We start from the raw sequence: 56,211 nt of genomic DNA on the forward strand, positions 1-56,211 counted from the left end.
CATCGCCGAGCGCTTCGGCCCCAAGCTGGGCCCCAAGAACTACAAGGCCCTGGGCCGCGCCCACGCCGAAACCGTGGTGGCCTGAGCCAGCCGATTCCCGTCATTGCCTGAATCCCAAGGGGGGCGCGGCGACGCCCCCCATTCCCAGCACGCCCTGGCCCCCGACCTGCAACAGCCCGACGGCGAGGTGCGCCTCAAGGGCGAGGTGCGGACCATTTCCTACCAGAACGAGGAGTCCGGCTTCACCGTGGCCCGGCTGTCCTCCCCGGACGAGCCCGGCGACATCACCATCGTCGGCCGCATGGGCGGCCTGACACCCGGCGAGATGCTGGAGCTGTGGGGCCACTGGAAGGAGCATCCCCGCTTCGGCAGCCAGTTCGAGGTCAGCTCCTTCGTGCAGACCTATCCGGCCACTGAGAACGGCATCATCCGCTTCCTGTCATCCGGCCTCATTAAAGGGGTGGGCCGGGCCACGGCCGAGCGCATGGTGGCCCGCTTCGGCACCGGGGTGCTGGACATCCTGGACGACGAGCCTGAGCGGCTGCTGGAAGTGGACAAGATCGGTGAGAAGAAGCTGGAGGGCATCAAGGAGTCCTGGCGCGAGCAGCGCGAGGTGCGGGGGCTGATGCTCTTTTTGCAGAGCCACGAGGTGTCCACCACCTACGCCTCGCGCATTTTCGAGATTTACGGCACCGGCGCGGTGGGCGCGTTGCAGGAGAACCCCTACGAGCTGGCTTACCGCATCAAGGGCGTTGGCTTCCGCACGGCCGACCGCATGGCCCAGCGGCTGGGCTTCGCCCCGGACAGCCCCCAGCGGGTGGAGGCGGCCACCGTCTACCGCCTGCACCAACTCTCAGACCAGGGGCATTTGTTCACGGAAGCCGCAGACCTCTACCCCATGGTCTCGGAAATGCTGGGCGGCATCGACGAGGACCGCTTCGAGGACGCCCTGGAGCGGCTGGCAGAGCGCAAGCGCGTCGTGGTCATGCCCCTGCCCGCCCAGAACGTGGAGCGGGCCGTCTACCTGCACCTCTTCTACCGCCAGGAGAACGAGGCGGCCACCCGGGTGCAGGCGCTTCTGGACCACCCCTGCGGCCGCGACCTGGCCCCGGAAGTGGAGTCCATGCTGCCCGAGCTGGAGAGCGAGGCGAGGTTGACGCTTTCCTCGGAGCAGCGGGAGGCGGTGCTGGGCGCGCTGTCGCACAAGGCGTACATCGTCACCGGCGGTCCGGGTACGGGTAAGACCACCATCACCCGCATGATCGTGCGGGCCATGGAGCGGGCCGGGCTGAAGCTGCGGCTGGCCGCGCCCACGGGCCGGGCGGCCAAGCGGCTGAGCGAGGCGGCTGGGCACGAGGCCTCCACCCTGCACCGGCTGCTGCAATTCCAGCCGGGAGGCGGCTTCGGCAAGAACGAGGAGAGCAAGCTGCGCGCCCAGGCGGTCATCGTTGACGAGGCCTCCATGCTGGACATCGGCCTCTTTGTGGCGCTTCTGCGCGCCCTGCCGCTGACCTGCCGCCTTATCCTGGTGGGCGACGTGAACCAGCTGCCTTCGGTGGGGCCGGGCAACGTGCTGGCCGACCTGCTGGACTCCGAGTGCGTGCCCCACCTGCGCCTGACCCGCATCTACCGCCAGGCCTTGCAATCCGGCATCGTGCGCAACGCCCACCGGGTCAACCAGGGCGAGTTTCCCCAGGAGGACGGCGGGACCGACCCGCCGGAGAAGGACTTCTGGTGGATTCGCCAGGACGACCCCGCCCGGGTGCGCGCCCTGGTTGAGTCCTGCGTGCTGGACCGCATCCCCGCCGCCTACGGCCTGGATCCCATCAAGGACATCCAGGTGCTGACCCCCATGCACAAGGGCGAGGTGGGCACCCAGACCCTCAACGAGCGCCTGCAGGAGGGGCTCAATCCCCTGCGCCCCGGCATGGCGGAGATACGGCGCGGCTCCCTGCGCCTGCGCCAGGGGGACAGGGTGCTGCAGACCCGCAACAACTACGACAAGGAAGTATTCAACGGCGACCTGGGCCTGGTGGAGGAAGTGGACCCGCAAGAGGGCGCCATGGTGGACATCGACGGCCGCAGCATCGTCTACGACCTGGCCGACCTGGACGAGTTGAAGCTAGCGTACGCCGTGAGCGTGCACAAGTCGCAGGGCAGCGAGTATCCGGCCGTGGTGGTGCCGCTGCTCACCCAGCATTTCGTGCTGCTGCAACGCAACCTGCTGTACACGGCGCTCACCCGGGCACGGTCGCTGGTGGTGCTGGTGGGCGGGCACAAGGCCGTGGCCCTGGCCCTGAAGAACACCCGCTCCTTCGAGCGCAACACGAACCTGCGCTACCGCCTCCAGGAGCTGTGCAACCAGCCCCACCTGCTCTGATAATCCGCCTCAAGGATAGTTTACAGACCCCGTTGCATGGGCTACTCCAGGCCTGCCATGAAACTCTCCGTCATCATTCCCTGCTACAACGAGGTCGGCACCATCGACGGCATCGTCGAGGCGGTGCGCAACTCCCCCCACCAGGATATCGAGATCATCGCCGTGGACGACGGCTCCACCGACGGCACGCGCGAGCGGCTGCGGGAGCTTGAGGGGCGGCGTATCGACAAGGTGCTGCTGCACCAGCGCAACCAGGGCAAGGGCGCGGCCCTGCACACAGGCTTCAAGCACGCCACCGGGGACGTGGTGGTGGTGCAGGACGCGGACCTGGAATACGACCCGCAGGAATACCCCATCCTGCTGGATCCCATCATCCAGGGCAGGGCGGACGTGGTCTACGGCTCCCGCTTCGCCTCGGGCGGGGCGCACCGGGTGCTGTACTTTTGGCACCGGGTGGGCAACCTGTTCCTGACCCTGCTCTCCAACATGGCCACCAACCTCAACCTCACGGACATGGAGACCTGCTACAAGGCCTTCCGACGCGAGGTCATCCAATCCATCGAGCTGAAGGAAAAGCGGTTCGGTTTCGAACCGGAGGTCACGGCCAAGCTGGCCAAGAAGGGCTGCCGCATCTACGAGGTGGGCATCTCCTACTACGGCCGCACCTACGCCGAGGGCAAGAAGATCAACTGGAAAGACGGCGTGGCGGCGCTGAAGTGCATCATCAAGTACAATTTCCTGGGCTGAGCGGCCGCACCATTCTGGCTGTCTGCGTGCTGGCCGCGCTGGCGGTGCGTTTGGTCTATGCCCTGGCAGTGCATCCGCTGGAGCTGTTTCCCGACGAAAACCGTTTTCTCTGCGCGGCAGAGAACATCCTGGCCGGGGCGCACATCGGCTGCGGCAAGTACGCCCACGACATGCCCCTGGTGCCGGTGCTTCTGGCCGCCTGCAAGGCCGTGGGGGTTGGCGAGGACGGGTACCGCGCCCTGCAGGCCGTAATCGGCGCGCTGCTGGTGCTGCCCGTGGCCGGGCTGGCCCACCGGCTGCACGCCTCCAGGCTGAGCCTGGCCCTGGCTGGTGCGGCCGTGGCGGTTTACCCCTTCTTCATTTTTTACACCGCGCTGCTGCTGTCCGAAACGCTGTTCGTCTTTCTCACCGCGCTGTTGTTCTGGCATTTCTCCGCTCCCCGACCGGGGCAGGGCTGGCGGACCGGGCTGACCGCCGGGCTGGCCCACCTCACCCGGCCCACGCTCTTTTACTTTCTGCCGGTGGCCGCTGCCTGGCAGTGGCTTGCCGCACGCTGGAGCCCGCGCAGGCTGGCCGTGGCCGGGGTGGTATTCGCCCTGCTGCTGGCTCCGTGGGTGGTGCGCAACTACCAGGTTTTCGGACAGTTCATGGCCACCAACACCGGCGGCGGACAGGTGCTGTGGGACGCCAACAACCCCTGGAACCCCACCGGCGGCGTGCCCCCGGACGACTCCCCGCACAACGACATGGTGCCGGACGAGCTGGACGAGCTTGAACGGGACAAGTGGATGAAGCGGGAGGCGGTGGAGTACATGGTCGAGGACCCCGGCCGTACCCTGGGCATTGCGGTGAACAAGTTCCGCCGCTTCTGGAACCTCTGGCCCAACGCGCCTCAGTTCAGTCAGGGGCCCTACAAGTGGGCGGCGCTGGCCAGCTTCGGCCCGGTGCTGCTGCTGGCCCTGGCCTCGCTGTGGGTGCTGCGCGACCGCTGGCGGACCACCGGGCTGCTGTGGCTCTTTTTCGCCTATTATACCGCGCTGCATCTGGTGGCCATGGGCTCCATACGCTATCGTCTGCCCCTGGAACCGCTGCTCATCGCCCTGGCCGCGGCCTGTCTGGGCAGGCTGCTGCGTCGGGGCAAGCCTTCCCGGGAGGCGTCGTGAAAGAGCCTTGCCAGATTCTGACCATCGCCGGGTCCGACTCCGGCGGCGGAGCCGGCATCCAGGCCGACCTGAAGACCTTCGCCATGCTGGGCACTTACGGGGCCAGCGTCATCACCGCCCTGACCGCCCAGAATTCCATGGGCGTGCGCGGGGTTTCCTCGCCGGATCCGGAATTCGTGGGCCAGCAGCTGGACGCCGTGCTCGGGGACCTGGACATCCGCGCGGCCAAGACCGGCATGCTCTTTTCCTCTGAGATCATCCGCGTGGTGGCGGAGAAGCTGCGCGACCGCTCTTTCCCTCTGGTGGTTGACCCGGTCAGCGTGGCCGCCTCCGGCGACCGGCTCCTCAAGGCGGACGCCCTGGGCGCGCTCAAGGAGGAGATTCTGCCCCAAGCCGACCTGCTGACCCCCAACCGCCAGGAAGCGGAGCTGTTGGCCGGGCTGTCCATCACTTCCCGCGAGGAGTGTTTCACCGCCCTGCGCCGCATCCGCAAGCTGGGGCCCAAGGCGGTGCTCATCAAGGGCGGGCATTTCGACGAGTTCGCCGCGGTCACGGACTGGCTGCTGGAGGGCGACGGCGACCCCGTGCCCCTGATGCAGCCCAAGGTGGCCACGGCCAACCTGCACGGCACCGGCTGCACCCTGGCCGCGGCCATCGCCGCGGAGCTGGGCAAGGACGCGGACCTGGTCTCGGCCATCAGCCGGGCGCAGTCGTACCTCAACCGCGCCCTGCGGGCATCGTTCCAGGTGGGGGCGGGCCCCGGCCCGGCCCATCACGGTTTCGCCCTGGAACAGGCCGGGCAGATGGCCCGTCTGCCCCAGCGCTGCGCCGGGCTGGCCAGGCGGCTGGCCGCGCTGCCAGGCATGGGGCGGCTTCTTGACGGCGGCTGGGCCAATCTGGCCCTGGCTCCCAACCTGCCCGCCGGACCGGAGCAGGTGGTCTCCCTGGAGGGCGGCCTGCGTTTGGCCCCGGACGGCTCCATCTTCACCGCGGGCTGCCCCGCCTTTGGCGCGGCTGAGGAATTGGGGCGGCGGCTGGTGGCCTGCGAGCGCTCCCTGGGCGGAGTGAACGCCGCTCTGGAGCTGGAGGCGGGGGAGACCGTCCTGCCCGCGGCCTCGCGCACCGGCCCGGACTGGCTGCTGGTGCCCCGCCCTCCGGCCGAACGGGAGGACACCGCCGGGCCGGTGGCTTGGGAGTACGACGAGCATCTGCTGTCTTTTCTGGATGAACACGCCGGGGACGGGAAAACCCGTGTGCTTGCCTTCGAGGGCGGGGGAGGGCGCGTCATGATTCTGGCGGCCGATCCTGAGGAGCTTTTGCAGCGGGTGGCCGAGCTGGTCCGGGCCTGCGGCGGGGATGCCGGTTGACACCCCACGGGGAGTGTGTGAAATGGCCCTGCCCCGGAAGAGGCGCTTTCCGGGCTTCTTCCCTTCGCTTTGGCTGACCGCGCGGCCGGGTGGTGGAACTGGTAAACACGCTGGTCTTAGGAACCAGTGCCCCAGGGCTTGCGGGTTCGAGTCCCGCCCCGGCCACCACAGGACAGTCTCCTTTACTCCATCCGAATCGCTGGCTGTTTGACAGCCGGGCCTTGCGGAGCGTATAGGGCCTTGCTTCACTGCAAAGGACCAATTCCGCCCCAAAAGGAGCCTATATTCATGGATTACAAAGTCGAAGATCTCACTCCCACCGAGAAAAAGGTCAATGTGACCGTGCCCGCCGAGGAGGTCAACGCCGCCCTGTCCGCGACCACCGCCATTTATGGCCGCAGCGCGGACATCAAGGGCTTCCGCAAGGGCAAGGTGCCTTCCTCCGTGGTGGAGACCAAGTTCAAGAAGCAGATTCTGGCCGAGGCCACCCAGGACCTGGTCAACTACCATATCAACGAGATCATGTCCGAGCTGAAGCTCTCCCCCATGTCCGGCATCCAGGTGGATTCCGACACCGTGGAGAAGGGGGAGGAGTTCACCTACTCCTTCACCTTCGAAGTGCCGCCCGCCCTGGAGCTTCCCGAGTACAAGGGGCTCGAGGTGGAGCAGGAGGCCGTGGAGGCCGACGAGAACGAGGTGGATCAGGTGGTTGAGCGCATCCGCGCCAACATGGCCGAGCTTAAGGACGTGGAAGAGACCCGCGAGGCCCGGGACGGCGACACCGTCATGGTGGACTTCGCCGCCCTGTCCGACGACAAGGCCTTCGAGGGGTTGAAGTCCAACAATTTCCAGCTTGAACTGGGCCAGGGCCAGGCCCTGGAAGCCTTCGAGGACCTGGTCAAGGGCCTCAAGCCGGGCGAACAGAACTCCGGCGAGATCACCTTCCCCGAGGACTTCCTCAACGAGGACCTGGCCGGCAAGACCGCCGAGATGCGCGTCTACCTGCGCGGCATCAAGGAGAAGGTTCTGCCCGAGGTCAACGACGAGCTGGCCGTCAAGGCCGGCGGGTTCGAGAGCGTGGCCGCCATGCGCGAGGCCATCACCGAATCCTATTTGCAGTCCCGCCGCCAGCTGGTGCAGTCCGTTGCCCAAAAGGACCTGCTGGACAAGCTGATGCGGGACATGGAGATCCCCCTGCCCAAGACCCTGGTGGACCGCTATCTGGACCAGCTGGTGCAGGATCACGTGCAGAAGCTGGAGCGCAAAGGCAAGAGCCTGGCCTCCACCGGCAAGAGCACCGAGGACCTGCAGGAGGAGTATCGTCCCCAGGCCGAAGAGGCCGCCCGCACCCAGGTCTTCCTGATGGCCGTGGCCAACAAGGAAGAGATGACCGTCAGCCCCGAGGAGATCGACGGCGAGATGCGGCGCATGGCCATGCAGTCCGGCCAGGACTACGGGCAGCTCAAGGAGTACGCCGAGCAGACCGGCCTGCACGTGCTCATCAAGGACCGCCTGCTGGCGGACAAGGCCATGCAGATGATTTACGAGAACGCCGAAGTCACCGAGGTCCCGGCCGGCTCCAAGTCCTCCGAAAGCGAAGAGCAGAGCGGGGAGGAGGGCTAGTCTCCCCCCGCCGCTTCCCATATTCCGGCCGCGTTCGCGGCCCGGTTCTTGCTACCCCGTTCCGCGTGCGGAACGGGGTGGCTGATTTTTTCCCCCTTGAACCCGCGGGCGGAAATGATTACCAATTGTCTGTGGTGTTCTTGAACCGCTGTCCAGCCCTTTTCCCCGTAGACTCACACTCCATCAAGGAGAGTTGATCCATGTCGTTTGCCCAGATTCCCATGGTCATCGAGACCACCGGGCGCGGCGAGCGCGCCTACGACATCTATTCCCGCCTGCTCAAGGACCGCATAATCCTCCTTGGCACGGCCGTGGACGACCACATCGCCAGCTTGGTCTGCGCCCAACTCCTTTTCCTGGAGTCCGAAAACCCGGAGAAGGAGATCAACCTCTACATTAACTCCCCCGGCGGCTCCGTGACCGCCGGCATGGCCATCTACGACACCATGCAGTACATCTCCTCGCCGGTGGCCACCCTGTGCCTGGGCCAGGCCGCCTCCATGGGGGCGCTCCTGCTGTGCGCCGGCGCCGAGGGCATGCGCTACGCCCTGCCGCACTCGCGCATCATGATCCATCAGCCCATGGGCGGATTCCAGGGCCAAGCCACGGACGTGGAAATCCAGGCCCGCGAGATTCTGCGCATGAAGCAGGAAATCAACGAGATCATCTCCCGCCACACCGGGCAGGAAATCTCCAAGGTGGAGACCGACACCGAGCGGGACTTCTTCATGAAGGCCTCAGAGGCCAAGGACTACGGCATCATCGACAACGTGCTGAGCCATCGCGGCGAGGCAGGGGACGAAAGCAAGGGGTAACCCGGGGACCGAGAGGAAAGCATGTCCACCACCAAGTCCAACCGTCCGGCGGAACTGCGCTGCTCCTTCTGCGGAAAGAACCAGGAGGAAGTGCAACGTCTCATCGCCGGTCCCGAAGTCTACATCTGCGACGAGTGCGTCTCCCTGTGCAATGAGATCATCGCCCAGGAGAACGTCACCGAGGAGCGGGAGGAAGGCACCCTGCTGCCTCCCTCGGAAATCAAGGACAGGCTCGACGAGTACGTCATCGGCCAGGACCAGGCCAAGCGCATCCTCTCGGTGGCGGTTCACAACCACTACAAGCGCGTCTTCTACCACGACCGCGTCAGCGACGACATCGAGCTGGACAAGTCCAACATCCTGCTGGCCGGGCCCACCGGCTGCGGCAAGACGCTGCTGGCCCAGACCCTGGCCCGCGTGCTGCGCGTGCCCTTCGCCATCGCCGACGCCACCACCCTCACCGAGGCCGGCTACGTGGGCGAGGACGTGGAGAACATCCTGGTGCAGCTGCTGCAGAACGCGGACTACGACATCGAGTCCGCCTCCCGCGGCATCATCTACATCGACGAGATCGACAAGATCGCCCGCAAGTCCGACTCCCCCTCCATCACCCGCGACGTGTCGGGCGAGGGCGTGCAGCAGGCGCTTCTGAAGATTATCGAGGGCACCGAGGCGAACATTCCTCCCAAGGGCGGCCGCAAGCACCCCCAGCAGGAATTCATCCGCCTGGACACCTCCAACATCCTCTTCATCATGGGCGGGGCCTTCATCGGCCTGGAGAAGATCGTGGCCCAGCGCATCTCCGGCGGAGCCATGGGCTTCGGCGCCAAGGTGGAGAAGAAGCGGGAGGACGCCGCCAGTGAACTGCTGGCCCAGGCCCATCCCAACGACCTGATCAAGTTCGGCCTCATCCCCGAGTTCGTGGGCCGCGTGCCGGTGGTGACGTCCCTGACCGACCTCACCCAGGACGATCTGGTGCGCATCCTGACCGAGCCCAAGAACGCCCTGGTCAAGCAGTACACCAAGCTCTTCGAGCTGGATAAGGTCTCCCTGACCTTCACCCAGAACGCCCTCAAGGCCATCGCGGCCAAGGCCATCGAGCGCAAGACCGGGGCGCGGGGGCTGCGCAACGTCATGGAGTCCGTGATGATGGACATCATGTACAATCTGCCTTCCCTGGAAAACGTCAAGGAATGCGTCATCAACAGCGCCGTGGTGGATAACGGGCAGGAGCCCCTGCTGTTCTTCCACCAGGAGGCCAAGTCGGCCTAAGGCCGTTTGTCCGGCCGCGGGGCCGGGCGTTGACAGCGCGACCCTGGGCATTAGTTTGATGAATGTGGCGGAGGCGGCCAGCCTCCGCCCATTGCAGCATTCCGAGGAGCATACATGTCAACGCTGTTCAGTGGCCTTCGCGGCCAGTCCGAAGAAGAAAAGCAGACCCTTCCCATGATGTCCCTGCGGGAAGTGGTCATGTTCCCCAAGTCCATCGTGCCGTTGTTCGTGGGGCGGGAAGCCTCCATCAAGGCCATCGAGCACGCTCTGGCCCACCACGACAAGAAGATATTCCTGGTCACCCAGAAGAATCCCGAGAAGGAGCGGCCCGAGGGGGAGGACCTCTACCCCGTGGGCACCGTCTCCAAGATTCTTCAGCTCCTGCGCCTGCCCGACGGCACCATCAAGGTGCTCTTCGAAGGCGAACAGCGCGCGGGCTGGGACAACGATTCCTTCGAGACGCCCGCCGAGGGCGAATTCCCCATGGTGGCCGTCAACCCGCTGGAGGATCTGGAGCGCGAGTCCGGCGAAGCCGACGCGCTGGTCCGGGCTACCCACGAGTCCCTTGAACAGTACGCCAAGGTCAACAAGAAGGTGGCCCAGGAGACTCTCACGGCCATGTCCTCCCTCAACCAGCCCGGACGGCTGGCCGACTCCCTGATGCCCCACCTCAAGGTCGAGTTCGACAAGAAGCAGGGTGTGCTGGAGGAGCTGGACCCGGTCAAGCGGCTGGAGGAGGCCTACCGTTTCCTGGAGACGGAGATCGAGATCGCCTCGCTGGAGCGCAAGATCAAGGGCCGCGTCAAGAACCAGATGGAGCAGAACCAGCGGGACTACTATCTCAACGAACAGCTCAAGGCCATTCACAAGGAAATGGGGCGCGAGGACGACCCCGCCGAGGAGGCCGAGGAGCTGGAAAAGCGCATGCAGGAAAAGAACATGCCCGAGGAGGCTCGGGAAAAGGGCATGCGCGAACTCAAAAAGCTGAAGCAGATTCCGCCCAGTTCCGCCGAATATACTGTGGTCCGCAACTATGTGGACTGGATCCTCGACCTGCCATGGAACGACGTCAAGCCGGTGGAAATCGACATCGACAAGGCGCGGACCATTCTGGACGAGGACCACTACGGCCTGGAAAAGCCCAAGGACCGCATTCTGGAGTACTTGGCCGTGTCCGCCCTGGTGGACAAGCTCAAGGGCCCCATCCTCTGCTTCGTGGGCCCTCCGGGCGTGGGCAAGACCTCCCTGGCCAAGTCCATCGCCCGCGCCACGGACCGTCCCTTCGTGCGCCTCTCCCTGGGCGGGGTGCGCGACGAGGCCGAGATCCGCGGCCACCGCCGCACCTACGTGGGCGCCCTGCCGGGCAAGATCATCCAGTCCCTGAAACGGGTGGAGTACAACAATCCCGTTTTCATCCTGGACGAGATCGACAAGATGTCCATGGACTTCCGGGGCGACCCGTCCTCCGCCCTCCTGGAGGTGCTCGACCCCGAGCAGAACGACACCTTCGCCGACCACTACCTTGACCTGGACTACGACCTCTCCAAGGTATTCTTCATCACCACGGCCAACACGCTGCACTCCATCCCCGCGCCGCTTCAGGACCGCATGGAGGTCATCCAGCTGCCCGGCTACCTGGAGACGGAGAAGCGCAACATCGCGGAGAAGTTCCTGCTGCCCAAGCAGCTTGAGCAGCACGGGCTGGAGGAGGAGAACCTGGAACTGCCCGACGAGGCCGTGACCGAACTCATCCGCCGCTACACCCGCGAGGCCGGGGTGCGGAACCTGGAGCGCGAGATCGCCTCGCTGTGCCGCAAGTCGGCCATGCGCATCGTGGAGAGCAAGGCCGGGGACCGCGAGGACGTCGAGCGGGTGGAGATCGGCCCGGACGACCTGCAGGACTTCCTTGGCCCCCCCAAGCACCGCTACGGCAAGAAAGAGGAAAAACCCCAGGTGGGGCTGACCAACGGCCTGGCGTTCACCGAGCACGGCGGTGACCTGCTCATGGTGGAGGTGGTGCTCATGCCCGGTTCGGGCAAGATCGAGACCACCGGCAAGCTGGGCGACGTCATGCAGGAGTCGGCCAAGGCCGCCCTGTCCTACGTCCGCTCCCGGTCGGACCTCTTTGGCCTGCGGCCGGAGTTCCACAAGGAGATCGACATCCACATCCACGTGCCCGAAGGCGCCATCCCTAAGGACGGCCCCAGCGCGGGCATCACCCTGGCCACAGCCCTGGTTTCGGCCCTGCTCAACCGCCCCGTGCGCGAGGACCTGGCCATGACCGGCGAGATCACCCTGCGCGGGCGGGTGCTGCCCATCGGCGGCCTGCGCCAAAAGCTGCTGGCCGCGCACCGGGGTCTTATCAAGCGGGTCCTCATCCCCGCGGAAAACGAGAAGGACCTGGAAGAAGTGCCCGAGGAGATCAAGAACGACCTGGAGATCATCCCGGTGGAGCACATGGACGAGGTGCTGCGCCTGGCCCTGGTGGACGGCGAGGGACAGCCCTTCCTGCGCGACTGCCAGGACCTCGCCCCGCTGGCCGCCTCCCTGCTCAAGGAGGAGTCCGGCGAGGAGCAAAAGCAGCAGAACATGCACTAGCGGCCGAAGCCGCCACAGCGCAAGATACCAGGGCCGGGGGCGTCACGCTCCCGGCCCTTTTCATTCCCCCGGTCCGGAGAGCAGGTCCGGCTTGTCCGCCTTGCGCGCCCGTTTCACCCGCGCCTCCAGGGCGCAGGCGGAGGAGCGGTCCGCCCGCTCCGCCCAGGCTGCCAGCCGCACCGGCCGCCGCGAGCGGGTGTAGCGCGCCCCGCCCGGCAGTTCGCCGTTGTGTTCGGCTAGCCTGCGGTCGAGGTCGGTGGTTACTCCGCAGTACAGGGTGGAGTCGGCGCACTCCAGCAAATAGACGAACCAGGCCATCCGCCTACTTCTCTGGTCCGGGCGGTTCCGGGTCTTTCTGTGCGCCGGACTGCTTGAGCGCCGCGCGATGCCACAGCCACTCGCGGGGCAGGATGAGGCGTACCGCGCGCTCGAAGAAGAAATAGTCCCAGGCCCAGTTGATGAGCACCACCAAGCGGTTGCGGAAGCCCACCAGGTAGAGCAGGTGGACGAACAGCCAGATGACCCAGGCGGTGAAGCCGGTGTAGCCGCGCTTGCCCAGACGGGCCACGGCGGCGCCTCGGCCGATGGTGGCCAGGGAGCCTTTGTCGCGGTAGCGGAAGGGCTTGGCTTGCTTGCCCTTGGCCACCCGCCAGATGGACCTGCCCACGTGGCGGCCCTGCTGGATTGCCACCGGGGCGATCATGGGCAGGGCCTCGGCCTCTTCCACCCGGCAGCAGTCCCCAGCCGCCCAGATGTTGTCGAACCCCTTCACCCGCAGATCGGGTCGGCAGAGCACCTGCCCGTTGTCCGCCAGGGGCAGGCCCAGGGTTTCCAGCAGGGGATGCGCCCGCACCCCTGCGGTCCAGACCACGGTGTCTGTGGGGATGCGGGAGCCGTCGCGCAGGGCGGCGAAGTCCGGTCCAACCTCGGCCACCATGGCTGCCAGCCGCACCTCGGCGCCCTTTCTCCGCAGCCGCATCAGGGCGTCCTCGCGCAGCCTTTCGGGGAAGCCGGGCAGCACGTTGTCCAGGGCTTCCAGCAGCACCACCCGCGCCTGCCCGGCGATGCGGTGGGGGTAGTCGCGAGTCAGGGGCCCTCGGATCAACTCGGCCAGCGCCCCGGCGTACTCCAGTCCGGTGGGGCCGCCGCCCACCACGGTGAAGGTCAGGGCGCGCCGTTGCTCCGCCGGGTCGGAAGTGAGCATGGCCCGCTCGAATCGGCCCAGGATGTGGTTGCGCAGGAACATGGCCTGCTCCAGGTACTTCAGGCGAAAAGAGTGCTCCACGGCGCCGGGCACGCCGAAGAAGTGGGTCACGCTGCCCAGGCCCAGGACCAGATGGCGGTAATGAAAACGCCCCTGGTCGGTGTGCAGGGCGTTGGCTTCGGTGTCCAGCCCGATGGCCGTGGCCATGGCGAAGTTGACCCCTCGCGCCCCCTTGTTGCGGAAAATTCCGCGCACGGGGTAGGCGATCTGCTCGCTCTCCAGTTCGGCCGCGGCCACCTGATACAGCAGGGGCAGGAAGGTGTGGTAGTTGTTCTTGTCCACCACCAGAACGTCCAGCCCCTTGCCCGCCAGGGCACGGGCGGCCCACAGGCCGGAGAACCCGGCCCCGGCGATGACGACGTCGTGCACGGAGCGCCTCCAGGAAAGATTCGCGGAACATACTCTGTATGACAGGGGGCGCGACCGGGGGTCAAGGCGGCGAACGGTTCGCGGGGTCAGGCGGCGTCGCGTCCGGCGAAAGCCCGCACTTCGGCCAAGCTTTCTTCAAGAGTCCGCAGATAGCGCAGGCGGAAGGCCTCGCCGTTGTCCGTGTATTCCTCGGCCAGCCGCGTGTGCGCGCGGTACCAGGCGGCCACGCCCGGGTTGCGCTTGAGGCGGGCGTAGGAGCGGACCATGTGCAGGGTGGTGTGGCAGACGGGCACGCCAGTCCCCTCCGCCGCCAGCAGGTCCGTGAAGTCGCGGTCCGGCTCGTGGAAGAAGGAGCCCACGGCGCGGGCGGCGTGGTAGTTGGAGCCGGAGCGGAGCAGGGCGGTCCGCAGCTCGTCCGTCATGAATTCCGGCTGGAAGGGGCGGGACCACTCCACGGGGACCGATTCGTCCCCGGAATATTCCACACGGCCGCTCTCAGCCGCGCGGACGACCTTGTCCGCCAGCGGCCCCCACAGGGTGCCAACGTGCTCCAGGTCGCGCCGCATGCCCGCAAGGCCGGACTCGTCGTCGCCGGAGACGGTCAGCCGCAGGAAGGGGCAGTGCGCCTCCACGGTCTGTTCACCTCGCCGCCAGACCCCGGCCAGTACCCGTTCAACGTCCAGCATTTCCACGCCGTCCAGTCCGGCCACCCACTCGGCCAGCGCCCGGGGGGCCTCGCGCCAGGAGCGTTCCCAGACAGGCAGGTAGGAGTATGGTTCGGGGCCGAAAGCAGGATGGTGCCCCAGCCGGGTGAGAACCAGCACGGGCACGCCGGGCCGGGACTCGCGCAGTTTTTCCAGCCAGCCGGACCAGCGTTGGAAGTAGCCGTCCGGGTTGGGCCGCATCTCCACGAAGTTCTCTTTCATCCACATGCCCAAATCCGGGTCCAGGTTCCAGGCGGCCGAATCCAGGGCCACGGCCCATCCCTCGTCCCGGTGGGCGAAGAGCGGCTCCATTTCGTGAAAGAGGCTGACCACCAGCAGGTCGGGGAACTCGCGGTTCGGCGGCAGGGCGTGGAACTGATTGGCCAACTCCCGCTTGTGCAGACAGCTGGCCGGACCGGGTGCGGCCAGGCGGCGGGCCAATTCGGGCGGCACGCGGCCGGGGGAGTGCAGCAGGGTGGCCGGGGAAGCCTGCCAGAAATGCTCGCATGCCGCGCCGCGCGCCAGCAGGGCGTTGGCCAAAAAGGAGGTCTGGCAGTTGCCGAGGAGGTGGATCATGCTCTATTCCTGCGGGGAAGATGTTGCCGGGGCGGCCCGGTTTCCCGTCATCCAAGCAATCACCGAGCCAAGGCCTTCCCATGCTCATCCACTCCTTCGTCCTGGGCCCCCTGGAGACAAACTGTTACGTGCTGGCGGACCGGGACACTGGTCGCGCCCTGGTCATCGACCCCGGGCTGGAACCGGGGGAGGTAGCGGCCTTCCTCGCTCGCTTCCACTACTACGCCGAGGCCGTGCTGTTGACCCATCTGCACGCCGACCACGTGGCAGGCGCGGCCGAGCTGGCGCGGGAGACCGGCGCGGAGGTGCTGGGACCGGAAGCGGACCGTTTTCTGCTGGACCGCCCCGAGGGGGGCGGGGGCTATGAGGATATACCGCCCACGGAGCCATTCGAGATGCGCGGCATCGGGCCGGGGCGGCTGACCCTGGCGGGACAGCCCGTGCTGGCTTTGCCCGTGCCCGGCCACACGCCGGGCTCGCTGTGCTACTTCTTTCCGGCCTTGGAATCGGTGTTCACCGGAGATTGCCTATTCCGGGGCACCGTGGGCCACACGCGGGGGCCGGGGGGCGACGCCCAGGGGCTGCTGGATGCCATACGCGCCCGGCTCTTGACCCTGCCGCCGGAAACCGAGGTTTTTCCCGGCCACGGCCCGGCCACAACCATCTCCCGCGAGAGGGCGGGGAATCCGTTCTTTGCGGATGGGCGGAAATGAAAAACGCGAACGGCCGGGCCGCGCGATGCGACCCGGCCGTGCCCGTTCGACGCGGATTTCGCCCTTAATCCAGCCGGGCGACCTCCATGGAGTCGTCGAACGCTGCCAGACAGCGGTAGGTGTGCCCGCCGTCCTGGAAGGTGTACTCGCAGTCGGGGAAAAGCTGGATGGCTGGTGCGAAGGAATCGCCCAGGAATACGTCCTTGGCTTCCCCGTTTCCCTCGAACCGGACCGTCGTGCCAGGCAGGACAATGGTTTCGCCGTGATGGATGCGGACCGGCAGGTCGGCTTCGGTGTACTCGGCCATCGCTTACCTCCTCGGGCTCAGGGTACACGAATACATGAATGGATATTCAAAAAGCGTGCCCTTGAAGAACGGCAGCCGTTCCAGGCGTATTCGCTTTGCGTATATCGCCTAGTCCGGTTGAAATGGGAGCGCAACGCGCTCTCAGCCCCATCGGGCGGGCGAAAAAAACGCCCGCTCGGCGGCCTAGATGCCCGCGCCCTGGGTGAACCGTTCCAGGTTCCCGCCGCGCTGCAGGATGGTGGAGCCGGGCGGCACCGAGCGGGTGAGCCAGACGTTGCCGCCTATGGTGGAGCCCGCGCCGATGGTCACCCGCCCCAGAATGGTGGCCCCGGAGTAGATGACCACGTCGTCCTCCACCACGGGGTGGCGCGGCTGGCCCTTGATGAGCCTGCCGCTCTCGTCCTTGGGGAAGCTTTTGGCGCCCAGGGTCACGCCCTGGTAGATGCGCACGTCGCGGCCGATGACGCAGGTCTCGCCGATGACCACGCCGGTGCCGTGGTCGATGAAGAAGTTGGGCCCGATGTCCGCGCCGGGGTGGATGTCGATGCCAGTGACGGAGTGGGCCATTTCCCCGATTATGCGGGGAATGATGACCACGCCCAGCTTCTGCAGCTCGTGGGCCACGCGGTGGTGGGTGAGGGCGGTGATGGAGGGGTAGCAGAAGATGGTCTCGCCGGGGCTTCGGGAGGCCGGGTCGCCCCGGTGGGCGGCCTCCACGTCGCCGGCCAGCGACTCTCGCACGGAGGGCAGGGAGCGCAGGAAGGCGGCGGCCAGTTCCCCGGCCCGCTCGTCGCATTCGCGGCAGTCCCGTTCCTCCCGGTCCGGCTCGCAGATGAAGCAGAAGCCCCGCCGCACCTGTTCGCGCACCAGCCGCATCACCCGGTCCAGCTGGCTCCCCAGGTGAAAGCCCATGGTGGAGGGGGTGATCTCGTGGTCGCCGAAGAAGCCGGGGAAGAGCACGGCCTTGAGCCGCTCCATGATCTCCCGCAGCGCGTCCACCGAGGGCATGGGGTGGTCGCGGCCCGTCTGGTGGCTGACCCCCTTGCTGGAGTCCGGCGAGGCCAGCTTTTCCGCGACTTCGGCCACCACGCCGTTGTAAGCGGATGGAGTCACTGCTCCTCCTGCTCGAACAGGGGGGTGGAGAGGTAGCGCTCGCCCGTGTCGCAGACGATGAAGACGATGACGGAGCCCGCGCTCTCCGGCCGAGCGGCCACGGTGAGGGCGGCGTGGGCGATGGCCCCGGAGGAGATGCCGCAGACGATGCCCTCCTCGCGCATGAGGCGGCGGGCGGCGGCCAGGGCGGTGTCGTTGTCCACGCCCATGACCTCGTCTATGATCTCCCGCTCCAGCACGCCGGGCACAAAGCCCGCGCCGATGCCCTGGATGATGTGCGGCCCGGGCTTTCCGCCCTCCAGCACGGGCGAGGCCGAGGGCTCCACGGCCACAATGCGCGTGTCGGGCTTGCGCTTCTTCAACTCCCGGCCCACGCCGGTGATGGTGCCGCCCGAGCCCACACCGGCCACGAAGGCGTCCACCCGGCCGTCGGTGTCGCGCCAGATCTCCTCGGCCGTGGTCCGGGCGTGAATTTCCGGGTTGTGCGGGTTCTCGAACTGCTGCGGCATGAAGGCGTCGGGCCGCTCGGCGACGATTTCCATGGCGCGTTCCACCGCCCCCCGCATGCCCTTTTCCGCTGGGGTCAATTCGATTTCCGCGCCCATGCCGGCCAGCAGCTTGCGCCGTTCCATGCTCATGTTCTCGGGCATGGTCAACAGCACGCGGTAGCCCTTGACCGCGGCGGTGAAGGCCAGCCCGATGCCGGTGTTGCCGCTGGTGGGCTCCACCACCAGGCCGCCGGGAGCCAGCAGCCCCTCGGCCTCGGCCGCCTCCAGCATGTGCTTGCCGATGCGGTCCTTGACCGAGGCGCAGGGGTTCTGGAACTCGATCTTGGCCGCCACCACGGCGTCCAGGCCTTCGGCCATCCTGTTCAGCCGGACCAGCGGGGTGTTGCCCACAAGGTCCAGCATGCTGTCGTATATCCGCATGTCGTCTCCTCGATTCAACAGGGCCGCGAAGCCCGCGGCGCTCCCTCCGGGTCTGTCATATTTCCCGCTCTTTTGCTACCAGAGGAAGCGTACGACAGGACACCATCCACCAAGGAGATACCATGCGTTTTCTTCGTTATCCCCTGCTTCTGGCCATGGCTCTTCTGCTGGCGGGCTGCGGTTCGCCCAACACCCTCATGCTCGGCTACGAGCCCGCGCCCATGGACGTGGACTGCCCCGGCTCCGTGACCGTGGTTCGTTTCCAGGACTCGCGGGACAGGGAGGCCGTCGGCGTGAAGAACGACGGCTCCTCCATCTACTCCTCCAAGCCGGTCAACGAGTGGGTCAGCCGCGCCTTCTACGACCAGTTCCAGAAGCTTGGCTGCACCATGGCCTACCAGGAGGAGGACTACCGGCCCATGACCGACTACGTGGTGCGCGGCGAGGTGCTGGACGCCTGGATCAAGGAGGAGAGCGTCACCGACTACACCTCCAGCCTGTCCATGCTGGTCAAGGTGGAGAAGGTCGGGGAAGGCGTGGTCTACGAGGAAAAGCTGAACAGCTCCGTGGAGCGCACGGTCGTTCCCGGCTCCGGCAAGGCGGCGGAGATTCTGCGGGAGACCCTGACCGATCTGGTGCGTCCTGTGGTGCACAAGGTGGCCCGCGACCAGCGGGAGTAGTCCGGCTTGCTCTTTCCCGTCTCCGGGGTCGAGACCCCGTTGTGGGTGCCGCCGCTGACCGCCCTGGCGGTCTCCTTCGTGACCTCCATGGGCGGCGTCTCGGGGGCCTTTTTGCTGCTGCCCTTCCAGGTCAGCGTGCTGGGCTACACCGCGCCGTCGGTCAGCGCCACCAACCAGGTCTTCAACATCGTGGCCATTCCCGGCGGGGTGTACCGCTATCTGCGGGAGGGGCGCATGGTCTGGCCGCTGGTCATCGCGGTCACGGCCGGAACCCTGCCCGGAGTCTTTCTGGGCGCGCTGGTCCGGGTGGCCTGGCTGCCGGACCCCACGGCCTTCAAGGCTTTCGCCGGGCTGGTGCTTCTCTACATCGGCGCGCGCATGGCCCGCGACGCGGCCAGGGGCGGGGGAGGGCGCAAAGCGCCCTCCGGCCCCATGGCCGTGACCGGGGCCAGACTGGACTGGCGCGGCGGCGAGTACGTCTTCGAGGGCGAACGCCATACCTTCTCCACCCCGGCCGTGTTCGGGCTCTGCCTGGCGGTCGGCGTGGTGGGCGGCGTCTACGGCATCGGCGGCGGGGCCATCGTGGCACCCTTCTTCGTGGCCGTGCTGGGGCTGCCCGTGCACACCGTGGCCGGGGCCGCCCTGTGCGGCACCTTCGTCACCTCGGTCTTCGGGGTGCTCTTCTACCACCTCATCGCCCCCTTCTTTCCGGGCATGGCCGTGGCTCCTGACTGGCGGCTGGGCCTGCTTTTCGGCCTGGGCGGCCTGGTGGGCATATACCTGGGCGCGCGCTGCCAGCGCTTCGTGCCCGCCCGGCTCATCAAGCTGTTGCTCACCGCGGTCATTCTCTTCACCGCCGGCAAGTACCTGCTGGGCTTTCTGTTCAACTAATCATTGCCCTCCGGGCGCTTTCCGGCTCCATTCCCCGAGGATACCCCCTTGCCAAATGGGCCGGGTCCGGTATGCTGGCGGAAAATGGATAGCAACTTCTTTCAGGAGGAATACCGACGATGCTGTGCAAGGAAATGGAGCAGGCGCTCAACGACCAGATCAAGTGGGAGCTGTGGTCCGGCTACATGTACCTTTCCATGAGCGCGTATTTCGACGACCAGGGGCTGTCCGGCTTCGCCCAGTGGATGAAGAACCAGGCCGCGGAGGAACTGTTCCACGCCACCAAGTTTTTCGACTACGTCAACGAGGCCGGCGGACGGGTCAAGCTGCAGACCGTGGAGGAGCCGCCCCACGAGTGGGAATCCGCCCTGGACGTGTTCAAGGAGGGCCTGAAGCATGAGCGCAAGGTCACGTCCATGATCAACGACCTGGTGGACCTGGCCATCAAGCACAAGGACCACGCCACCAACAATTTCCTGCAGTGGTTCGTGGGCGAGCAGGTGGAGGAGGAAGCCTCCTTCGACGAACTGGTGGGCAAGCTGAAGCTGGTCGGCGACGGCGGCGCGCTCTACATGCTGGACAAGGAACTGGGCGCGCGGGTCTTCACCTGGCCCGCCGAAAAGGAATAACCAGGAGGTGCCGTCATGGCCTCTCGCGTTGAGGACCTGCTGTGCAAGGCGCTTGAGATCATCGAGTCGAACGCGGCCTTTTACCGCGAGGCCATCGGCAAGTGCGAGTCCGGACCGGGCAAGGAGGTGTTCGAGACGCTGCGCGACGATGCCGGGGCCCAGGTCGCCCGGATTCACGACATCTACGAGAAGGTCAAGGGCGGCGAGTCGTTCACCGGGGCCTGCACCGTTCCCGAGGAGGAGCTCCTTCCCTCGGTCAAGTCCGTGGTGGAGGGGAAGGGACCTGTCAACGCCTGCCAAAGCGAGTTGGGCGCGGTGAACACCGGCATGGAGCGGACCACCGAGGCCATCCGCTTCTTCGAGGGCTGGGCGGCCGGGGCCGAAGACGGCGTCGAGCGACGCTTCGCCGAGCGCATGGTGCAGGAGTCGCGCGGGCAGTACATGATGCTCTCCGACCTGCAGTTCTTCTACGAGGACCCAGAGGGTTTCTCCCTCAGGCAGGACGACCAGATCCTCGACGGCGCATAAGGAGCCATGATGTCCGACGTCAATGTTACCATCGGAGGCGAGGCGGGCCAGGGGCTGGCCACTGTGGGCGGCCTCATGACCAGCGCCTTGGTCCGGTCCGGCTACGAGGTGCACGTCACCCAGGACTATCTCTCCCGCATCCGTGGCGGCCACAACACCTACTCCATCCGTTTCGGGCCGGAACCTGTCATGGCCCCGCGCGAGGAGATCGACGTGCTGGTCTGCCTCTCCCAGGAAACTTTCGGCAAGCATCGCGACCAGCTCTCCGGGCGCGCCGTGGTGGTGGCTGACGAGTCCTTCGAGGTGGAGTACGACAAGGTTTTCCGCGTGCCCCTCAACGAGCTGGCGAGCAAGAAAATCTACCGGAACACCGTTGCCCTGGGCGTGTTGGCCTCGGCCGTGTGCGTGGACCTGGGCGTGGTGCAAAAGCTTATGGAAGAGACCTTCCACAAGAAGGGCGACGAGGTCGTCGGCCAGAACCAGGAAGTGCTGCGCAAGGCCTACGAATGGAAGGAAGGGCAGGGGGAGCTGTTCGAATGTCCCGCGCCGCCCATGGCCTCCGGCACTCGGCTGGCGGTGAACGGCAACGAGGCCATCGCCATGGGGGCCATGGCCGCGGGCTGCGATTTCTGCTCCTTCTACCCCATGACCCCGTCCACCTCTGTGCCGCTGACCCTCATCAAGCACGCCAAGGAAATGGGCATCGTGGTGGAGCAGGCCGAGGACGAGATAGCCGCGGCCAACATGGCCCTGGGCGCGGGCTGGGCCGGAGCCACCCCGCTGGTGGCCACCTCCGGCGGCGGCTTCGCCCTCATGGAGGAGGCCGTTTCCCTGGCGGGCATGATCGAACAGCCCTTCGTGCTGGTCCTGGCCCAACGGCCCGGTCCGGCCACCGGCCTGCCCACCCGCACGGAACAGGGCGACCTCAACCTCGTTCTCTATTCCGGGCACGGCGAGTTCCCCCGGGCCATCTTCGCGCCCGGCGACATCCAGCAGTGCTTCCGCCTGACCCACCGCGCCTTCGACCAGGCCGAGAAGTCCCAGGGACCGGTCTTCGTGCTCACCGACCAGTATCTGGCCGACTCCACCCGGGCCATCGACCCCTTCGACCTGGATTCCCTGCCGGAGGTGGCCGGGCCGGTGCTGGAGCCGGACAACCCGGGCGAGTACGAGCGGTACGCCTGGAACGACGAGACCGGCGTCTCCCCCAGGGCCGTGCCCGGGTTCTCCGAGGCGCTGGTGGTGCTGGACTCGGACGAGCACTACCCGTCCGGCCACATCAACGAGGACCACGGCGTGCGGGTGCGCATGATGGACAAGCGGCTGCGCAAGCTGGACCTGCTGAAGAAGGAGGTCGTGCCGCCCGACCACCACGGCGACGACGACCCGGACGCGCTGCTGGTCTGCTGGGGCTCCACCCTCGGCCCCGCCCTGGAGGCGGCGGACGGGCTGCGCGAGCGGGGCAAGTCCGTGGGCGTGCTCCACTTCTCCCAGGTCTACCCCCTGATTCCCGATCAATTCATGGAGCGGCTGGAGCGGGCCGGGGAGGTCATCGGCGTGGAAGGCAACCACGACGGGCAGTTCGCCGATCTCCTGCACAAGGAATGCGGCTTCCGCATCGAGCGGCGCGTGGCCCGCTACGACGGCCTGCCCTTCACCAAGAAGTACATACTCGACGCCCTGGCATAGGGAGGTTTGCATGGTTTCCGTGGAAGACTACGGCGAATTCGAGACCGCCTGGTGCCCAGGCTGCGGCAACTTCGCCCTGCGCAAGGCGGTCAAGCAGGCATTGGCCGGGCTGGACCTGGCCCCGCACCAGGTCTGCTTCGTTTCCGGCATCGGCCAGGCGGCCAAGGCTCCGCACTACATCCGCTGCAACGCCTTCAACGGCCTGCACGGCCGCTCCCTGCCCCCCGCGCAGGGGGCCAAGCTGGCCAACCCGGAGATGGTCGTCATCTCCGAGTCCGGCGACGGCTGCCAGTACGGCGAGGGCGGCAACCACTTCCTGGCCGCCATGCGCCGCAACGTGGACATCACCATGCTGACCCACGACAACCAGATCTACGGCCTGACCAAGGGCCAGGCCAGCCCCACCACCATGCAGGGCCACAAGACCAAGGCGCAGCCCTTCGGCGCGCCCTCCACGGCCTTCAACGCCGTGGCCGCGGCCGTGTCCATGGGGGCTTCCTTCGTGGCCCGGGGCTTCGTGGGCGAGCAGGACCACTTGGCCGACCTCATCCAACAGGCCATCAACCACAAGGGCTTCGCCCTGGTGGACATCTTCCAGCCCTGCGTCTCCTTCAACAAGGTCAACACCTTCGCCTGGTACAAGGAGCACACCTACAAGCTGGAGGATCACGACCCCACCGACTGGAACCAGGCCATGCAAAAGGCCATGGAGTTCGGCGAGCAAAAGATCCCCATCGGCGTGCTCTACAAGAACACCGAGCGCACCCCCTTCTCCGACCACCTGCCCACCACCGGCGGCGAGCCGCTGGCCCGCAGGAAGGCGGACAAGGAGGCCCTGCGCAAGGTCATGCTCTCCTACGGAGGAGAGGTCGTCGCGAGGACATCGTCATGAGAAAGATCGCCATCCTGTGCACCGCTTTGACCCTGGCCCTGTGCCTTCTCTCCGGCACCGCCCTGGCGCTCCCCTCTGAAGGCGAGGCGCCGCCGGATGTAACGCTCCACGCGCCGGAGAACCCGGCGGAGCTGGGCCTGCGGCCCGACGTGGAGAAATTCTCCCTCGGCGAGGTCGATGCCCCGTACCTGCTGGTCGTCCTGTTCAACTCCTTCTGCCCGCACTGCCAGGCCGAGGCCCCGGACCTGCAACGGCTCTACGAGATGAGCCGGGACCACGACCCCAGGCTGGAAATGGTGGCCGTGGGGCTGGGCAACACCCGGTACGAGGTCGATCTCTTCACCAAGAAGTACGGCCTGACAATGCCCGCGGTGGTGGACCCGCAGTACGAGGCGCATACCGCCTACGGGCGTCCCGGAACCCCCTCCTACATGTTCCTGGACCTGCGCGGGGACGAGCCCGAGGTGCTGCTCTTCCAGGAAGGCCGCTTTTCCGGGCCCGAGGCGTTCCTCAAACTGCTTGAGTCGCACATGGAGTGAACGCCATGAACACGAATCGGCTCTTCCCCCTTCCCGCGGCCGTCCTCCTGGCGCTTCTGCTCGCCACAACCGCCTGGTCCCAACCCACCGTCTACGACCCCGGCCACCTTAAGCCGCAGGACAGCCAGCTCAAGGTGGCTGTGGGGGACATGGCTCCGGATTTCACCCTGCCCGCCATCTCCGGCGGCACCGTCAGCCTCTCTGACTACCGGGGCGACAAGATCGTGGTCCTTTCCTTCGTGCCCGCCGCCTTCACCCCGGTCTGCTCGGCCCAGTGGCCCGCCTACAACCTGGCCGAGGAGGAGATCAAAAAACGCGGCGCCGTGGTCATCGGGATCACCACCGACAACCTGCCCTCCATCTACGCCTGGACCGAGGAAATGGGCGGAGTCTGGTTCCCGGCCCTGTCCGACTTCTGGCCCCACGGCGAGGCGGCTTCCCGCTTTGGCATTCTGCGTTCCGACGGCACCGCCGAACGGGCCACCTTCATCATCGACACCAAGGGCGTCATCCGCCACATCGACGTCCACAACATCAATGAGCGCCCCCGTCTGGAACCGCTCATCAAGGCGCTGGACGAAGTGCGGGAGTAGAGCAGGGAAAATTTCGTCCTGCGGGCGACCAGGGCCTGCGCGGCCCTGGACCCGCGGCAGGATAATCCTGCACGTATATCGCGCGTTGCCGCGCGTCGAGATGACGGGGGAGGAGGGGGCACCCCCGGCGAAGCGGCGGCTGGAGATGATTCTGGCTCCGATACCAACGGATGTGGTTATTCCCTTCATCCCCCTTTGATCGAGCTCTCGATCAAAGGGGGATGAAGAGTTTTGGCCCTTGCAATCCAGGGCGGGTATTTCCGCGCTGGACCGCAATCCATTTCAGGGCTGGTATTTCCCGCGCTCCCCCGCACGTGGGTAAAACCCGGGGGCTCGTTCTAAGCCAGGACCTGAAATACGAAGGAATTGTGTATGATGTCGGGATCTTCGTACGGCAAGGCGGAGTAGTCGGGGGTCTTTTCCACCAGTTCCCATCGTTTTTCGCTCGCCAGGGCGTCGAATTTGGCCTGGAAGCCGCCCTCATCGGAAATGTCTTTGAGCAGGCTGAAGAGAATGTATCCGCCCGGTGCGACGATGCGCACCAGTTCGTCGAAACTCGCGGCCGGTGCGTGTCCGGCGGTGAACACGCCGATCGACTGGCATGCGTCGAAGTGATTGTCCGGGAAATCAAGGGGCTCGCCGAGCACCATACGCCGCAATTCCGTGTAGGCGCCCGTCTTTTGGGCCTGATCCAGCATCCCTTTTGAAAGATCGATGCCGATCTGATTGCCGAACCCCATGATCATGAGCAGTTCGCCCATCATGCCCGTGCCGGCCCCGGCATCGAGTATGCGTGCGTCGCGGTTGCCCACATAGCGGCCGAACAGACCCGCCACAACGGCTGGGCTTTTCCATCCAAAACTCGTGACGTGGGCGTCGTAATCTGCCGCCCATTCATCATAGGCGGCTTCAAGCTCGTTGTTGTTCGTGGAGGTATACACCTTTTCCAAGATACTGCTGCTGGCTGAATCCGGCATTCCGCCTCCATTTGTTAATCCGTCGTGATGTTTTCAAAGAACTTTTAATCATTAACATCCTAAAATTAAATGTGCAACTTTTCGTGATCTGCTCAAGGAGCCGAGCCATTACTCAATAAATTTTCATGCTTTACTCCAGGCACCCGAGCAATTTACGAACAGCGCTATGGGCTGTTGAGTTGAGGATTCGAACGTGTTTTATCGCTCGTGGGGGCGGCGAAAAAGCATTTCAGACGGAATAGCCGTCCCCTTTCAAACAGCCATGGTGTCCGCTGTTTGCGTTTCTTGGCTCCAAGCCGTGCAGGCGATTGCCGCTCGGGAGGCATCCGGTCGCACCGGTGGGACTGAAAGCGCGGAATCCGGGTGTGAATTTGCTTGGGCTGGCGGTTGCGCGGGGAACGGATCAGGCCGGTGTCCAACACCAATTGCTTCTTGAATCACGTCTCAGGGCGGGGCAGCCAAGAAAAGAGCCCTGGGCAAAGGATGGGAGGGGTGAGGGGGGCGTTCTCCTGCGGCGACAAGGGGGTGCCCTACACCGCGCGATTCCCCTTACAGCGAGAGCTTGATGACCTTGGAAGAGTCCTTGGCGTTGGACTGGAATTCCTGGGAAGTGGCGGCGCCTTTTTTCTGTTCCTCGCGGAGTTTTTCGTTGAGGAAGGCCTCCTGGCGACGCTCCAGTTCGTCGAACCTGACGCCGACGACTTCCGGCTCCACTCGCATGACGGTGGCGGGAATGCTCTCCAGGACTTTTTCCTGGTCGCGGTATATGTCCACGCCGAGTTTCTGGCCGCGTTCGAGGGCGGGGCGGGGGGCTTCGAAAGCGCAGCCGCCGAAGCTGATGTCCACCATTTGCAGGGTGCCTTTTTTGTCGGAAAAACCGGCGGACCAGTCGGGTGCGAAAAGGCGGAATACCTCCCGCTTATCGTGGCTGGGCTGGAAATGTTCGTAAGCCTTTTGGCGGCGCTCCTTGGGCTTGTGCTGACGCCAGATTCCGTTGACCTCGCCTTCGGGCAGGTCTTCAGCGGGTTCGGCGGGATCGGTTTTTTTCGTGGTGGCGGCGTCTTTTTGGGGAAGGTCCGGGCGGGTCTCGATGAGACTGTCCAGGACGCTGTTCACCTGTTCCTTTTCCCCGGCCAGGGCGTGGGCCAGGGCCAGCCCCAGGGAGAGGTCAGCGAAAGGACCGTGCTCCTTGAGGAGCTTGGTGAAGTGCCCCTTGGCTTCATTCACCTTGCCCGCGCGCAGCAGGGCCAGGGCTTCTCGGGATGATGCGGAGGCGGGTTCCGGCGCGGGGTTTTTTCCCGCTGGTCCCGGCTGGGGCTTCTTCTGGACCAGACCGGCCAGCTTTTGGGCGAAGGCCTTGGCGGAGAGGGGTTTGGCCAGGAAGTCCGCTTTGGGGTCCTTGGCCGCGAACCCGGCCAGGGCTTTTTCCTCGGTTCCGGCGATGAGCAGGATGGGGGTGGCTCGGTGCTTGGCCGAGTCGCGCAGGGTCTTGATGAGGGAGTGGACGGCCTTGCCCTCGCCGGTATGCTCGGCGACCACCAGGCCGCCCTTGCCCTGGGAGACAGCCGAGGCCGCCTCCTTGGCGGTGGAGGCGTTGGTTACTTTATTCAGTCCCAGTTTGCCCAGGACCGAGGCGATCCAGTCGGCAGTTTTCCGGTTTTCGGTGAAAACCAGCACGGAAAGTGATGAATCCAGGGCCATGAGCGCCTTCCGGTCGGAAAAAAAGAGAAAGCTTCCCCTCGCCGTCGAGGCGAAGGGTACTCCGATGCGGCCCTGGAATCAATGGTCGCCGCGCGACCGGATTTCCGGCCGCGCGGCGCGCTGGATTGGTTTAGTCGTAGGGGACGGCGCTGACCTTCATCAGCGTGCGGAAGTTGTGCACCGCCTCCATGTAGCGGATGGTGCCGGTCAGGCCGCGCATGGACATGGAGTGGGTCACGGCGCCCTTGCCGGTGAACTTGACCCCGTGCAGGAAGGAGCCGCCGGAGATGCCGGTGGCCGCGAAGAACAGGTCGTCGCTCTTGACCAGTTCCTTCTCGGTCAACACGTGGCGGGTGTCGATGCCGGCGTTGATGAGGGCGGTTTTCTCGCCGCCGCCCTGGGGGTCCAGCTTGGCCTGCATGGAGCCGCCCATGATGCGGATGGCGATGGCCGAGAGAACGCCTTCGGGGGTGCCGCCGGTGCCCATCATGACGTCAATGTCCGAGTGCGGGTCCACGGCCATGAGGGAGCCGGTGATGTCGCCGTCGGTGAACAGGGCGATGCGCGCCCCCACCTCGCGGATTTCATCGATGAGCTTGGCGTGGCGCGGCTTGTCCAGAACGAAGACGGTCAGGTCGTCCACGTCCTTGTCCATGGCCTTGGCGATCTTGGTCAGGTTCTCCCCGGCCGGGGCGTCGATGTCGATGACGCCGGAGGCGGCTTCGGGCACCACAAGCTTCTTCATGTAGTAGCTGGGGCCGGGGTTGAACATGGTGTTGGCCGGGGCCACGCCCACCACGGAGATGGCGTTCGGTCGCCCGTAGGCCAGTAAACGCGTTCCTTCCACCGGGTCCACGGCCACGTCCACGCGGGGACCGTTGCCGGTGCCCAGCTGCTCTCCGTTGTAGAGCATGGGGGCCTCGTCCTTCTCCCCCTCGCCGATGATGACCGTGCCGTCGATGTCCAGGGAGGAGAACGACTTGCGCATGGCGTCCACGGCCGCCTTGTCGCCGGAGTTCTTGTCCCCCCGGCCGAGCCACCGTGCGGAGGCCAGGGAGGCCGCCTCGGTCACGCGGGTCAGGTCCAGGGCCAGATTTTTGCTTGGCACTTCCATGTCGTCTTCCTCCTTAGGCGCGCTCAAGACGTGCTTGGATCAGCGAGACAAGGTTGTCCGCAGTGAAGCCGTATTTTTCGGCCAGCACCTTGGAAGGCGCTGAATGGCCGTAGTGGTCGATGCCCAGGACCAGGCCGTCCAGACCGACGTACTTGTACCAGGGTTCGGGACGACCGGCCTCCACGGCCACGCGCAGGGCGGAGCGGGGGCCGAGCACAGCCCGCTTGTACTCCTCGTCCTGCTCCTCGAACAGCTCCAGGCAGGGCAGGCTGACAACCCGCACCTTGGCCTGGATGCGTTCGGCCGCCTCCATGGCCAGGGAAACCTCGGAGCCGGTGGCCAGGATGACCACTTCCGGCGGGCCGTCGCAATTCTTGAGGATGTACCCGCCCAGCCGGGGGCCGTCGAGCACGTCGGGCTGTTCGGCCGGGTCGATGGTGGGCAGGCCCTGGCGGGTCAGCAGCAGGCAGGTGGGCCGGTCCTCCTGGTGCAGGGCGGTCTCGATGCAGACCTTGGTCTCGTTGGCGTCGGCCGGGCGCATGACCAGCATGTTGGGGATGAGCCGCAGGCTGGCGGTGTGCTCGATGGCCTGGTGGGTGGGGCCGTCCTCGCCCAGATAGAAGGAGTCGTGGGTGTAGACGTGCAACACCCGCAGTTTTTGCAGGGCGGACATGCGCACGGCGTTGCGCATGTAGTCGGAGAAGGTCAGGAAGGTGGCCGTGAAGGGGACCACCCCGCCGTGCAGGGCCAGGCCGTTGGCGATGGCGCCCATGGGGAACTCGCGCACGCCGAAGGCCAGGTAGCGGTTCTCCGGGTGCTCGGCAGTGAAAGTGCCCACGGTTTCGCGGAACTTGACTGTCTGGTTGGAGGGGTCGAGGTCCGCGGAGCCGCCCATGAGGGTGGGCAGCTGGGAGCACAGCGCCTCCAGGCAGGAGCCCCACGCCTTGCGGGTGGCCACGGCCTTGCCGGGCTCGAACTCGTGGAAGTCGAAGGTCAGTTCCCGGGCGGGCTTGCTTTGCCATTCCCAGGTTTCCTTGAACCCGGCGTCGGCCAGCTTGGCTTCCAGCCGTTTGCGCCAGGCGGCGACATCGGCGCGGCGCTTGTCGTCATTGGCGCGGAAGTGCTCCAGCACCGCCTCGGGGCACTGGAAGAATGCGTCGCCGGAGAGGCCGAGATTTTCCTTGGTGGCCTTGATCTCATCCGGGGCAAGCGGCGCACCGTGGGTCTCGAAGTCGCCTTCGAGGGTGGCCGCGCCCTTGGCCATGACCGTGTCGCAGATGATCAGAGAGGGGGAGTCGGTGCGCAGCTGGGCGTTCTGGATGGCCTTGCGCACGGCCTCGTGGTCGTGGCCGTCGATTTTCTGCACGTGCCAGCAGATGCCCTCGTAGACCTGCTGGTAGTCGGCGCACTCGGCGCGGGAGGTGGGTCCGGCCAGCTGCACCTGGTTGGCGTCGTACAGCACGATGAGCTTGCCCAGGCCCCACAGCCCGGCCAGGGTGGCCGCGCCGAAGGCTACCGGTTCCTGCAGGTCGCCGTCGGAGGCAACCACGTAGGTGGAGTGGTTGCAGATGTCCTCGCCCAGGGTGGCGCGCTGGTGCGCCTCGGCCGCGGCCATGCCCACGCCCATGGCCACGCCCTGTCCCAGGGGACCGGTGGTGCATTCCACGCCCGGGGTCTCGCCCACCTCGGGGTGGCCGGGGGTGCGGGAGCCGAACTGGCGGAACTGTTTGATGTCCTCCATGTCCAGCCGTCCCTGCAGGTAGAGCAGGGCGTACTGCAGGGTGGACATGTGTCCGGCCGAGAGGATGAACCGGTCGCGGTCGTACCATGTGGCGTCGTCGGGGTCGTAGCGCAGGAAGTCCTTGAACAGGACGTAGCTCAAGTCGGCCGCGGAGAAGGGGCCTCCGGGGTGGCCGGAGTCGGCCTGCCGGGTGGCGTCCATGACCAGCCCCTTCATGACGGCCACGGTCTGTTGATCGAGATCCATATTCGGTTTTCCTTTCTTGGCTTGGTCGGATTACGGCGGAATGCGCCGAGCTCAGGCCGTCTCCCCGGTTTCGGCCAGGGCGTCGATGAGGTCGATGCGCTTGGCGTGGCGTCCCCCCTCGAACTCCGTGCCCAAAAAGGCCTCCAGGATGTCCAGGGCTATACCGGGGCCGAGCACCCGCTCGCCGAGGCACAGGACGTTGGCGTTGTTGTGCGCCCTGGCCATGCGGGCGGAAAATTCGTTGTGGCACAGCGCGGCGCGGATGCCGTGGACGCGGTTGGCGGACATGGACATGCCCAGGCCCGTGCCGCAGACCAGCACGCCCAGCGCCTCCCCGTCCTCCAGAACCTTCTCGCAGACGTCCCTGGCGAAGGGGGGATAGTCGCAGGAGACGGCCTCCTCGGGCCCCAGATCGTCCACCTGGAAGCCCTTGCCCCGCAGATGGTCGCGCACCAGCCGTTTCAGTTCGAACCCGCCGTGGTCCGAGGCGATGATTACTCGCATGCCTTCTCCTCAAGCCCCCAGCGGGCGACGCGCGCGTCGATCCACTCCCGCCTGCGGGCGTCAAGATCGTCCCGTAGCATGGCGATCTCCTCGCCGAGGAAATCCACCTGCCGCCGGGCGAGTTCGCGTTTCTCGTCCCCTTCGGGCCGTTCCCTGGTCAGCCTGCCCAGCAGAAGATACTCCTCGTCCAGGCGCTTGCGCATCTGTTTGATCTCGATGCGGCGCATGGCCAGGATCAGCAGCCAGGCTAGCTCGCTGCCCAGCACGCGCAGGCCGAGCAAAAATGTCCGCAGGGGGCCGAATCGTTCCACAACACGCTCCTCAGGGGCGGTCCTTACACCGAAGCGGACCGCTTTACCAGTCCGCGGAAATCAGCCGAGCCCCGGGTGGGATTTCCAGGTCCAGGGCCTCGGCCGGCCAGGGGGACTCCTTGCGTTCGGCTTCGCGGACCCGCAGCCTGGCCAGCCCCCCGGACTCCAACTCCAGCCGCAACCGCTCCGGCCGGGCCAGGGGGGACGGGCCGTCGTAGGAAAGCCGCAGGCTCCATGCCCCGCCTCGTCCCGTCAGCCGGACGGGCCGCGCCCGTTCGTCCAGCACCAGGCCGGAAACGTCCCCCCCGGGGGCGAAGGCGTACCCGAAACCGGCCTCGTCGTCCATGGCCTCGGCATAGCTCTCGGGAAGCAGGCTCCCGGCCTCGCCGAAGAGCAGCCGGGCCAGGTCGGCCAGGGAGAAGGGGGCGTCGATGCCCATGGTCAGGGGCGAGCCGTCCCGGCCGCGTACCGCCTCGTTGCGCTGGGGGTAGAAGGCCAGCCAGCCGACATCGGTCTCGCGCACCAGCGCGGCGCGGGCCGCCATGCCGGCCTGGGCGTCCAGGCGCAGGGGATGGTCGAGGTTGCCCCATATTTCCAGTTGCAGCCTGTCCGTGCGGCCCTTTGCGCTGTGGAAGATAATGGCCCGCAGGGACACGGAGCGGGGGCGTCCGGAGAGGATTTCCTGGGATTCCCGGAAGGATTGCCAGGCGGCCCGGTGTCCCTCCGGCTTTTCGGGGAGGGGTGGCTTTTGGGCGGCGCAGCCAGCCAGGAGGAGCAGGGTGAGACAGAGTGCCGGTAGTCTGGCCACGGCGGCGCGGTCTCCCTTAGGACCTGTCGAGGTCTTGCAGCTTGCCCCGCACTTCCTGGGCGTTGCGGGATCCGGCCTCCAGGGCCTTGGAGTATCCGCGGCGGGCCTCGTCCGTCTTGCCCAGGGCGCTGGCGATGTCCCCGTAGTGCTCCCAGATGGTGGGGTCCACAGGGGATTCGGCCGAGTCGGCCGCCCGCCGAATGTAGTCCCAGGCCTCCTGAAGGCGGCCCTGGCGGTAGAGCACCCAGGCCATGGAGTCGAGGATGTGGGGAGCGCCGGGGGAGCGGTCAAGGGCGCGGCGGACCAGCACCTCGGCCCGCTCCAGCTCGCGATTCTGCTCAGCCAGCAGGTAGCCCACGAAGTTCAGCGCCTCCACGTTGTCCGGGTCCAGCTCGATGACCCGCTCCATGTTGGCGCGCGAATCCTCGAGCTTGCCCGCCATGTGCTGCAGCGCGCCAAGCCGGTAGAGAAGCTGGGTGTTCTCCGGCCACCGGGAAACCGCCTCTTTCATCACCACCAAGGCCTTGCCGATGTCGCCACGGTCCTCGTGAACCCAGGACTCCACCAGCCAGAATTCGGTGATGTCCGGGTATTGCTCCTGGCCCAACGCGGTCAGCTCCAAAGCCTTGTCCAGATCGCCCAGCAGGAAAAGGGCGTGCGCCTTGTAGTGCAGCACCCGCCCGGCGAAGTCCACGTCATCGGGAATGCGCTCCAGGGAGCGCAGGGCTGCGGCCGGGTCGTCGCGCCACTGAAAATCCAGCAGTGCCTGGAAGAGCAGCACCTCGGGCGCGGGGTCTTTCCGCGTGGTCAAGGGCTCGGCCAGATGGGCGGCTTCCCCGCCGAAGCCCTGGGCCAGGAAAAGCCGGGCCGATTCCAGAATGAAATCCTGCCTTTCCGGACCTTCCAGGGCCAGAGCCAGGGCGCGGTCCACGTTGTTGAGTTGGAGGTTGAGACGAATGAGGCGCAAGCGCACCTCGTCGTTCTCCGGCTCCATTTGGAGCATTTCGGCGTAGACCTTCTCCGCCAGAACCAGCTCGCGCTGCCGCTCGTACAGAAGGGCCAGCTCGGCGCGCGGGGCGATGTTCTCCGGGTTTTCCTCGATGCTGCGCTTGAACATTTTCTCGGCCACGCGCGTGCGGTTCAGCCGAGCGCTGGCCCGGCCCATGAGGTAGAAGGCCTCGCTGCCGCGCTCCCCTTCGGGAATGCCCTGCAGGATGTCCATTGACTCGGCGGGCTGGCCGGCGTCGATGAGTACCTGGGCCAGTCGCAGCCGTGCCGTGGCGTCCTCTGGCCGTTCCTTGAGGTAGGTGGCCAGCACCTGGGCCGCCTCGGCGTGGCGGCCCTCGGCGGCGAAGGAGTCGGCCAGGCGGAATATGAGCAGGCGGTTGCCAGGCGCCTCCCGCAAAGCCTGCAGGATGTAGGACCTGGCCTGTTCGGTGCGCCCCATGCGCCAGGCCAAATCGGCCGCCTCCACCATGAGCTGCGGGTCGGGGTCCAGCCCGATGGCCTGGTCCAAGGCCAGTGCTGCGTCCTGGGCGTTTCCCTTGGACAGTTCGCGCATGTACACTAGGTAGTAGTATGAGGCCGCTGTTTGCGGGTCCATCCGCCAGGCGACGGTCTCGGGCTGTTGCGCCTGTTTGGGCGCGCAGGCCGGCGCGAACAGCGCGGCCGCCAGGAGCAGGGCGGAAAAGAGCCTGAAGTGACGCCTCACGAAGCCCCCTCGCGCAGGGCCAGCTCCTCCAGCCGGGCCTTGAGCCTGGGGGCCAGGGCGATTCCAATGTCGAGGAGTTCCGGGCCGTAGGCCCGACCCAGCCGGGAGAGGAAGGTTCCCCGCAGTACCTCGGCCCGTTCCATGGACTCGTCGAAGGCGGGGGGCAGGGTCTCCAGTGGCGATTCCAGGTAGTCGGTGAATTTCCACAGTGTGGCGGCGCAGATATCCGGCCCGAAGCGGAAGCTTTCGGCGTCGTGCAGGCAAACGGCCAGGATTTCGGCCTCGGGGGAGGGATACTCCAGGTTCGCCGCCTCGCCCTCGTGGCCCCGGATCGCCAGGGTGATCATCTCGCGCTCGTCGTCCTCCAGGGGGTGATTGCGCAGGATGTCCCGGCACAACTCGGCGCCTCCGGCTGGGTGGTCCTTCTCATGGTGGGCCACATCGTGCAGGAGCCCGGCGAATTGGGCCAGAAAGGCTAGGCGCCGGGAGCGCTCCGGCGGCAGGTCCGTGGTGGAGCCCAGCACCAGGGCGGCAGCGTCCAGGGCGGTGTTCTTGGAATGCTCGATGCCGAAGCCGTAGTCGTCGTAGAGGAAGGGCAGGGCGTCGTCCCGCAGCTTGCGCATGCGCGGGTCGTCGAAGAAGGTCTTGCGGGCGTGGTCCAGTTCATGGGCGAACTCCGCCTGGAAGCGGGGCTGGCCCAGCTCCCGGGCCATGGCCCCGGCCTCGTCGCGGAACCGTTTCAAGGCATCACTCATTGGATTCGATCCACTCCTCGGAAAAGTCCTTGATGGACTTGCTCAAATGGGTGCGCAGCTTTTCCAGAAGCCGTGATTCGATCTGGCGCACCCGCTCGCGGGTGATGCCGTACTTCTCGCCGATTTCCCGCAGCGTCACGGGCGAATCCGCCAGCAGCCGCTGCTCCATAATGTCGCGTTCCTTGTCGTTGAGTTCCGGGCGCAGCTTGTCCAACTGTTGGCGCAAGAGCCCGGCCATCTCGTCGTCCGCCAGGGTTTGCTCCACTCCGGGGCCCAGGGCGGGCAGGAAGTCGAGGCGCGTTGTGGTGGTGTCCTCGCCCAGGGGCAGGTCCAGGGACATGTCGCCCTTGGACATGCGCAGGTCCATCTGGGTGATGTCCTCCTCGGTGACGCCCAGCTTCTTTGACAGCGCCTCCGAAGTCGGCTCGAATCCCATGGCCTGCAACCGCTGCCGCTCCTTGTTCAGGTTGTAGAACAGCTTGCGCTGGGTCTGGGTGGTGCCGATCTTGACCATTCTCCAGTTGTCCATGATGAACTTGAGGATGTAGGCCTTGATCCAAAAGGCGGCGTAGTAGGAGAACTTGATGCCCTTCTCGGGGTCGAACTTCTGCACCGCCCGCATGAGCCCCACGTTGCCCTCCTGGATGAGGTCCAGGACGTTCTGCATCCAGCGGCGCTGGAAATCCATGGCGATCTTGACCACCAGGCGCAGGTGGGAGGACACGAGGCGGAAGGCGGCGTCCTGGTCGGCGTGGTCGCGCACGCGACGGGCCAGTTCGGTCTCCTCCTCGGGCTGGAGCATGGGAAAGCGGGAAATCTCCCGCAGGTAGAGCTTCAGGGGGTCGTTGGTGGCCACTCCCTGGGTGGCCAGCTCGTTGGAAAGCTGGAAGTCGTCCGGAGTCTCCTCCAGGTCTTCCTCGGCAAGGTTGATTTCCTGTTCCGCGGACTCCTCGGGATGCTCGCCGGATGCACCGGGCGAGTCCTCGCCGTTCGCGGTATCGTTTTTCTTTCTGCGTTTGGCGCTCATATGTCGTGACCACCCGTGGTCGGTCTGTTCAAATGGTCGAGTGAACGGCGCGAAGCCGGTCGCTTTTCCTCGAATCTCGGAATATAAACCGTCAATTTGTCCTTTTCAATGTTTTTCAGTATAGCAGAGTGACCAACCCGGTTAGCCCTTTCCCTTTGTAGACATCAAACACGGGAGTGCGTGTGCCTGATTTCAGGAAAGCCCTGACCGATGGACGAGTTTATCCCTACGACGGCGGATATGGAACCCTTTTGCAGTCCAGGGGGTTGCCCGCCGGAACATCGCCCGAATTGTGGGGTCTGCAAGAGCCCGACGTCATCCGCGCGGCCCATGCCGATTACATGGCCGGCGGCGCGGCGGTGCTCACCACCAATACCTTCGGCGGCTCCGCGCCCAAGCTGGGCGAGGGCGTGGACGTCACCGACTTCAACCGAACCATGGCCGCCCTGGCCCGCGAAGTGGCCGGAGACTCGGTATTCGTCAGCGGTGCGGTGGGTCCCACCGGGGTTTTTGTGGAGCCCATGGGGCCGCTGACCTTCCGCGAACTGGTGGACATCTTCAAGGCGCAGATCACTGGCCTGGCCCAGGGAGGCTGCGACCTCATCAAGGCGGAGACCCACTTCGACCTGGCCGAGATCAAGGCCGTGGTGGTGGCCGCCCGCGAGGTCTGCGACCTGCCCGTGCTCACCTCCATGACCTTCGAGGGCGGCCAGAGCCTCACCGGCACTTCGCCCCTGACCTTCGTGGACACCATGCAGAACCTGGGCGTGGACCTCATCGGCATCAACTGCTCCGCCGGTCCAGAACAGATCATGGAGACGGTGGAGTTGATGGCCGAGCGGCTGGAAACGCCGCTGCACGTGCAGCCCAACGCCGGTCTGCCGGAGCTGGAGGGCGGGGAGACCGTCTTCAAGCTCGGCCCCGAGGAGTTCGGCAAGCTGTCCAGCAAGTTCGCGGAAATGGGCGCCAAGACCATCGGCGGCTGCTGCGGCACCACCCCGGACCACATCCGCGCCCTGTCCGAACACCTGGAGTCCGCCTCCTTCTCCCGCAACCAGCCGCGCCGTCCCGCCCCCATGGTGGTCACCTCGCGCGGGCTCAGCGTGCCCCTGGGCGGCGACTACCCTTCCCAGGTCATCGGCGAGCGCATCAACCCCACCGGCAAGGAGGATCTGACCGCCGAGCTGCAGAGCGGCCAGTTCAACCGCGCCCTGGCCATGGCCGAGGAGCAGATCGACGCCGGGGCGGGCATTCTCGACGTGAACGTGGGCGCGGCCATGGTGGAGGAAGCCGAACTGCTGCCCGGGCTGTCCAAGGCCCTGGCCGAGCGGTTCCAGACGCCCCTGTGCCTGGACTCCACCAAGCCCGAGGCCATTGAGGCCGGGCTGTGGACCTCGCCGGGCTCGCCGCTGGTCAACTCCATTTCCGGCGAGCCCGGCCGCATGGAGCGGCTGGGACCCCTGTGCGCCAAACTTGGCTCCCCGTTCATTCTGCTGCCCATCAAGGGCAAGAAGCTGCCCGTGACCGCGGCCGAGCGGCTGGAGGTCATCGAGGAACTGCTGCGCCAGGCGGACGACCTGGGCATCCCCCGCAGGCTGATCATGGTGGATGCCCTGGTGCTGACCGTCTCCTCCAAGCCCGAGGCGGCCAAGGCCTGCCTGGAAGTGGTGCAAAAGTGCCGCGAGTGGGGCCTGCCCACCACCATGGGGCTGTCCAACATCTCCTTCGGCCTGCCCGCCCGCGAGCTGCTCAACGCCACCTTCCTGTCCATGAGCCTTGGCGCGGGGTTGTCCTCCTACATCGCCAACCCCTCCTCCGGCCCCCTCATGGAGGCCAGGGCGGCGGGCGAGGTCCTGCTTGGCCGCGACCCGGGCGCGGAGTCCTTCATCGCGGGCTACGCCGACTGGAAGCCCGGTTCGGGAGGCTCCGGCGGCGCGGCCGTGAAGAAGGCCAAGGCGACCACCGTGCGCGAGGCCGTGGTGCGCGGCGCGCGCGACGAGGTGCTGGACCTGGTCGAGTCCGGCCTGGAGGAGGGCCGCGAGCCCTTCGCCCTGGTCAACGAGGAGCTCATCCCCGGCATCATGGAGGTGGGCGAGAAGTACGAGCGCAAGGAGTACTTCCTGCCACAGCTCATGCTCTCCGCCGAGACCATGCAGAAGGGCTTTGAGCGGCTGGAGCCGCTGCTGGAAAAGGACTCCGCCGAGGTCAAGCCCAAGATCATCCTGGCCACGGTGGAGGGCGACATCCACGACATCGGCAAGAACATCGTGGCGCTCATGCTCAAGAACCACGGCTTCACCGTGGTGGATCTGGGCAAGGACGTGCCGGCGGAGGACATCGTGGCCGCCGCCAAACGCGAGGGCGCCCCCCTCATCGGCCTTTCCGCGTTGATGACCACCACCATGGTCCGCATGGAGGACGTGGTGAAGGGAGTCCGTGACGAGGGCCTGGAGGCCAAGGTGCTCATTGGCGGCGCGGTCATCACCGAGTCGTTCTGCGAGCGTATCGGCGCCGACGGCTGGGCCACGGACGCCGTGGCCGCGGTAAAGCTGGCCAAGCAGCTCACGGCCTAGTCAAGCGGGTCGAGTTCGGGTACTCTTCCCCGACTCGCACACGCGGCCCGTCCTTTCGCGGGCCTTTACGGCCACGCGGGCGGACGCGCCTTTCGGGGCGGCCTGTCAGGCCGCCCCGAAAGGCGCGCCCCCGTCCCGGCCGAATTCAGCGAGTGAGGAGGCCGATGTGCCAGTAATGCGACGTACCATGGCCGCCGTCCTGCTGGGCCTGTTCCTGGCGGTGGCCGCGTCGGCTCCGGCGTCAGCCGAGCGAGATATCCCCCAGGTGGGCTACATGGACCTGATGCGCCGCATCGCTTCCGAGAAGGGCAAGGCGGTGCTGGTCAACTTCTGGGCCACCTGGTGCGCCCCCTGCCGCCAGGAGATACCCCATCTCAAGAAACTGCGCGAAGAGTACGACCGGGAGGATCTGGTCATGCTCGGCGTTTCGGTGGATCAGGGGGTAAAATACGTCAAGCTGTTCCTGGAGAACAACGAACTGAACTACCCCGTGCTGTTCGCCAAACGCGACGCCGTGCAGGGATTCAGGATCAGCGGCGTGCCCCGCACAATCGTTTTCGCCCCTTCCGGCGAACGCGTCTTTTCCCAGGAAGGTTACATGGACCACGAACAACTCAAAGGGGTGGTGGAGTCCGCCCTCAACCGGGACCAATGAGCTCGGGGTTCACTATCCGCAAAGCCATGGTCAAGGACGCCCGCGTCCTGCACGGCCTGCTCAACACCCGCGCCAAGGAGGGGCTGCTGCTGCCCCGGTCCTTCAACCAGCTCTACACCTCCATCCGCGATTTCTACGTGGCCGAGGACGAGAGCGGGGCTGTGCGCGGTTGCTGCGCCCTGACCATCTGCTGGGAGGACCTTGCCGAGATCCGGTCCCTGGTCGTGGACCCCAAGGCGCAGGGGCTGGGGCTGGGCCGAGAGCTGGCCGAGGCCTGCATCGAGGAGGCCAGGAGCCTCGGCTTGGCCCGGGTGTTTACCCTGACCTATGTGGTGGACTTCTTCGACAAGCTGGGCTTCACCCGCGTGGAGAAGGACGTGCTGCCGCAAAAGGTTTGGGCCGACTGCCTCAACTGCCTGAAATTCCCTGAATGCGATGAGATCGCCATGCTGATGCACCTTGACGGAAGCGAGGTGAAGGCGTGAGTCCTCTCACTCCCGTCATCGGCCCGGAGGCCATTGAGGCCCGCGTGCGCGGATTGGCCAGGGAGATTGACGCCCATTACCGGGGCGAACCCCTGGTCTGTGTCTGCGTGCTCAAGGGCGCCTTCATGTTCTTCGCCGACCTGGTCCGCCACCTGCAATGCGGACCGGAGCTGGATTTCATCCGCCTGGCCAGCTACGGCGGCGGAACCTCCAGCACCGGCAAGGTGCGGTTCATGCACGACGTGGAAACCTCCCTGGAGGGCAAGCACGTCCTGGTGGTGGACGACATCGTGGACAGCGGCCGCTCCATGGAATACCTGCTGAATATCCTTTCCCGGCGCGGAACCCTGTCGGTGAAGCTGTGCGCCCTCCTGGACAAATTCGAACGGCGCGAAGTGGAGCTGAAGGTTGACTTTCCCGGATTTCCCTTGAAAGAAGGGTTTGTTGTCGGATACGGCATGGATTATGGGGAACACTATCGCGAGTTGCCCGGTGTCTTCGAGGTGAAACCGTAGCCCACCCGGAACGAAAGCAGGCCGCTGATGATCGTCGAGTGCCCCAACTGCAGCTCCAAGTTCAATCTCCCCGACGAGAACATCCCCGAATCCGGGGCAAAGGTCCGTTGCTCTCAATGCCGGAACGTCTTTGAGGTCAAGCCGCCCTCGGACGAGGACGAAAACCTGGCGGAGCTGCTCGATCAGGACGAACCACCCGCCGAAGGCGCGGGCGGAAGCGGCGACCTCGACCTGGACTTCGACGGCAAGGGGAAAAAGACCGCCGGAGGCGGGAAGAAACTCCTGCTCCCCCTGATCGTCCTCCTGCTGCTCGGCGGCGCGGCCGCCGTGTATTTCACCGGCATGTACGTTTCCATCCCCTACGTGGGCCCCATGCTGGAGGGGACCGCGGGCGAAGAGGAAGCCACCGGCCGGGACAAGGTCAAGCTTATCGTTCTGGAGAACGTCCGCCAGTACTACGTGGACAACGAGAAGGCCGGGCGCCTTTTCGTGGTTGAGGGGGCGGCGGTCAACCAGTTCGAGCGCCCCAAGGAGTTCATCAAGGTCGAGGTCACCCTGTTCGACGATCAGGGCAGCCCGTTGCAGACTCGCCAAGTGCTCTGCGGCAACACCCTCACCCTCTTCCAGCTCCAGGTGCTCTCCCGCAGCGAGATCGAGGCCTCCCTGGCCTCGGAAATGGGCGTGCTCAACGACAATACCAACCTCGCCACCGGCGACAGCGTGCCCTTCCTCATCGTGTTCTTCGAGCCGCCGGAAGAGGTGGCCGAATTCGGCGTTCGCGTGGTGGACGCCCAGGACGTGGAGCAGGGCCAGTAGGCTCGTGAAGCGCAAGACCGTTTTCGTCTGCCTCGTCTGCGGCCGCCAGGAGGGACGCTGGTCCGGCCAGTGCCCTGGCTGCGGCGAGTGGAACACCCTTTCCCAGGAAACAGTCGCGGTGGGCGGCGCGGGCAAGTCCGCGGCCGTTCCCGCAGCCTCGTCCGCCAGGCGGCTGGACGAGGTGGACGCCTCCCAACACCCCGCACGGCCCACCGGGCTGGAGGAGCTGGACCGCCTGCTGGGCCAGGGGCTTGTGCCCGGCGCTGCCGTGTTGCTGGGCGGCGAGCCGGGCATCGGCAAGTCCACCCTGCTGCTGCAGCTGGCTGGAGCGGTGGCCGCGGGCGGCAAGGCCCTCTACGTCACTGGCGAGGAATCCCTGCACCAGCTTCGCGGCCGGGCGGAGCGCCTGGGCTCCCTGGGCGAGGGGCTTCTGGCCATGGCCTCCAACTCGGCCGACGAGGCCGTGAACGCCATGCGCCAGGACGCTCCGGCCCTGACCATCATAGATTCCGTGCAGACCTTCGCCTCCTCCCTGGCCGATGGTGCGCCCGGTGGCGTGACCCAGGTGCGGGCCGTCTCCCAGCAGCTCATCGAGGCTGCCAAGGAAACCGGCAGTTCTGTGGTCCTGGTGGGCCACGTCACCAAGGAGGGACACATCGCCGGTCCCAAGCTCATGGAGCACATGGTGGACACGGTGCTCTCCCTGGAGGGCGACCGCCGCCACGTTTTCCGCATCCTGCGGGTGCTCAAGAACCGATTCGGTCCCACGGACGAATTGGCCGTCTACCAGATGCGCCAGGAGGGGCTGGAGGCGGTGCCGGACCCCTCGACCTTTTTCCTGGGCGCGCGCGACGCCGGGCTGCCCGGCACGGCCGTGGTCATGGCCGTGGACGGCGGGCGGCCCTTCGCCGTGGAGGTGCAGGCCCTGGTGGCCCCCACCTCCCTGTCCATTCCGCGCCGCAACGCCCTGGGGCTGGATTCGGGGCGGCTGCACCTGCTGCTGGCGGTCATGGAGAAACGGTTGCAGGTCGATTTCGGGCAAGCCGACGTCTACGTGAAGCTGGGCGGCGGGCTGAAATTGGCCGAGCCTGGCCTGGACCTGGGACTGGTGGCCTCGGTGCTGTCATCGCTGTACGACGTGCCGCTGCCGGAGGGCGCGGTTTTCTGGGGAGAGGTGGACCTCTCCGGGCAGATTCGCCCCTGCGCGGCCCACGCCACCCGGTTCAAGCAGGCGCAGCGGCTGGGCTACGGCCCCATCATGCATCCCGGCACCGGGGCCAAGGGCATCCGCCGCCTGGCGGATTTCCAATCCGCGTTGTTCGGTCCGGGCTGATTGCCAAACCGCCGCATGATGCGCATATTCCAACATGACGACAGCCAAAGGAGGGAGCAATGGGACTGGAAGACTGCCGCAGCTGGCTTGAAGAAGTGGACTGGGACCTCATTCAGGAGGACGCCATCACCAAGTATTTGGAATGGGGCAACAACAACTACCGCGACGACCTGCGACGTCCTGTCACCCTCTCGGACGAATATTCCATCTACTTCGTGGTGGACACCTGGGATGAGCCTAAAATCGCCCTGATGAAGATGAGCAAATGGGGCTCCGAGACCCTGTGCGAGAAGAAGCTGCCCGAGGAGCTTGTGGAGGATTTCTACAAGGAGAGCGGCCGCATGCGGGGCATTTTCGAGCCTACCCAGGCTATCAAGGAATGGATTCGGGGCGAAATCGAGAAGGTCGCCTGAGATTTTTCTTTCCGAAGGTTGCAAAAAAAAGGCGCGCCCCCGGGACCGGGTGGCGCGCTTTTTTTTGCTTCACGTGTAGGCGGGCCGCCGAAGTCTAGAGCACGTCCCACTCCTGGCCCCGCGGGGTGTCCTTGACGGCCACGCCCAGAGCGGCCAGCTCGTCGCGCAGGGCGTCGGAGGCTTCGAAGTCCTTGTTCTTGCGCGCCTCGGCTCGCTTGACCAGCAGCTCGTTGACCTTGTCCGCGTCGATGCCCGCGCGTTGGGCCCGCTTGTCCCGCAGGTCGTTCAGGAAGGAGGCGGGCTCCTGCTGGAAGAGGCCCAGCACCTCGCCCCACTTGGCCAAGTCATCCAGAATGCGCTCCCACATCTCCTTGGCACCCTTGCTCTTGCGCAGGGCCTTGTCCTCGATCAGCCGCCCGGCCAGGCGGATGACGGAGAAAACGTGGCCCAGGGCACCGGCGGTGTTGAGGTCGTCCTCCATGGCCGCGGCGAACTTGTGCTCGTGGTCGCGCAGTTCCTCCAGCATCCTGGAAGGGGCCTCGGTGTTACTCCACTTGGAGCGGGCCTGGAGCTGCTCGCGCATCTGGGCCATGCCCTTGTAGATGCGGGCCAGACCCTTCTCGCTTTCCTCCATGGCCTCGAAGGTGAAGTCCAGCGGGGAACGGTAGTGCACCGAGAGCAGGAAGAAGCGCAGCACTTCGGGCAGGAACTTGGCGTAGATGTCGCGCATGGTGAAGAAGTTGCCCAGGGACTTGGACATCTTCTCGTGCTCCACCTGCACGAAGCCGTTGTGCACCCAGTAGTTGGCCAGCCGCACGTCGCGGGCGCAGCGGGTCTGGGCGATCTCGTTCTCGTGGTGGGGGAAGATGAGGTCCAGCCCGCCGCCGTGGATGTCCAGGGGCAGGGAGACGTATTTCTCGCTCATGGCCGAGCACTCCAAGTGCCAGCCAGGGCGGCCCTGGCCCCAGGGGCTGTCCCAGGAGGGTTCACCCTCCTTGGCCTGCTTCCACAAGGCGAAGTCCAGGGGATCCTCCTTGCCTTCGCCGGGCTGGATGCGCGCCCCGCCGCGCAGGTCGTCCAGGTCGCGGCCGGAAAGCAGCCCGTAGTCATCGAAGGCGCGCACGCGGAAATAGACGTCGCCGCCGGTGAGGGGAGAGTAGGCGAACCCCTTGTCCAGCAGGGTGGAGGTCAGGTCGATCATTTCCTGGATGTGCTCGGTGCACTTGGGCTCGATGTCCGCCCGCAGCACGTTGAGTTTGTCCATGTCCTCGTAGAAGTACTGGATGTTCTTCTCGGCCACTTCTTGGGAGGACTGGCCCTCCTCGTTGGCCCGCTTGATGATCTTGTCGTCCACGTCGGTGAAGTTGCGGATGAAGGTCACTTCGTATCCGGCGTGGCGGAGATAGCGCACCAGCACGTCGAAAACCGCGGCGGAGCGGGCGTGGCCGATGTGGCAGACGTCGTAGGCGGTGATGCCGCAGACGTACATGCTGACCTTGCCGGGTTCGCGGGGTTCGAAGGGTTCCTTGCGTCGATTGAGGCTATTGTAGAGCTGCATGGGAAGTGTCCTTGGTGAGAAGAAAAAAGGCTTCCTATCCAAAGGAGGCCGGTTCAGGCAAGGGGGCGCAGGGCGGTGCATACGGCCACGCACTTCAGGCCGCGTTTTTCGCCGGTGAAGCCCAGCCCCTCCTCGGTTGTGGCCGCCAGGTTCACCCGCGTCTCGTCCATGCCCAGCATGCGGGCCAGGCTCTTGCGAATGAGGTGGCTGTGGGGGTCTATCCTGGGGGTCTGGCAGATGACCTTGCAGTCCAGGTGGACGATTTCCGTACCGTCCTCGCGGGCCATCTCCAGCACCTGGTCCAGCAGCACGCTGGAGGGGACGTTGTCGAACTCCGCCGAGGTGTCCGGAAAATGCTGGCCGATGTCGCCCCGGCCCAGGCAGCCGAGGATGGCGTCGATGACGGCGTGCACCAGGCAGTCGCCGTCGGAGTGGGCCACCACCTCGGGCGCGCCCTGGATGTGCACCCCGGCCAGGATGAAGGGCCGGCCGGAGCCGTACTTGTGCACGTCGTAGCCGAAACCGGTCACGGGCACGGGGGATGGGGCCACGGAGTCCTCCAGCAGGCGCAGGTCCTCGGGGTTGGTGATCTTGATATTGCCGGGGTCGCCGGGAACCACGGCCACGGAGCCACCCAGCCGCTCCACCAGCATGGCGTCGTCGGTCACGTCCCAGTCCTCGGCCCGGGCGGTTTCGTGGCCGCGCCGCAGAACGTCCGCGCGGAAGGCCTGCGGAGTCTGTACCGCCGCCAGGCGGGAGCGGTCCGGCGTCTCGGCCGCGAGGCCGTCCTCCACCACCTTGATTGTGTCGGTCACAGGCAGGCCGGGAATGGCCGCGTCGGCCGACTCCAGGGCGTCCAGCAGCGAGGCGCAGAGGGAGGGCGTGAGAAAGGGGCGGGCCGAGTCATGCACCAGCACGCGCCCGCAATCCGGGGGAACCTCCGCCAATCCGGCGGCCACGGAGTCCTGCCGCCGCGCGCCACCGCGCGTCACGCGCCAGGCCACGCCCAGGGGAGCTTCTCCCTCCAGCTTGCGGATGAGGTCCTCGCCGTCGCCCTGATCCGGGGGCAGGACGAAGACCAGCCCCTCCAACTCGGGCAACCCGGCGAGAACGCGCGCGGAGCGCCAGAAGAGCGGCGCGCCCCGGTACGAGAGAAACTGCTTGGGGGTGTCTATTCCGGCCTTGGCTAGCCGCGAGCCCTTGCCCGCAGCCAGCAGAACGGCCCACGTGGACGGCATGGCGGCAGAATGCGGCAAGCCGGGCCCACGGTCAACCCTGGAGGACGCACGGCCGGACGCGGGCGGTGGAAAAGGGGTGGAATAAAAAAGGCGGGAACCCTCGCGAGGGTCCCGCCTTTGCGGAAAAAAACGGAAGCCGGACTGTAAGCCGGGTTCTGTTCCCCCGCGGACGGGGGCGGTTGCCATTCCTCTAGGACCGCGGTCGCCCGCGGCCTCCAGCAGCCTACCCGAACGCTTCGGCCGGGCCGGCCTCGAGCGCGTTCCTATTTGGCCTTGCTCCGGACGGGGTTTGCCAAGCCGACCGCGTCGCCGCGGCCGCTGGTGGGCTCTTACCCCACCGTTTCACCCTTACCTCCGGCTAGGGAGGCGGTCTGTTTTCTGTGGCACTTTCCGGGAATCGCTCCCCCTGGGTGTTACCCAGCGTCCCGCCCTGCGGAGCCCGGACTTTCCTCCCCGGGGTTTCCCCCCGCGGCGGCAACCCGTCCGGCTTCCGCCAACGCTATCTAGTGGTCGGAGGCGATTCTGTCCACTACGCCTCGGCCTCGGAGGCCTCTTTTTGCTCGGACTGGGCAGGGCCGTGCTGCTCCCAGTAGATGAGACGCTGGCAGTTGGGGCAGGAATGAATCTGCTGCCCGCGCTGCAGCTCGTTGAAGGTCTGCGGGGGGATGGAGATGTTGCAGCCGGTGCAGACGCCCTCGGCCACCGAGACGATGACCGGGTTGTGCAGGCGGTTGCGGATGAACTCGTAGCGGGCCAGGATGGGCGCGGGCACGATCTTGCCGGACTCGGCTCGGCTGTTCTTGAGGTCGTCCAGCTTGGCCTGGGCGGTGTTCAGCCGCTCCTGCAGGTTGGCCCGATGGCTTTCCAGCTCTTCCTCAAGCTCCTTGGCGGTGGAGTTGAGCTGCTCCATGGCCTGGTCCTGGCGGGAAAGCTCCTCGGAGAGGGTCATGCTTTCTTCCTCGCGCAGGCGGTTGAGCTTCTCCATGTTGTCCATTTCGCGCATCATGGCGTGGTATTCGCGCGTGTTGGAGGCCATCATGAGCTTGTTCTTGCTCTTTTTGATCTTGAGGTTGTCCTCTTCGATCTCGGAAGAGAGGCGCTTTTTCTGCTCCTTGAGGTGCTCGGCCTTCTCCTGCACCTGGGCCTGCTGGGAGGAGATGGCCTGGTACCGCTGTTCCAGTGTGGCCAGCTCCTGGGGAGCTGCCTCCAGTTCGGCTTCCAGGACCTCGATCTCCTCGTCCAGGTGCTGCAGCACCACGAGCTGTTCGATTTGCTTCTGATACATGCGTCGCGTCTCCTCGCGCGGGTGGCCGCGCAGTGATCTTGGGCTCAGGCCCCCTAAGCGGGCTGTCTGAGGGGGTCGGAGCCTGGAAAAAAGGTCGTCTCCACGCCGCGGGGCTCGAGGGCTCGGGCCAAGTTCCCGGCCCAGCGGCGCATCATTTCCTCCTCAAGGGAGAAATGGCCAACATCGATGACAAGCCCCCGGGCCTCCTGGGCCTGGTGGTATTTGACGTCGCCGGTGACGAAGGCGTCCGCCCCGGCGGCGAAAGCGGCGTCCATGAGCGAGGTGCCGGACCCCGGGCAGGCGGCCAGTTTGCGGATGGGACCGCGCGCCTCTCCGGCCACGGCCTTGGCGGGAGCCCCCGCGTCGGCCAGGGCGACCAGCAGTCCGGATTCGTCGAGCGGTTCGGGCAGGTCCCCCAAAAAGCCTAGCCCCATGCCCTCGTACCCCGCGCTGGGGGCCAGGGGGGCGAGGCCGCGCAGGCCCAGCTCCACGCCCAGCCAAGTGGGTGGGCCTCCGAAGGCAGTGTCCAGGGAGGTGTGGGCGGCGTAAAGCCAAGTTCCGGAGCAGAGCAGAAGCTTGAGGACGTCCCGGAAGGGCCCGGGTGCGTCCGGCAGGCGGGGAGCTATGCCCAGGGGGTGGTGGCAGAGGATGAAGTCGGCGCCCTGGTCGAGCGCCCGGGAGATGGTTCGGGGCATGGGGTCGAGCGTGACCGCCAGGCGGGTGGTCTCCTCCCGCTCCCCGGCCACCTGCAAGCCGCTGTTGTCCCAGGACTCCTGCCGCCCCGGCGGGGCGGTCTCCTCGATGAGGGCGATGAGTTCGTCTGTCCTCATGTGCCTCTAACGAGAAAGGTGCTTGCCGGGCGGATGGACCTCGGGAAGCACCTTTCCTGGAGCGTCGGGCCGGTGTGTCGCATACCCGGCGCGGCGTATATGTTGGTAAGTACGCGCAAAACCGATCTCGCTTAATGGTGGGCCAACCAGGATTCGAACCTGGGACCGACCGGTTATGAGCCGGTGGCTCTGCCAACTGAGCTATTGGCCCATAACACGATGCCAACGCAGAGCGGGAATATATAATTCGTTGTCAGCCCTTTTGTCAAGCCCGCGTTTCAGCGGCAGTTCCGCTTGACGTATTCAATGGCCGATTTGGCCGCCTTGGCGCCTTCGCCCACGGCAACGCTGATCTGCAGAAAGCCGCCGGTGCAGTCCCCGGCCGCGAACACGCCGGGCATGGAGGTGTTCTGCTCGTTGTCCGCCTTGATGAATACGCCGTCGCGCTCCAGGCCGAGGGTGTAGGCAAAGTCGGAGCTGGAGGCCTGACCCTGGGCGATGAAGAGCCCCTCAACGGCGCGCCTCTCGTCGTCCTCGAAAACCACTTCCTCCAGGGCGGGGTCGCCGGTCAGCCGGACGATCTTCTGCTCGATGACCTCGATGCCGGACTGGGCCAGCCTGTCCAGGTATTCGTGGTGCATGCCCACCGCCTTGCCCTGGGTGCAGATGGTGACCTTGTCGGTGTAATCCATCAACTCGAAGGCCTGGTTGGCGGCGAAATTGCCTTCGCCCAACACCATCACCGGCCGTCCGCGGACGAAGAAGCCGTCGCAGGAGACGCAGTAGGAGACGCCCTTGCCCTCGTAGTCCGAGAGGTTTGAGATACCGGGTTTTGTGCGGGAGACGCCGGTGGCCAGGAGCAGGGCGCAGGCCTCGATCTCGCGGGTCTCGGTTTTTACGCGGAAGCGGTTGTTGTCCAGAACGTGCACGGCCAGGGCCCGATCGCAGTCCGCCTCCACCCCGAAGCGTTCGGCCTGCTGCAGGCCGCGCTTTTGCAGTTCCTTGCCGGAGATGGTCTCGGGGAAGCCGTAGTAGTTGTCGATGTCGTATTCCCCGGCGTACTTGGGCCGGCAGCCGATGAGTTTGGTCTCGATGCCGGAACGGGCCGCGTAGATGGCCGCGGAGGTGCCGGCCGGGCCGCTGCCGATGATGAGCAGTTCGCAAGTTTGCATGCTGGCTCCAGAAGTTTTCGTTTTCAAATGAGCATACCCGAAACGCCGGCGTCTGGCGACAGGCGCAGACCGGTCAGGCCGCGTCCCCGTCCGGAACCTCCAGGGGGCGGATGCGCCGCGCCAGGTAGATGAAGGGGGTGTCCAAAAGCCCCATGACCAGCTTGATTCCGTAGGTGGTCAGCAGGATTTCCCAGAACACCGGCCACGGAAAGACGCCCAGGAAGGCGATGGTGCAGAAGATGACCGAGTCGAGCAACTGGCTGACCAGAGTGGAGGCGTTGTTGCGCAGCCACAGCTTGCCGCCTTGGGTCCGCCGTTTCCAGAAGTGGAAGGCCCAGACGTCGTGCAGCTGGGAAACGAGGTAGGCGACCAGCGAACCCAGCACCACGCGGGGCAGGAAGCCGAAGATGGACTCCAGGTACGGCTGCACCCAGTCGCTGGGTGCGGGGACGAAGCGCAGGGCGAGCTGCATGTAGACGAGCGTGAGCAGCAGCACGACGAAGCCCAGAAAGACCGCGCGGCGGGCAACTACCTTGCCGTAGAACTCGCTGAGGATGTCCGTGGACAGGAACACGGAGGCGTACAGGACGTTGCCCAGGGTGAAGGTCAGGCCGAACATCTCCACCGTCTTCAGCACCTGGATGTTGCAGACGATGAGGTTGAAGGCCACCAGGCCGAACATGCCCACCTTGCCGAAATAGCGGAAGACGAGCAGGACCATGGCCAGGTCCAGCAGGGCGAAGCCCAGCCAGAGGAGTTCGTTGTACATGCCTCGCTCCGTGCGGGTGATGTGGGAAAGGCTGGCAGGGTGCCCGGCGGAGGCGGGATGGTCAAGGCCGGATTGGACACTGTGAAAAGCTTCCCCGGGACGGCGGGACCGCCCCGGGGAAAAGGGAGGGAACGATTTACTGCTGCAGGGCCGTTTCGTTGCAGCCGCTGGAAAGACAGACCGTGTTGCGGCCGTTGGATTTGGCCCGGTAGAGGGCCTCGTCCGCCTCGCGCACCAGATCCCGCACCCGGGAGAGCGAGCCCGGCGAGATGGAGGCCACGCCGATGGAGGAGGTCACGCGGACGGACTTGCCCTCGAAGTCGAAGGATCTGCGCGAGATGGTCTGGCGCAGCCTGTCGGCCAGTACCCAGGCGTCCGCTTCACTGGTCTGGGGCAGGATGATGACGAACTCCTCGCCGCCGTAGCGCGCGGTGAAGTCGCAGCAGCGGAGGCTGTTGGTGAGCAGCCGCCCGATTTCCCGCAGCACGGCGTCGCCGGCCTGGTGGCCGTGGTCGTCGTTGATCCGCTTGAAGTGGTCCAGGTCCAGAAGCAGCAGTGAAAGGTTCTGGTTGTAGCGCTGGTGGCGCTTCAATTCCTCCACCAGCCGCTCGTCGAAGCTGGCCCGGTTGTGGATGCGGGTCAGACCATCGTAGTCGGCCCGGTGTTTGACCTGGTCGTAGAGTTGGGCGTTCTTCAGCGCCAGTGCCAAGTGGTTGACCGCCGCCCGCACGGTCTGGGTCTGGTCCTTGGCCAGCTTGATGCCATCGGGGGAGGTCAGGGCCAGGCAGCCGAAGCACTCGTACCCGGAGCGAAGGGGCAGCAGCACGGTGGATTCCTTGCGGGGCGGGGGCAGGGGGGCGCCGTCCTCGTCGTACCCGGGCAGAAGCTCCACGTGGAAGTCCTTAACAGGCACCGTGGCCAGCCGCCCGGCGGATTCCAGCATGTACTCCACCCATTCCTCGCGGGAGGAGCCCCGGGCAAGCGGGGAGAGCAGTATTTCCGCTTCCACGGACTCGCTGTCCGCCACCCGCCAGAAGCAGGCCTGCACCGCGGAAACCTCGAAGAGGAGGTTCATGTCCTCCCGTGCGCGCTCCAGGATGGTGCCCGCGTCCAGGGATTCGGCCGCCCGGCTGAGAATCTGGTTGAGGAAGAGGAGTTGGTCCGTCTTGCGGGTGAGCAGCTCCCGCTCCAGAAAGATTTCCCGCGTCATGCGGAAGATGTCGGCGTAAAGGGCGGTGATTTCCGTGGCTCGGTGCATGGCGTCATGGACGTCATCGCGCTCCAAAGGCGTGCGCACGGCCGTGAGGAAGCCTTCCTCCATCACCATCTCCATGTCCAGGTTCCGCTCTTCCGAGTCCAGCACCAGGATGCGCTGGGTCTCCTCCCAGGCCTCCAGGCGGGCGCGCTCGACGTCCGGCAGGTCCCGCCACGCGCCGGAGCCGACCCACATGAGGAACGGCTCGGACTCGTCGGCTGACTCGGGAATCCGCCCCCCGGGCAGTCCGCGCAGGGTGTACCCCTCTCCGGCGGCGTCCGCGATGACCCGCTCGTCGCTCTCGTCCAGTCCGAGCCCCCACATGACGCGAGGCGTCTCACCCCGTTGCATATCCCCTCTCCTGTCAGATCGTTGGCGCTGGGTGCCTGTCATGGCAAGAGGTTATGCAAAGGGCGGGCCATTTTTTTCATCCATTCCCCCGCGTTGACTTCGGGGAGGATGTGTGGCTCTCCTGATCGGCATGGACAAACGGGGCATTTTCGCCACCCTGGACCCCTTTTTCGAAGGGGGCGGAATCATGGGCAGAACCGTGGCCAACGCCGGGTTCATGCGGGCTCTGCTGCTGGCGGACCCCTTCCGGGAGTACCACTTCTTCCTGCCCAGCGAAGAAGCCATGCGAGCCGCCCGGCAAGGGGCGGAGGCGATCCGGCCCGACCTGGTGGAGGAAGGACGGCTGCGTTTGGCCTTCCGGCAGGAATTGCCCGCCAGGCTGGCGGATACCGCCTTCCACTGCCTCCATCTTTCCGACTGCCTGACCAGCCAGCCCCACGTGCCCAGGCTGCGCGCCCTGCATTCGCGAGCCGTTTTTCCTGTGACCGGCACCACCCACTCCCTCAGCCGGGCGGATTACGCCCAGGCCCTGCTGCCGCACTTCTCCCCGGCCACCACGCCGCGCGACTGCATCGTCTGCACCTCCAGCGCGGCTGAGAGCGCTGTGGGGCGGCTGTTCAGCCATTTGCGCTCCGGCCTGGGGCTGGATGAGGACCGGTTTCCCGGTCCCAGCCTGCGCCGTGTGCCCCTGGGAGTGGACACCGGGGAGTTGGAACCCGCCAGCCATGGGGAACGCGCCGCCGCCCGCGCGGAATGGGGGCTGGACGAGGCTCCGGCCGCGCTGTGCCTGGGACGACTCTCCCACCACGCCAAGATGGACTTGCTGCCGCTGTTGCAGGCCGCACGGAGGCTGAAAGCGGACGGCACGGAGTTGACCCTGCTGCTTGCGGGGTGGGCCACGGAGGAGGACGAACCCTTTCTGGACACCCTGCGCGAACTGGCGGCCAACGCCGGGCTGGACGCGCGTGTGTTGCCCAGACCCGGCGAGGCGGAGAAGCGGAGCCTCTTCCAGGCGGCGGACTTCTTCGTCAGCCCATCGGACAACCCCCAGGAGACTTTTGGCCTGACCATGCTGGAGGCGGCGGCCTGCGGCCTGCCGGTGGTTGCCTCGGACTACGACGGCTACCGCGATTTGGTGCTTGACGGCGAGACCGGCCTGCTGGTCCCGACCCTGTTCCGCGAGCACACCGAGGCGGACGACGCCCTGGCCCGGGTGCTCTACGATAATCAATACCACCTGCTCCTCTCTCAAACCACGGCCGTGGACGTGCCCGCCCTGGCCAGGGCCATGGAGCGGCTGGCCACGGACCCCGGTCTGCGCCGGGAGATGGGCGCGGCCGCCCGGACCCGGGCCGAGGAATACGGCTGGAGCCGGGTGGTGGAGATGCACCTGGACCTGTGGGACGAACTGTGGCGGCTGGACCCGGGCAAGCCCGGCGACGCCCCGCACCCCCTGCACGTGCCGTACGGCCGGGTTTTCGCCGACTTTCCCAGCCAATCCGGCCTGACCGGGACCACTCTGGTTTGGAGCGGATACGGCCGGGCGGTGTATCAGGGCCGCGACTTTCCACTGATCTACGGCGGGCTGTCCCACGTGGTCACGCCGGAGTTGGTCAAGGCGCTGCTGTTCCGGGCGCGCAAGCCCATGGACGGCGCCGAGTTGGCCGCGTTGCTGGCGGCCACGCAGCAATTGAGCGCCGATGAGGCGGAAAGCCTGGTGGTCTGGGCCTTGAAGCAGGATTTGCTGGAGCGGGCGTGACCGGCCGAGGCTCCCCCCTGGTGGTCCAGCACAGCCTGCTGGAATCACGCGGCGGCGCGGCCAGAGTGGCGGACATGCTGGCCGCCGGACTGCCCGGACTGGGCTGGCGCTGCCGACGGACCTTCGAGATGGCCGAAACCCAGGAAGGGGCGGACGCCCTGGCCAGAGAACCGTCGGAAATCCGTCTTGCCCGGGCCGTGGAATCCGGGGCCATCCTCCATCTGCATTCCAGCCTGGACTGGCCCGGACTGCTGGGCGGGCTGCGGGGCGCTCCCCTGGTTGTCCACCTGCACGACTGCCGCCTGTTCACCGGCGGCTGCCCCTTCCCGGTGGATTGCCGGGAACACGAGCGCGGCTGCCCCGATCCCTGTCCCCGTGGTCACGCCGGGTCGCGGGCCCTGGCCGAGGCCTCGCTGGCGGCCGTGGAGGACGCGGCCCCCACGCTCGTCGCCCCCTCCCGCTGGATGGCCAAGCTGGCCGGAGGCGTTCTGGAGCGCCCGGTGGAGGTGGTTCCCAACGGGGTGGAGTGGCCGGACGAGCGGCCCTCCCGGGCAAAGGCGCGCCACGCCCTGGGAATCGCCGAACGGGCGCGGGTGGCGCTGTTCGCCGCCCATGGCGCGGAGAAGGCCGGGTTCAAGGGCGGGGAGCGCTGGCGCGGCGTGTGGGAGCGCATCGCCGGGGAATTGCCCGACGTCCTGTGCCTCATGGCGGGCGGCGGGGAGTCCGGCAGGGAAGGGCGACTGCTGCGTTTCCCCTATCTGGACCAGCCCAAACTGCGGCTGGTCATGGCAGCGGCCGACCTGCTGCTGTACCCCACCCTGGCGGACAACCATCCCCTCATCATTCTGGAGGCCATGGCCTCGGCCACCCCAACGCTGGCCTTCGCCGTGGGAGGCATCCCCGAGCAGATCGAGCCGGGGGAGACCGGCTTTCTGGCCCGGCCGGGAGACTGGAAAGCTCTGGGCCGGATTGCCGTGGAGTTGCTGGGGTCCAGGCATTCTTTGACCGAGGCCGGAGCGAGGGCCTTCACCTCGGGTCGTGAGCGATTCAGCCTCGCGGCCATGGCCTCGGCGCAAGATATAATCCTGCGCCGGAAAATCTAATTGCGCGAGAAGGCCTACCGGCTAGGCTGTGGTCCGTGGCCCGGTTCCCACGGGGAGTGACGGGCTTGAACAACCACAGCTTCAGCACGGGGGCCTCGCCGCAATGTTCGGAAAACTCAGCATTAAATGGAAGATTCTTTTCATCGCGGCCATGGGCCCGATACTCCTGCTGGCGGCCAGCTTCTATCTGGAAAGCAAGACCATCCAGAGCCTCAGCATCGAGTCCATCCGGGAGAAGGCGGAGTCAATCGTCCTCATGGCCGAGGCCACGCGCGAGAAGATGTCGCAGAAGCTGGAAGAGGGAGTCATCCGGCCCCTGGACCAGCTGCCCAAGGAGAAGGTCATGGAGGCGGTGCCGGTCATCACGGCCATCCAGACCGCGGCCATGAACGCCGATGAGGCGGGCTACACCTTCCGCGTGCCCAAGGTCAGCCCCCGCAATCCCACCAACGAGCCCACGCCGTTCGAACTGGACGTGCTCAAGGAACTCAAGGCGGAAAAGCTGGCTGACAAAACGATCGTCACCGACGATTTCGTGTACTATTTCCGGCCCATCCGCCTCTCCCCGGAGTGCATGTACTGCCACGGCGAGCCCAAGGGTGCCAAGGATGTCACCGGGGGCACCAAGGAGGGCTGGAAGGTGGGCAGCATCCACGGCGCTTTTTCCGTCCGCTACCCACTGGCCGAGACCAAGCAGGACATGGCCGCCTCGCAGATTCGCACCCTGGGCATTTCCGGAGCCATTCTGCTGCTGGTGCTGGGACTGTGCTTCACCCTGACTAAGCGTGGTGTGCTGAAGCCCCTCTACACAGTGCGCGACTATGCCGGGAAGGTGGCCGCGGGCGACCTGGACGCCACCTGCGAAGGCGAGTTCAAGGCGGAGTTCGGCACGGTGAAGGGCTCCATCGAGTCCATGGTGGCCAGCCTCAAGGCCAAGATGGAGGAGGCAGACGCCCAGGCCTACGAGGCGGAACAGGCCAAAAAGGAGGCGGAGTCCTCCATGGAGAAGGCCCAGATGCAGGAGGCGCGGGTCAAGAAGCTGCTCGACAAGCTTTCGGCCATCGCCTCGGACGCCGCGGGTGTGGCCGAGAGCGTGACCTCCGCGGCGGACGAGTTGACCGCCCAGGTGGAGGAGGTTAAGCGGGGCTCGGAAGTGCAGAGCCAGCGCACCGGCGAAACTGCCACGGCCATGGAGGAAATGAACGCCACCGTGCTGGAGGTGGCCAAGAATTCCTCCTCGGCCGCCGAGAGCACAGAGGCCGCCTCCCACAAGGCCAACCAGGGCGCGGAAGTGGTTGAGGAGTCGGTGCGGGCCATCAAGCGCGTCTACGAGCAGGCCCAGCAGCTCAAGACGGAGATGGACCAGCTCGGTCAGCAGGCCGAAGGCATCGGACGCATCATCGACGTCATCAATGACATCGCCGACCAGACCAACCTGCTGGCGCTCAACGCGGCCATCGAGGCGGCCCGCGCGGGCGAGGCCGGGCGCGGCTTCGCCGTGGTGGCCGACGAGGTGCGCAAGCTGGCGGAAAAGACCATGGAAGCCACCAAGGAAGTCAGCTCCGCCATCAAGGCCATCCAGACAGGTGCTCGCCGCAACATCGAATCGGTGGAGGAAGCGGACAAGTCCATCGAGGAGGCCACGGGACTGGCCAACCAGTCGGGGCAGGCCCTGCGGGAGATCGTGCGCCTGGTGGACGAGTCCGCCGACCAAGTGCGCTCCATCGCCACCGCGGCCGAGGAGCAGTCGGCCGCCTCCGAGGAGATCAACCGGGCGGTGGAGGACATCTCCCAGGTCACCCAGGAGACCAGCGAGGGCACGCGCCAATCCGCCGAGGCGGTGGAAGAACTGGCCCGCCAGGCCCAGCGGCTGCAGCAGCTCATCGAGCAGATGAACGAGAACACGTAGGGGGAATGGCGCGGGATCAGCGAGGGACCCGCCAAGCCGGATACAAAAAGCCGCCCTCCGGAGCGAACCCGGGGGGCGGCTTTTCCGGTGTCCGAGGGTGGCCCTTTCAGCAGGTCAAATGGAAGGCCCCGGCCACGTCGCGGCCTTCTTTTTCCAGCTTGTTGAAGGTCTGGTACGCCTCGCCGGTTTTCTGGGCGATGAGTTCGATGCCGCGCTTGTCCAGTTCGTCCTTCAGGCGCGGGTCCACCCGCATGACGCCGTTGGCCCCGGTGCCGATGACCAGCACCTCCGGCCCGGCCTGGAGGATGTCCTTTACGTCCTCCGGGGCGCAGTTGTGTCCCTCCTTGCGCCACCAGTCGTCGTTCACCCGGCCCTGGATGATCTTCACGTCGTTGCGGGCCTGTTTGCCGTCCACCTTCATGTTGCCGAAGGAGTAGGTGTTGATTTCCGTCATGTTGTCGCCTCCGTGGCGTCTTGGTCGGATTCCATGCGCTTGAGGTCCTCGAACACGGTCATGGCTGCAGCGGAGCCGTCGCCGATGGCCGTGACGATCTGCCGCACCCCGCCGGTGACGTCGCCCGCGGCGTAGATTCTGGGGATGGATGTGCGGCCGAAGCGGTCGGTCTCGATGGAGCCGTCGTCCAAAAGCTTGAGGCCGAGCTGGCGGGCAAGCTGGTTGTTGGGCTTTTCGCCGATGGCCAAAAAGAGCCCGGCCGTCTCCTCCTCCCAGGTCTCCCCGCTGACCACGTTGCGCAGCCGAACGCGCTCCAGTTCCTCGTCGCCCAGCATCTCCTCCACCACGGTGTTCCAGTGCACCGGCACGCCCTCGCGCTGGATGGAGCGCTGCAAGTGGTCCTGGGCGCGGAAGGCGTCGCGGCGGTGGACCACGGTCACGTCCGCGCCGAGGTTCTTCAGG

General features: G+C 66.2%; 53 protein-coding genes, 2 tRNA genes and 1 other RNA gene (2 of these 56 cut by a window edge). 29 read left to right on the forward strand and 27 right to left on the reverse strand.

The features are described 5' to 3' along the window. The 10 genes from N911_RS0114930 to lon form a co-directional block, all read left to right on the forward strand. Positions 1 to 85 carry the final stretch of a pyruvate ferredoxin oxidoreductase subunit gamma gene (locus N911_RS0114930; RefSeq protein WP_029898529.1) on the forward strand. Its footprint begins 461 nt before the window's first position, so the window shows 85 of its 546 coding nt (coding positions 462-546); its start codon lies beyond the left edge, outside the window; the stop codon is at positions 83 to 85. A 102-nt stretch (positions 86 to 187) separates the two neighbouring features. Beyond that, a complete protein-coding gene (gene recD2, locus N911_RS0114935; protein ID WP_029898531.1) occupies positions 188 to 2,380 on the forward strand; it encodes an SF1B family DNA helicase RecD2 in 2,193 nt (730 codons plus the stop codon). Positions 2,381 to 2,437: 57 nt separating this feature from the next. Then, complete coding sequence (locus N911_RS0114940) at positions 2,438 to 3,127, forward strand: glycosyltransferase family 2 protein (RefSeq protein WP_029898533.1); 690 nt, start codon at positions 2,438 to 2,440, stop codon at positions 3,125 to 3,127. Next, positions 3,097 to 4,290, forward strand: a complete 1,194-nt coding sequence (locus N911_RS0114945; protein WP_138774439.1) for an ArnT family glycosyltransferase — start codon at positions 3,097 to 3,099, stop codon at positions 4,288 to 4,290. The genes N911_RS0114940 and N911_RS0114945 overlap by 31 nt, the downstream gene beginning before the upstream one ends. Further along, positions 4,287 to 5,657, forward strand: coding sequence for a bifunctional hydroxymethylpyrimidine kinase/phosphomethylpyrimidine kinase (gene thiD, locus N911_RS18140; RefSeq protein WP_029898537.1), 1,371 nt, complete (start codon positions 4,287 to 4,289; stop codon positions 5,655 to 5,657). Before N911_RS0114945 ends, thiD begins: the two co-directional genes overlap by 4 nt. Before the next feature lie 83 nt (positions 5,658 to 5,740). Beyond that, positions 5,741 to 5,825 (forward strand) — tRNA-Leu (locus N911_RS0114955). A gap of 120 nt (positions 5,826 to 5,945) precedes the next feature. Next, positions 5,946 to 7,280, forward strand: a complete 1,335-nt coding sequence (gene tig / locus N911_RS0114960) for a trigger factor (RefSeq protein ID WP_029898539.1) — start codon at positions 5,946 to 5,948, stop codon at positions 7,278 to 7,280. 200 nt (positions 7,281 to 7,480) lie between these two features. After that, entirely contained in the window at positions 7,481 to 8,095 is a 615-nt protein-coding gene (clpP, locus tag N911_RS0114965; RefSeq protein ID WP_029898540.1) for an ATP-dependent Clp endopeptidase proteolytic subunit ClpP, read from the forward strand. A gap of 21 nt (positions 8,096 to 8,116) precedes the next feature. Then, entirely contained in the window at positions 8,117 to 9,367 is a 1,251-nt protein-coding gene (gene clpX, locus N911_RS0114970) for an ATP-dependent Clp protease ATP-binding subunit ClpX (protein WP_029898542.1), read from the forward strand. Between the two features lie 114 nt (positions 9,368 to 9,481). Further along, positions 9,482 to 11,965 carry an endopeptidase La gene (lon, locus tag N911_RS0114975; protein WP_029898544.1) on the forward strand — a complete coding sequence of 828 codons (2,484 nt, stop codon included), beginning with the start codon at positions 9,482 to 9,484 and terminating at the stop codon, positions 11,963 to 11,965. A gap of 60 nt (positions 11,966 to 12,025) precedes the next feature. On the opposite strand, the gene N911_RS0114980 is transcribed toward lon, so the two are convergent. The 3 genes from N911_RS0114980 to N911_RS0114990 all read right to left on the reverse strand — a co-directional run bounded on the left by N911_RS0114980 (position 12,026) and on the right by N911_RS0114990 (position 14,878). Then, positions 12,026 to 12,283: a GIY-YIG nuclease family protein gene (locus N911_RS0114980; RefSeq protein WP_029898546.1), complete on the reverse strand. Its 258-nt coding sequence runs from the start codon at positions 12,281 to 12,283 to the stop codon at positions 12,026 to 12,028. Between the two features lie 4 nt (positions 12,284 to 12,287). Further along, positions 12,288 to 13,598: an NAD(P)/FAD-dependent oxidoreductase gene (locus N911_RS0114985; protein WP_081859277.1), complete on the reverse strand. Its 1,311-nt coding sequence runs from the start codon at positions 13,596 to 13,598 to the stop codon at positions 12,288 to 12,290. 86 nt (positions 13,599 to 13,684) lie between these two features. Further along, complete coding sequence (locus N911_RS0114990) at positions 13,685 to 14,878, reverse strand: hypothetical protein (protein WP_029898551.1); 1,194 nt, start codon at positions 14,876 to 14,878, stop codon at positions 13,685 to 13,687. Positions 14,879 to 14,958: 80 nt separating this feature from the next. Here N911_RS0114990 and N911_RS0114995 point away from each other — a divergent pair, with 80 nt between their 5' ends. Continuing rightward, positions 14,959 to 15,591 carry an MBL fold metallo-hydrolase gene (locus N911_RS0114995; protein WP_029898552.1) on the forward strand — a complete coding sequence of 211 codons (633 nt, stop codon included), beginning with the start codon at positions 14,959 to 14,961 and terminating at the stop codon, positions 15,589 to 15,591. A 64-nt stretch (positions 15,592 to 15,655) separates the two neighbouring features. Here the strand turns inward: N911_RS0114995 and N911_RS0115000 are convergent, their stop codons facing one another. The 3 genes from N911_RS0115000 to cysK all read right to left on the reverse strand — a co-directional run bounded on the left by N911_RS0115000 (position 15,656) and on the right by cysK (position 17,940). Then, entirely contained in the window at positions 15,656 to 15,898 is a 243-nt protein-coding gene (locus tag N911_RS0115000) for a hypothetical protein (protein WP_029898554.1), read from the reverse strand. 183 nt (positions 15,899 to 16,081) lie between these two features. Further along, a complete protein-coding gene (gene epsC, locus N911_RS0115005) occupies positions 16,082 to 17,011 on the reverse strand; it encodes a serine O-acetyltransferase EpsC (protein ID WP_035105595.1) in 930 nt (309 codons plus the stop codon). After that, positions 17,008 to 17,940, reverse strand: a complete 933-nt coding sequence (gene cysK / locus N911_RS0115010) for a cysteine synthase A (RefSeq protein WP_029898558.1) — start codon at positions 17,938 to 17,940, stop codon at positions 17,008 to 17,010. Before cysK ends, epsC begins: the two co-directional genes overlap by 4 nt. 122 nt (positions 17,941 to 18,062) lie before the next feature. Here cysK and N911_RS0115015 point away from each other — a divergent pair, with 122 nt between their 5' ends. The 8 genes from N911_RS0115015 (at position 18,063) to N911_RS0115050 (ending at position 24,381) form a co-directional block, all read left to right on the forward strand. Further along, positions 18,063 to 18,620 (forward strand): hypothetical protein, encoded by a 558-nt coding sequence (locus N911_RS0115015; RefSeq protein WP_029898559.1) that lies wholly within the window; start codon positions 18,063 to 18,065, stop codon positions 18,618 to 18,620. 6 nt (positions 18,621 to 18,626) lie between these two features. Next, positions 18,627 to 19,511: a sulfite exporter TauE/SafE family protein gene (locus N911_RS0115020; protein ID WP_029898561.1), complete on the forward strand. Its 885-nt coding sequence runs from the start codon at positions 18,627 to 18,629 to the stop codon at positions 19,509 to 19,511. Between the two features lie 119 nt (positions 19,512 to 19,630). Next, positions 19,631 to 20,140 (forward strand): ferritin, encoded by a 510-nt coding sequence (locus N911_RS0115025; RefSeq protein ID WP_029898563.1) that lies wholly within the window; start codon positions 19,631 to 19,633, stop codon positions 20,138 to 20,140. A 15-nt stretch (positions 20,141 to 20,155) separates the two neighbouring features. Beyond that, positions 20,156 to 20,668 (forward strand): ferritin family protein, encoded by a 513-nt coding sequence (locus tag N911_RS0115030; RefSeq protein WP_029898565.1) that lies wholly within the window; start codon positions 20,156 to 20,158, stop codon positions 20,666 to 20,668. A gap of 9 nt (positions 20,669 to 20,677) precedes the next feature. Then, positions 20,678 to 22,357, forward strand: a complete 1,680-nt coding sequence (locus N911_RS0115035; RefSeq protein WP_029898567.1) for a 2-oxoacid:acceptor oxidoreductase subunit alpha — start codon at positions 20,678 to 20,680, stop codon at positions 22,355 to 22,357. 10 nt (positions 22,358 to 22,367) lie between these two features. After that, complete coding sequence (locus tag N911_RS0115040) at positions 22,368 to 23,249, forward strand: thiamine pyrophosphate-dependent enzyme (RefSeq protein ID WP_029898568.1); 882 nt, start codon at positions 22,368 to 22,370, stop codon at positions 23,247 to 23,249. Next, positions 23,246 to 23,788 carry a TlpA family protein disulfide reductase gene (locus tag N911_RS0115045; protein WP_029898570.1) on the forward strand — a complete coding sequence of 181 codons (543 nt, stop codon included), beginning with the start codon at positions 23,246 to 23,248 and terminating at the stop codon, positions 23,786 to 23,788. Before N911_RS0115040 ends, N911_RS0115045 begins: the two co-directional genes overlap by 4 nt. 5 nt (positions 23,789 to 23,793) lie before the next feature. Further along, positions 23,794 to 24,381 (forward strand): redoxin domain-containing protein, encoded by a 588-nt coding sequence (locus N911_RS0115050; protein ID WP_029898572.1) that lies wholly within the window; start codon positions 23,794 to 23,796, stop codon positions 24,379 to 24,381. A gap of 338 nt (positions 24,382 to 24,719) precedes the next feature. Here the strand turns inward: N911_RS0115050 and N911_RS0115055 are convergent, their stop codons facing one another. The 10 genes from N911_RS0115055 to N911_RS0115100 form a co-directional block, all read right to left on the reverse strand. After that, positions 24,720 to 25,358, reverse strand: coding sequence for a class I SAM-dependent DNA methyltransferase (locus tag N911_RS0115055; RefSeq protein WP_029898574.1), 639 nt, complete (start codon positions 25,356 to 25,358; stop codon positions 24,720 to 24,722). Positions 25,359 to 25,907: 549 nt separating this feature from the next. Then, positions 25,908 to 27,059 carry a PilZ domain-containing protein gene (locus tag N911_RS0115060; protein ID WP_029898576.1) on the reverse strand — a complete coding sequence of 384 codons (1,152 nt, stop codon included), beginning with the start codon at positions 27,057 to 27,059 and terminating at the stop codon, positions 25,908 to 25,910. Between the two features lie 130 nt (positions 27,060 to 27,189). Then, positions 27,190 to 28,173, reverse strand: coding sequence for a class II fructose-bisphosphatase (gene glpX / locus N911_RS0115065; RefSeq protein ID WP_029898578.1), 984 nt, complete (start codon positions 28,171 to 28,173; stop codon positions 27,190 to 27,192). 13 nt (positions 28,174 to 28,186) lie between these two features. Beyond that, complete coding sequence (tkt, locus tag N911_RS0115070) at positions 28,187 to 30,160, reverse strand: transketolase (RefSeq protein ID WP_029898579.1); 1,974 nt, start codon at positions 30,158 to 30,160, stop codon at positions 28,187 to 28,189. Positions 30,161 to 30,211: 51 nt separating this feature from the next. Next, entirely contained in the window at positions 30,212 to 30,664 is a 453-nt protein-coding gene (gene rpiB, locus N911_RS0115075) for a ribose 5-phosphate isomerase B (RefSeq protein WP_029898581.1), read from the reverse strand. Next, positions 30,655 to 30,975 carry a hypothetical protein gene (locus tag N911_RS0115080; protein ID WP_029898583.1) on the reverse strand — a complete coding sequence of 107 codons (321 nt, stop codon included), beginning with the start codon at positions 30,973 to 30,975 and terminating at the stop codon, positions 30,655 to 30,657. The genes rpiB and N911_RS0115080 overlap by 10 nt, the downstream gene beginning before the upstream one ends. A gap of 43 nt (positions 30,976 to 31,018) precedes the next feature. Beyond that, positions 31,019 to 31,783: a hypothetical protein gene (locus N911_RS0115085; RefSeq protein WP_029898585.1), complete on the reverse strand. Its 765-nt coding sequence runs from the start codon at positions 31,781 to 31,783 to the stop codon at positions 31,019 to 31,021. Between the two features lie 16 nt (positions 31,784 to 31,799). Next, on the reverse strand, positions 31,800 to 33,494 hold the full coding sequence (locus N911_RS0115090) for a tetratricopeptide repeat protein (RefSeq protein ID WP_029898587.1): 1,695 nt from the start codon (positions 33,492 to 33,494) through the stop codon (positions 31,800 to 31,802). Next, complete coding sequence (locus tag N911_RS0115095; protein WP_029898588.1) at positions 33,491 to 34,249, reverse strand: HD-GYP domain-containing protein; 759 nt, start codon at positions 34,247 to 34,249, stop codon at positions 33,491 to 33,493. The genes N911_RS0115090 and N911_RS0115095 overlap by 4 nt, the downstream gene beginning before the upstream one ends. Then, entirely contained in the window at positions 34,242 to 35,276 is a 1,035-nt protein-coding gene (locus N911_RS0115100; protein ID WP_081859278.1) for a sigma-70 family RNA polymerase sigma factor, read from the reverse strand. Before N911_RS0115100 ends, N911_RS0115095 begins: the two co-directional genes overlap by 8 nt. A gap of 182 nt (positions 35,277 to 35,458) precedes the next feature. Here N911_RS0115100 and N911_RS0115105 point away from each other — a divergent pair, with 182 nt between their 5' ends. From N911_RS0115105 to N911_RS0115135, 7 genes are all read left to right on the forward strand, one after another. Further along, a complete protein-coding gene (locus N911_RS0115105; RefSeq protein WP_029898592.1) occupies positions 35,459 to 37,849 on the forward strand; it encodes a homocysteine S-methyltransferase family protein in 2,391 nt (796 codons plus the stop codon). A 175-nt stretch (positions 37,850 to 38,024) separates the two neighbouring features. Further along, positions 38,025 to 38,504, forward strand: a complete 480-nt coding sequence (locus tag N911_RS17130) for a TlpA family protein disulfide reductase (protein ID WP_081859279.1) — start codon at positions 38,025 to 38,027, stop codon at positions 38,502 to 38,504. Then, on the forward strand, positions 38,501 to 38,989 hold the full coding sequence (locus N911_RS0115115; protein ID WP_029898596.1) for an N-acetyltransferase: 489 nt from the start codon (positions 38,501 to 38,503) through the stop codon (positions 38,987 to 38,989). The genes N911_RS17130 and N911_RS0115115 overlap by 4 nt, the downstream gene beginning before the upstream one ends. Beyond that, positions 38,986 to 39,504: a hypoxanthine phosphoribosyltransferase gene (hpt, locus tag N911_RS0115120; RefSeq protein ID WP_029898598.1), complete on the forward strand. Its 519-nt coding sequence runs from the start codon at positions 38,986 to 38,988 to the stop codon at positions 39,502 to 39,504. The genes N911_RS0115115 and hpt overlap by 4 nt, the downstream gene beginning before the upstream one ends. 27 nt (positions 39,505 to 39,531) lie before the next feature. Beyond that, on the forward strand, positions 39,532 to 40,320 hold the full coding sequence (locus tag N911_RS0115125; protein WP_029898600.1) for a DUF3426 domain-containing protein: 789 nt from the start codon (positions 39,532 to 39,534) through the stop codon (positions 40,318 to 40,320). A 4-nt stretch (positions 40,321 to 40,324) separates the two neighbouring features. Continuing rightward, positions 40,325 to 41,653: a DNA repair protein RadA gene (radA, locus tag N911_RS0115130; RefSeq protein WP_029898602.1), complete on the forward strand. Its 1,329-nt coding sequence runs from the start codon at positions 40,325 to 40,327 to the stop codon at positions 41,651 to 41,653. Between the two features lie 59 nt (positions 41,654 to 41,712). Next, on the forward strand, positions 41,713 to 42,066 hold the full coding sequence (locus N911_RS0115135; protein ID WP_029898604.1) for a DVU0772 family protein: 354 nt from the start codon (positions 41,713 to 41,715) through the stop codon (positions 42,064 to 42,066). Positions 42,067 to 42,160: 94 nt separating this feature from the next. Here N911_RS0115135 and cysS read toward each other — a convergent pair whose 3' ends face one another. The 9 genes from cysS to N911_RS0115175 all read right to left on the reverse strand — a co-directional run bounded on the left by cysS (position 42,161) and on the right by N911_RS0115175 (position 50,524). Beyond that, on the reverse strand, positions 42,161 to 43,624 hold the full coding sequence (gene cysS, locus N911_RS0115140; RefSeq protein WP_029898606.1) for a cysteine--tRNA ligase: 1,464 nt from the start codon (positions 43,622 to 43,624) through the stop codon (positions 42,161 to 42,163). 53 nt (positions 43,625 to 43,677) lie between these two features. Further along, the gene (gene ispD, locus N911_RS0115145; RefSeq protein WP_029898608.1) at positions 43,678 to 44,862 is read right to left on the reverse strand and encodes a 2-C-methyl-D-erythritol 4-phosphate cytidylyltransferase; all 1,185 of its coding nucleotides are present in this window, start codon (positions 44,860 to 44,862) and stop codon (positions 43,678 to 43,680) included. A gap of 128 nt (positions 44,863 to 44,990) precedes the next feature. Further along, an RNA gene (gene rnpB / locus N911_RS17805) (RNase P RNA component class A) lies at positions 44,991 to 45,353 on the reverse strand. A gap of 38 nt (positions 45,354 to 45,391) precedes the next feature. Beyond that, on the reverse strand, positions 45,392 to 46,147 hold the full coding sequence (locus N911_RS0115150) for a zinc ribbon domain-containing protein (protein WP_029898610.1): 756 nt from the start codon (positions 46,145 to 46,147) through the stop codon (positions 45,392 to 45,394). A 53-nt stretch (positions 46,148 to 46,200) separates the two neighbouring features. After that, positions 46,201 to 46,977, reverse strand: coding sequence for a Nif3-like dinuclear metal center hexameric protein (locus N911_RS0115155; protein ID WP_029898612.1), 777 nt, complete (start codon positions 46,975 to 46,977; stop codon positions 46,201 to 46,203). 135 nt (positions 46,978 to 47,112) lie between these two features. Further along, a tRNA-Ile gene (locus N911_RS0115160) sits at positions 47,113 to 47,188 on the reverse strand. 67 nt (positions 47,189 to 47,255) lie between these two features. Beyond that, positions 47,256 to 48,149: an NAD(P)/FAD-dependent oxidoreductase gene (locus N911_RS0115165; RefSeq protein WP_029898614.1), complete on the reverse strand. Its 894-nt coding sequence runs from the start codon at positions 48,147 to 48,149 to the stop codon at positions 47,256 to 47,258. A 73-nt stretch (positions 48,150 to 48,222) separates the two neighbouring features. Continuing rightward, a complete protein-coding gene (locus N911_RS0115170; RefSeq protein ID WP_029898616.1) occupies positions 48,223 to 48,918 on the reverse strand; it encodes a queuosine precursor transporter in 696 nt (231 codons plus the stop codon). Between the two features lie 136 nt (positions 48,919 to 49,054). Continuing rightward, the gene (locus N911_RS0115175) at positions 49,055 to 50,524 is read right to left on the reverse strand and encodes a sensor domain-containing diguanylate cyclase (protein ID WP_029898618.1); all 1,470 of its coding nucleotides are present in this window, start codon (positions 50,522 to 50,524) and stop codon (positions 49,055 to 49,057) included. Positions 50,525 to 50,636: 112 nt separating this feature from the next. On the opposite strand from N911_RS0115175, the gene N911_RS0115180 reads away from it, so the two are divergent. The 3 genes from N911_RS0115180 (at position 50,637) to N911_RS0115190 (ending at position 55,295) form a co-directional block, all read left to right on the forward strand. After that, the gene (locus tag N911_RS0115180; RefSeq protein ID WP_341860312.1) at positions 50,637 to 52,283 is read left to right on the forward strand and encodes a glycosyltransferase family 4 protein; all 1,647 of its coding nucleotides are present in this window, start codon (positions 50,637 to 50,639) and stop codon (positions 52,281 to 52,283) included. Beyond that, positions 52,280 to 53,386, forward strand: coding sequence for a glycosyltransferase (locus N911_RS0115185; RefSeq protein ID WP_051694479.1), 1,107 nt, complete (start codon positions 52,280 to 52,282; stop codon positions 53,384 to 53,386). The genes N911_RS0115180 and N911_RS0115185 overlap by 4 nt, the downstream gene beginning before the upstream one ends. Before the next feature lie 103 nt (positions 53,387 to 53,489). Then, positions 53,490 to 55,295 (forward strand): methyl-accepting chemotaxis protein, encoded by a 1,806-nt coding sequence (locus N911_RS0115190; protein WP_029898623.1) that lies wholly within the window; start codon positions 53,490 to 53,492, stop codon positions 55,293 to 55,295. A 106-nt stretch (positions 55,296 to 55,401) separates the two neighbouring features. Here the strand turns inward: N911_RS0115190 and N911_RS0115195 are convergent, their stop codons facing one another. Both N911_RS0115195 and N911_RS0115200 read right to left on the reverse strand, forming a co-directional pair. Further along, positions 55,402 to 55,749 (reverse strand): Mth938-like domain-containing protein, encoded by a 348-nt coding sequence (locus tag N911_RS0115195; protein WP_029898624.1) that lies wholly within the window; start codon positions 55,747 to 55,749, stop codon positions 55,402 to 55,404. Beyond that, a protein-coding gene (locus N911_RS0115200) for an FAD-dependent oxidoreductase (protein WP_051694481.1) crosses the window boundary here: on the reverse strand, positions 55,746 to 56,211 show its 3' portion. 1,241 nt of this gene lie beyond the right edge of the window; 466 of the gene's 1,707 nt are visible here — the last part of the coding sequence; its start codon lies off the right edge, out of view; its stop codon occupies positions 55,746 to 55,748. The genes N911_RS0115195 and N911_RS0115200 overlap by 4 nt, the downstream gene beginning before the upstream one ends.

Origin of the sequence: Desulfohalovibrio reitneri (assembly GCF_000711295.1) — a bacterium.
Lineage (GTDB): Bacteria > Desulfobacterota > Desulfovibrionia > Desulfovibrionales > Desulfovibrionaceae > Desulfohalovibrio > Desulfohalovibrio reitneri.

Bases quoted from the DNA above. Each gene is read 5' to 3' on its own strand.
- clpX (WP_029898542.1), top strand. From the start codon at position 8,117: ATGTCCACCACCAAGTCCAACCGTCCGGCGGAACTGCGCTGCTCCTTC.
- N911_RS0115045 (WP_029898570.1), top strand. From the start codon at position 23,246: ATGAGAAAGATCGCCATCCTGTGCACCGCTTTGACCCTGGCCCTGTGC.
- N911_RS0115195 (WP_029898624.1), bottom strand. From the start codon at position 55,749: ATGACGGAAATCAACACCTACTCCTTCGGCAACATGAAGGTGGACGGC.
- N911_RS0115030 (WP_029898565.1), top strand. From the start codon at position 20,156: ATGGCCTCTCGCGTTGAGGACCTGCTGTGCAAGGCGCTTGAGATCATC.
- rpiB (WP_029898581.1), bottom strand. From the start codon at position 30,664: ATGCGAGTAATCATCGCCTCGGACCACGGCGGGTTCGAACTGAAACGG.
- N911_RS0114990 (WP_029898551.1), bottom strand. From the start codon at position 14,878: ATGATCCACCTCCTCGGCAACTGCCAGACCTCCTTTTTGGCCAACGCC.
- N911_RS0115125 (WP_029898600.1), top strand. From the start codon at position 39,532: ATGATCGTCGAGTGCCCCAACTGCAGCTCCAAGTTCAATCTCCCCGAC.
- N911_RS0115100 (WP_081859278.1), bottom strand. From the start codon at position 35,276: ATGAGCGCCAAACGCAGAAAGAAAAACGATACCGCGAACGGCGAGGAC.
- N911_RS0115155 (WP_029898612.1), bottom strand. From the start codon at position 46,977: ATGAGGACAGACGAACTCATCGCCCTCATCGAGGAGACCGCCCCGCCG.
- N911_RS0115025 (WP_029898563.1), top strand. From the start codon at position 19,631: ATGCTGTGCAAGGAAATGGAGCAGGCGCTCAACGACCAGATCAAGTGG.
- N911_RS0115135 (WP_029898604.1), top strand. From the start codon at position 41,713: ATGGGACTGGAAGACTGCCGCAGCTGGCTTGAAGAAGTGGACTGGGAC.
- glpX (WP_029898578.1), bottom strand. From the start codon at position 28,173: ATGGAAGTGCCAAGCAAAAATCTGGCCCTGGACCTGACCCGCGTGACC.
- N911_RS0114980 (WP_029898546.1), bottom strand. From the start codon at position 12,283: ATGGCCTGGTTCGTCTATTTGCTGGAGTGCGCCGACTCCACCCTGTAC.
- N911_RS0115015 (WP_029898559.1), top strand. From the start codon at position 18,063: ATGCGTTTTCTTCGTTATCCCCTGCTTCTGGCCATGGCTCTTCTGCTG.
- N911_RS0115170 (WP_029898616.1), bottom strand. From the start codon at position 48,918: ATGTACAACGAACTCCTCTGGCTGGGCTTCGCCCTGCTGGACCTGGCC.
- N911_RS0115035 (WP_029898567.1), top strand. From the start codon at position 20,678: ATGTCCGACGTCAATGTTACCATCGGAGGCGAGGCGGGCCAGGGGCTG.
- N911_RS0115055 (WP_029898574.1), bottom strand. From the start codon at position 25,358: ATGCCGGATTCAGCCAGCAGCAGTATCTTGGAAAAGGTGTATACCTCC.
- N911_RS0115060 (WP_029898576.1), bottom strand. From the start codon at position 27,059: ATGGCCCTGGATTCATCACTTTCCGTGCTGGTTTTCACCGAAAACCGG.
- N911_RS0115000 (WP_029898554.1), bottom strand. From the start codon at position 15,898: ATGGCCGAGTACACCGAAGCCGACCTGCCGGTCCGCATCCATCACGGC.
- N911_RS0115175 (WP_029898618.1), bottom strand. From the start codon at position 50,524: ATGCAACGGGGTGAGACGCCTCGCGTCATGTGGGGGCTCGGACTGGAC.
- cysK (WP_029898558.1), bottom strand. From the start codon at position 17,940: ATGCGGATATACGACAGCATGCTGGACCTTGTGGGCAACACCCCGCTG.
- N911_RS0115115 (WP_029898596.1), top strand. From the start codon at position 38,501: ATGAGCTCGGGGTTCACTATCCGCAAAGCCATGGTCAAGGACGCCCGC.
- clpP (WP_029898540.1), top strand. From the start codon at position 7,481: ATGTCGTTTGCCCAGATTCCCATGGTCATCGAGACCACCGGGCGCGGC.
- N911_RS0114995 (WP_029898552.1), top strand. From the start codon at position 14,959: ATGCTCATCCACTCCTTCGTCCTGGGCCCCCTGGAGACAAACTGTTAC.
- N911_RS0115190 (WP_029898623.1), top strand. From the start codon at position 53,490: ATGTTCGGAAAACTCAGCATTAAATGGAAGATTCTTTTCATCGCGGCC.
- lon (WP_029898544.1), top strand. From the start codon at position 9,482: ATGTCAACGCTGTTCAGTGGCCTTCGCGGCCAGTCCGAAGAAGAAAAG.
- N911_RS0114940 (WP_029898533.1), top strand. From the start codon at position 2,438: ATGAAACTCTCCGTCATCATTCCCTGCTACAACGAGGTCGGCACCATC.
- N911_RS0115040 (WP_029898568.1), top strand. From the start codon at position 22,368: ATGGTTTCCGTGGAAGACTACGGCGAATTCGAGACCGCCTGGTGCCCA.
- tkt (WP_029898579.1), bottom strand. From the start codon at position 30,160: ATGGATCTCGATCAACAGACCGTGGCCGTCATGAAGGGGCTGGTCATG.
- N911_RS0115165 (WP_029898614.1), bottom strand. From the start codon at position 48,149: ATGCAAACTTGCGAACTGCTCATCATCGGCAGCGGCCCGGCCGGCACC.
- N911_RS0115150 (WP_029898610.1), bottom strand. From the start codon at position 46,147: ATGTATCAGAAGCAAATCGAACAGCTCGTGGTGCTGCAGCACCTGGAC.
- cysS (WP_029898606.1), bottom strand. From the start codon at position 43,624: ATGCAGCTCTACAATAGCCTCAATCGACGCAAGGAACCCTTCGAACCC.
- N911_RS17130 (WP_081859279.1), top strand. From the start codon at position 38,025: ATGCGACGTACCATGGCCGCCGTCCTGCTGGGCCTGTTCCTGGCGGTG.
- N911_RS0115050 (WP_029898572.1), top strand. From the start codon at position 23,794: ATGAACACGAATCGGCTCTTCCCCCTTCCCGCGGCCGTCCTCCTGGCG.
- ispD (WP_029898608.1), bottom strand. From the start codon at position 44,862: ATGCCGTCCACGTGGGCCGTTCTGCTGGCTGCGGGCAAGGGCTCGCGG.
- N911_RS0115095 (WP_029898588.1), bottom strand. From the start codon at position 34,249: ATGAGTGATGCCTTGAAACGGTTCCGCGACGAGGCCGGGGCCATGGCC.
- tig (WP_029898539.1), top strand. From the start codon at position 5,946: ATGGATTACAAAGTCGAAGATCTCACTCCCACCGAGAAAAAGGTCAAT.